Annotated in this window: 49 protein-coding genes and 1 riboswitch (2 of these 50 running past the window's edge); of the genes, 30 read left to right on the top strand and 19 right to left on the bottom strand. The window is 35.6% G+C overall.

Annotated elements, in window-relative coordinates; all coding sequences use genetic code 11:
* On the bottom strand, positions 1-1,554 hold the 5' portion of the coding sequence (locus ACIQ4I_RS14865) for an EAL domain-containing protein (RefSeq protein WP_403097278.1). Its footprint begins 459 nt before the window's first position; only the first 1,554 of its 2,013 coding nucleotides appear in the window; it begins with the start codon at positions 1,552-1,554; its stop codon lies beyond the left edge, outside the window.
* Between the two features lie 307 nt (positions 1,555-1,861).
* Entirely contained in the window at positions 1,862-2,254 is a 393-nt protein-coding gene (locus ACIQ4I_RS20710) for a hypothetical protein (protein WP_483880688.1), read from the bottom strand.
* A gap of 380 nt (positions 2,255-2,634) precedes the next feature.
* Here ACIQ4I_RS20710 and ACIQ4I_RS14855 point away from each other — a divergent pair, with 380 nt between their 5' ends.
* Together ACIQ4I_RS14855 and ACIQ4I_RS14850 are read left to right on the top strand one after the other, a co-directional pair.
* The gene (locus tag ACIQ4I_RS14855) at positions 2,635-4,368 is read left to right on the top strand and encodes an ABC transporter ATP-binding protein (protein WP_403097275.1); all 1,734 of its coding nucleotides are present in this window, start codon (positions 2,635-2,637) and stop codon (positions 4,366-4,368) included.
* Complete coding sequence (locus ACIQ4I_RS14850; RefSeq protein WP_403097273.1) at positions 4,361-6,184, top strand: ABC transporter ATP-binding protein; 1,824 nt, start codon at positions 4,361-4,363, stop codon at positions 6,182-6,184. Before ACIQ4I_RS14855 ends, ACIQ4I_RS14850 begins: the two co-directional genes overlap by 8 nt.
* Positions 6,185-6,301: 117 nt before the next feature.
* Here the strand turns inward: ACIQ4I_RS14850 and ACIQ4I_RS14845 are convergent, their stop codons facing one another.
* Entirely contained in the window at positions 6,302-7,348 is a 1,047-nt protein-coding gene (locus ACIQ4I_RS14845) for an acyltransferase family protein (RefSeq protein WP_403097271.1), read from the bottom strand.
* A gap of 118 nt (positions 7,349-7,466) precedes the next feature.
* Between ACIQ4I_RS14845 and ACIQ4I_RS14840 the strand changes: the two genes are divergently transcribed.
* The 3 genes from ACIQ4I_RS14840 to ACIQ4I_RS14830 all read left to right on the top strand — a co-directional run bounded on the left by ACIQ4I_RS14840 (position 7,467) and on the right by ACIQ4I_RS14830 (position 8,739).
* The gene (locus ACIQ4I_RS14840) at positions 7,467-8,330 is read left to right on the top strand and encodes a GNAT family N-acetyltransferase (protein ID WP_403097268.1); all 864 of its coding nucleotides are present in this window, start codon (positions 7,467-7,469) and stop codon (positions 8,328-8,330) included.
* Positions 8,331-8,365: 35 nt separating this feature from the next.
* The gene (locus tag ACIQ4I_RS14835; protein WP_403097266.1) at positions 8,366-8,494 is read left to right on the top strand and encodes a hypothetical protein; all 129 of its coding nucleotides are present in this window, start codon (positions 8,366-8,368) and stop codon (positions 8,492-8,494) included.
* Between the two features lie 104 nt (positions 8,495-8,598).
* The gene (locus ACIQ4I_RS14830; RefSeq protein ID WP_403097264.1) at positions 8,599-8,739 is read left to right on the top strand and encodes a hypothetical protein; all 141 of its coding nucleotides are present in this window, start codon (positions 8,599-8,601) and stop codon (positions 8,737-8,739) included.
* Positions 8,740-8,963: 224 nt separating this feature from the next.
* Here the strand turns inward: ACIQ4I_RS14830 and helD are convergent, their stop codons facing one another.
* Positions 8,964-11,189 (bottom strand): RNA polymerase recycling motor HelD, encoded by a 2,226-nt coding sequence (gene helD, locus ACIQ4I_RS14825; protein WP_403097261.1) that lies wholly within the window; start codon positions 11,187-11,189, stop codon positions 8,964-8,966.
* 143 nt (positions 11,190-11,332) lie between these two features.
* Between helD and ACIQ4I_RS14820 the strand changes: the two genes are divergently transcribed.
* Both ACIQ4I_RS14820 and ACIQ4I_RS14815 read left to right on the top strand, forming a co-directional pair.
* A complete protein-coding gene (locus ACIQ4I_RS14820) occupies positions 11,333-12,067 on the top strand; it encodes a glycerophosphodiester phosphodiesterase (RefSeq protein ID WP_403097260.1) in 735 nt (244 codons plus the stop codon).
* Between the two features lie 666 nt (positions 12,068-12,733).
* Positions 12,734-14,263: a COG4705 family protein gene (locus tag ACIQ4I_RS14815; RefSeq protein ID WP_403097258.1), complete on the top strand. Its 1,530-nt coding sequence runs from the start codon at positions 12,734-12,736 to the stop codon at positions 14,261-14,263.
* A gap of 270 nt (positions 14,264-14,533) precedes the next feature.
* Here ACIQ4I_RS14815 and ACIQ4I_RS14810 read toward each other — a convergent pair whose 3' ends face one another.
* Positions 14,534-15,757, bottom strand: coding sequence for an amidohydrolase (locus ACIQ4I_RS14810; RefSeq protein ID WP_403097256.1), 1,224 nt, complete (start codon positions 15,755-15,757; stop codon positions 14,534-14,536).
* Positions 15,758-15,788: 31 nt separating this feature from the next.
* Positions 15,789-17,012 carry an amidohydrolase family protein gene (locus ACIQ4I_RS14805; protein ID WP_403097254.1) on the bottom strand — a complete coding sequence of 408 codons (1,224 nt, stop codon included), beginning with the start codon at positions 17,010-17,012 and terminating at the stop codon, positions 15,789-15,791.
* A 260-nt stretch (positions 17,013-17,272) separates the two neighbouring features.
* Between ACIQ4I_RS14805 and ACIQ4I_RS14800 the strand changes: the two genes are divergently transcribed.
* Complete coding sequence (locus ACIQ4I_RS14800; protein WP_403097251.1) at positions 17,273-18,151, top strand: LysR family transcriptional regulator; 879 nt, start codon at positions 17,273-17,275, stop codon at positions 18,149-18,151.
* A gap of 365 nt (positions 18,152-18,516) precedes the next feature.
* Here the strand turns inward: ACIQ4I_RS14800 and ACIQ4I_RS14795 are convergent, their stop codons facing one another.
* A complete protein-coding gene (locus ACIQ4I_RS14795; protein ID WP_403097249.1) occupies positions 18,517-19,539 on the bottom strand; it encodes a DUF2804 domain-containing protein in 1,023 nt (340 codons plus the stop codon).
* A 188-nt stretch (positions 19,540-19,727) separates the two neighbouring features.
* Here ACIQ4I_RS14795 and ACIQ4I_RS14790 point away from each other — a divergent pair, with 188 nt between their 5' ends.
* Together ACIQ4I_RS14790 and ACIQ4I_RS14785 are read left to right on the top strand one after the other, a co-directional pair.
* The gene (locus ACIQ4I_RS14790; protein WP_403097247.1) at positions 19,728-20,210 is read left to right on the top strand and encodes an amidase domain-containing protein; all 483 of its coding nucleotides are present in this window, start codon (positions 19,728-19,730) and stop codon (positions 20,208-20,210) included.
* Positions 20,211-20,316: 106 nt separating this feature from the next.
* Positions 20,317-20,889, top strand: coding sequence for a nitroreductase family protein (locus ACIQ4I_RS14785; protein WP_403097245.1), 573 nt, complete (start codon positions 20,317-20,319; stop codon positions 20,887-20,889).
* A gap of 251 nt (positions 20,890-21,140) precedes the next feature.
* Here ACIQ4I_RS14785 and ACIQ4I_RS14780 read toward each other — a convergent pair whose 3' ends face one another.
* Positions 21,141-22,523, bottom strand: a complete 1,383-nt coding sequence (locus ACIQ4I_RS14780) for a dipeptidase (RefSeq protein ID WP_403097243.1) — start codon at positions 22,521-22,523, stop codon at positions 21,141-21,143.
* Positions 22,524-22,685: 162 nt separating this feature from the next.
* Here ACIQ4I_RS14780 and ACIQ4I_RS14775 point away from each other — a divergent pair, with 162 nt between their 5' ends.
* The 3 genes from ACIQ4I_RS14775 (at position 22,686) to ACIQ4I_RS14765 (ending at position 25,469) form a co-directional block, all read left to right on the top strand.
* Positions 22,686-23,927 (top strand): hemolysin family protein, encoded by a 1,242-nt coding sequence (locus ACIQ4I_RS14775; RefSeq protein ID WP_483880687.1) that lies wholly within the window; start codon positions 22,686-22,688, stop codon positions 23,925-23,927.
* Positions 23,928-24,194: 267 nt separating this feature from the next.
* Positions 24,195-24,743, top strand: coding sequence for an RNA polymerase sigma factor (locus ACIQ4I_RS14770; RefSeq protein ID WP_403097241.1), 549 nt, complete (start codon positions 24,195-24,197; stop codon positions 24,741-24,743).
* A gap of 387 nt (positions 24,744-25,130) precedes the next feature.
* On the top strand, positions 25,131-25,469 hold the full coding sequence (locus ACIQ4I_RS14765) for a helix-turn-helix transcriptional regulator (protein WP_403097239.1): 339 nt from the start codon (positions 25,131-25,133) through the stop codon (positions 25,467-25,469).
* 119 nt (positions 25,470-25,588) lie between these two features.
* Here ACIQ4I_RS14765 and ACIQ4I_RS14760 read toward each other — a convergent pair whose 3' ends face one another.
* The 6 genes from ACIQ4I_RS14760 to ACIQ4I_RS14735 all read right to left on the bottom strand — a co-directional run bounded on the left by ACIQ4I_RS14760 (position 25,589) and on the right by ACIQ4I_RS14735 (position 31,069).
* Positions 25,589-26,014 carry a MarR family winged helix-turn-helix transcriptional regulator gene (locus ACIQ4I_RS14760; RefSeq protein WP_403097237.1) on the bottom strand — a complete coding sequence of 142 codons (426 nt, stop codon included), beginning with the start codon at positions 26,012-26,014 and terminating at the stop codon, positions 25,589-25,591.
* Between the two features lie 24 nt (positions 26,015-26,038).
* Positions 26,039-26,443 carry a transcriptional regulator Spx gene (gene spx, locus ACIQ4I_RS14755; RefSeq protein WP_397536945.1) on the bottom strand — a complete coding sequence of 135 codons (405 nt, stop codon included), beginning with the start codon at positions 26,441-26,443 and terminating at the stop codon, positions 26,039-26,041.
* A 308-nt stretch (positions 26,444-26,751) separates the two neighbouring features.
* A complete protein-coding gene (locus ACIQ4I_RS14750) occupies positions 26,752-27,639 on the bottom strand; it encodes a YitT family protein (protein WP_403097235.1) in 888 nt (295 codons plus the stop codon).
* Positions 27,640-28,039: 400 nt separating this feature from the next.
* Positions 28,040-29,602 (bottom strand): ABC-F family ATP-binding cassette domain-containing protein, encoded by a 1,563-nt coding sequence (locus ACIQ4I_RS14745; protein ID WP_397536947.1) that lies wholly within the window; start codon positions 29,600-29,602, stop codon positions 28,040-28,042.
* Between the two features lie 142 nt (positions 29,603-29,744).
* Positions 29,745-29,936 (bottom strand): SE1832 family protein, encoded by a 192-nt coding sequence (locus ACIQ4I_RS14740; RefSeq protein ID WP_403097232.1) that lies wholly within the window; start codon positions 29,934-29,936, stop codon positions 29,745-29,747.
* Between the two features lie 56 nt (positions 29,937-29,992).
* Entirely contained in the window at positions 29,993-31,069 is a 1,077-nt protein-coding gene (locus ACIQ4I_RS14735) for a PseG/SpsG family protein (protein ID WP_403097229.1), read from the bottom strand.
* Between the two features lie 232 nt (positions 31,070-31,301).
* Here ACIQ4I_RS14735 and ACIQ4I_RS14730 point away from each other — a divergent pair, with 232 nt between their 5' ends.
* The 8 genes from ACIQ4I_RS14730 (at position 31,302) to ACIQ4I_RS14695 (ending at position 40,716) form a co-directional block, all read left to right on the top strand.
* Positions 31,302-31,865, top strand: a complete 564-nt coding sequence (locus ACIQ4I_RS14730) for an NADPH-dependent FMN reductase (RefSeq protein WP_403097227.1) — start codon at positions 31,302-31,304, stop codon at positions 31,863-31,865.
* 131 nt (positions 31,866-31,996) lie between these two features.
* Entirely contained in the window at positions 31,997-32,143 is a 147-nt protein-coding gene (locus ACIQ4I_RS14725; RefSeq protein WP_403097225.1) for an RAxF-45 family protein, read from the top strand.
* Positions 32,144-32,241: 98 nt separating this feature from the next.
* The gene (gene abc-f / locus ACIQ4I_RS14720; protein WP_403097222.1) at positions 32,242-34,032 is read left to right on the top strand and encodes a ribosomal protection-like ABC-F family protein; all 1,791 of its coding nucleotides are present in this window, start codon (positions 32,242-32,244) and stop codon (positions 34,030-34,032) included.
* A 138-nt stretch (positions 34,033-34,170) separates the two neighbouring features.
* Positions 34,171-36,351: a DNA topoisomerase III gene (locus tag ACIQ4I_RS14715; RefSeq protein ID WP_403097219.1), complete on the top strand. Its 2,181-nt coding sequence runs from the start codon at positions 34,171-34,173 to the stop codon at positions 36,349-36,351.
* A 130-nt stretch (positions 36,352-36,481) separates the two neighbouring features.
* Positions 36,482-37,120, top strand: coding sequence for a hypothetical protein (locus tag ACIQ4I_RS14710; protein ID WP_403097216.1), 639 nt, complete (start codon positions 36,482-36,484; stop codon positions 37,118-37,120).
* Positions 37,121-37,135: 15 nt separating this feature from the next.
* Positions 37,136-37,618 (top strand): Cys-tRNA(Pro) deacylase, encoded by a 483-nt coding sequence (gene ybaK / locus ACIQ4I_RS14705; protein ID WP_403097213.1) that lies wholly within the window; start codon positions 37,136-37,138, stop codon positions 37,616-37,618.
* A 105-nt stretch (positions 37,619-37,723) separates the two neighbouring features.
* The gene (locus tag ACIQ4I_RS14700) at positions 37,724-38,353 is read left to right on the top strand and encodes a YczE/YyaS/YitT family protein (protein ID WP_403097210.1); all 630 of its coding nucleotides are present in this window, start codon (positions 37,724-37,726) and stop codon (positions 38,351-38,353) included.
* Positions 38,354-38,598: 245 nt separating this feature from the next.
* Complete coding sequence (locus ACIQ4I_RS14695) at positions 38,599-40,716, top strand: choice-of-anchor J domain-containing protein (RefSeq protein ID WP_403097208.1); 2,118 nt, start codon at positions 38,599-38,601, stop codon at positions 40,714-40,716.
* Between the two features lie 141 nt (positions 40,717-40,857).
* On the opposite strand, the gene kdpC is transcribed toward ACIQ4I_RS14695, so the two are convergent.
* The 4 genes from kdpC to kdpF are packed head-to-tail and all read right to left on the bottom strand — an operon-like array spanning position 40,858 to position 45,338.
* Positions 40,858-41,466, bottom strand: a complete 609-nt coding sequence (gene kdpC / locus ACIQ4I_RS14690; protein ID WP_403097205.1) for a potassium-transporting ATPase subunit KdpC — start codon at positions 41,464-41,466, stop codon at positions 40,858-40,860.
* A 15-nt stretch (positions 41,467-41,481) separates the two neighbouring features.
* Complete coding sequence (gene kdpB, locus ACIQ4I_RS14685; RefSeq protein WP_403097203.1) at positions 41,482-43,527, bottom strand: potassium-transporting ATPase subunit KdpB; 2,046 nt, start codon at positions 43,525-43,527, stop codon at positions 41,482-41,484.
* A 14-nt stretch (positions 43,528-43,541) separates the two neighbouring features.
* Positions 43,542-45,245 carry a potassium-transporting ATPase subunit KdpA gene (kdpA, locus tag ACIQ4I_RS14680; protein WP_403097200.1) on the bottom strand — a complete coding sequence of 568 codons (1,704 nt, stop codon included), beginning with the start codon at positions 45,243-45,245 and terminating at the stop codon, positions 43,542-43,544.
* A gap of 15 nt (positions 45,246-45,260) precedes the next feature.
* On the bottom strand, positions 45,261-45,338 hold the full coding sequence (gene kdpF, locus ACIQ4I_RS14675) for a K(+)-transporting ATPase subunit F (protein WP_119414062.1): 78 nt from the start codon (positions 45,336-45,338) through the stop codon (positions 45,261-45,263).
* Between the two features lie 267 nt (positions 45,339-45,605).
* Here kdpF and ACIQ4I_RS14670 point away from each other — a divergent pair, with 267 nt between their 5' ends.
* The 3 genes from ACIQ4I_RS14670 (at position 45,606) to ACIQ4I_RS14660 (ending at position 50,704) form a co-directional block, all read left to right on the top strand.
* Positions 45,606-48,263: a DUF4118 domain-containing protein gene (locus tag ACIQ4I_RS14670; protein ID WP_403097197.1), complete on the top strand. Its 2,658-nt coding sequence runs from the start codon at positions 45,606-45,608 to the stop codon at positions 48,261-48,263.
* Positions 48,253-48,960 carry a response regulator gene (locus tag ACIQ4I_RS14665; protein ID WP_403097194.1) on the top strand — a complete coding sequence of 236 codons (708 nt, stop codon included), beginning with the start codon at positions 48,253-48,255 and terminating at the stop codon, positions 48,958-48,960. The genes ACIQ4I_RS14670 and ACIQ4I_RS14665 overlap by 11 nt, the downstream gene beginning before the upstream one ends.
* 544 nt (positions 48,961-49,504) lie before the next feature.
* Positions 49,505-50,704: a glycine C-acetyltransferase gene (locus tag ACIQ4I_RS14660; protein ID WP_403097430.1), complete on the top strand. Its 1,200-nt coding sequence runs from the start codon at positions 49,505-49,507 to the stop codon at positions 50,702-50,704.
* 143 nt (positions 50,705-50,847) lie between these two features.
* Here ACIQ4I_RS14660 and ACIQ4I_RS14655 read toward each other — a convergent pair whose 3' ends face one another.
* Positions 50,848-52,041 (bottom strand): pyridoxal phosphate-dependent aminotransferase, encoded by a 1,194-nt coding sequence (locus ACIQ4I_RS14655; RefSeq protein ID WP_403097192.1) that lies wholly within the window; start codon positions 52,039-52,041, stop codon positions 50,848-50,850.
* Positions 52,042-52,202: 161 nt separating this feature from the next.
* On the opposite strand from ACIQ4I_RS14655, the gene ACIQ4I_RS14650 reads away from it, so the two are divergent.
* The 6 genes from ACIQ4I_RS14650 to ACIQ4I_RS14625 all read left to right on the top strand — a co-directional run.
* Positions 52,203-52,991, top strand: a complete 789-nt coding sequence (locus ACIQ4I_RS14650) for a carbon-nitrogen family hydrolase (RefSeq protein ID WP_403097189.1) — start codon at positions 52,203-52,205, stop codon at positions 52,989-52,991.
* Positions 52,992-53,364: 373 nt separating this feature from the next.
* A complete protein-coding gene (locus tag ACIQ4I_RS14645) occupies positions 53,365-54,621 on the top strand; it encodes a Y-family DNA polymerase (RefSeq protein WP_403097427.1) in 1,257 nt (418 codons plus the stop codon).
* A gap of 288 nt (positions 54,622-54,909) precedes the next feature.
* On the top strand, positions 54,910-55,245 hold the full coding sequence (locus ACIQ4I_RS14640) for a YolD-like family protein (protein WP_403097186.1): 336 nt from the start codon (positions 54,910-54,912) through the stop codon (positions 55,243-55,245).
* Between the two features lie 109 nt (positions 55,246-55,354).
* A riboswitch (SAM riboswitch) is annotated at positions 55,355-55,454 on the top strand.
* 127 nt (positions 55,455-55,581) lie between these two features.
* On the top strand, positions 55,582-56,595 hold the full coding sequence (locus ACIQ4I_RS14635) for a methionine ABC transporter ATP-binding protein (protein ID WP_403097183.1): 1,014 nt from the start codon (positions 55,582-55,584) through the stop codon (positions 56,593-56,595).
* Complete coding sequence (locus ACIQ4I_RS14630; RefSeq protein ID WP_403097181.1) at positions 56,585-57,277, top strand: methionine ABC transporter permease; 693 nt, start codon at positions 56,585-56,587, stop codon at positions 57,275-57,277. The genes ACIQ4I_RS14635 and ACIQ4I_RS14630 overlap by 11 nt, the downstream gene beginning before the upstream one ends.
* Before the next feature lie 15 nt (positions 57,278-57,292).
* A protein-coding gene (locus ACIQ4I_RS14625) for a MetQ/NlpA family ABC transporter substrate-binding protein (RefSeq protein WP_403097178.1) crosses the window boundary here: on the top strand, positions 57,293-57,671 show its 5' end (the start). 461 nt of this gene lie beyond the right edge of the window; only the first 379 of its 840 coding nucleotides appear in the window; it begins with the start codon at positions 57,293-57,295; the stop codon falls past the right edge of the window.

The following is a 57,671-nucleotide window of genomic DNA, read 5'->3' as shown; positions in this document are numbered from 1 at the left end:
GAACTCACGTACAGATGAGTTAATGCTTACTTTTAAATCTATTCCTTTTCTATGCCATGCGGCCGCTTGTAAACATGCTTGTTCTAACATAAAGGAACCAATATCATTAATTAATCCCGTTTCTTCAGCGATAGGAATTAATACCTCTGGTGAAACTGTACCAATTTCTTCATCTTCCCAACGAACTAAAGCTTCTACTGTTGTAATCTTTCCTGTTATTAAATCCAACTGCGGTTGATACAAGACTTTTAAATCTTTTTTGTCTAATGCTACAAGAAGACGTTTTTCGATAACAGACTTTTTATGCAATGCTTTATGGTCTGCTTTCGTTAGGCTTGAGATACTGCCGCCACCTTCAGATTGTACTTTTTGAATTGCAGCATACGAAGCTTTCATTAGATGAGTAAATGAAATTTGATCATCTGGATACTTTGTAATACCTCCACTAATGGAAAGAGGTAAAGTAGAATTGTTTATATATATTGGGTGCTGTTCTAAATATGTAAGGAATCCTTGAATAAACCATTCGCCAAGAGGTGTTAACACAACAAATTCATCAATGCTTACACGTGCCATCGAGCTGTCTTGGAAATACATTTTCATACGTTGTGTAAATTCTTGAATTAATACTTGTTCAGCTTGATCGTCATATAGTTCTTTTAAAGAATAGAATTTATCAATACTAAAATAAACAAAAGTAAAATGATGATTTTCAGAAATCATTGTATTGACAATTTGTTCTAAACGATAGCGATTCATTAGACCTGTTTCTTGATCAATATAGGCAATTTTTTCAAGTCGATTTTGTAATCTTTTTTTATCAGTAATATCGTTTTCTAACAAGATAAAATTGGAAGGCTTTTTTGCAGAGGTGAAAATAGGAATCGCTGTTAAGTCTACCCAATAGGATTGACCATCTTTTGTGATTTTTTCAGCTTCACCTTTCCATTGTCTACCGTTCTGTAAAGATTTCCAAATCGCATCTGCTACCACAGAGCTTTCAGGAGTTTGAGGGAACATTTGCCAAAAGGTTTTCCCAATTATTCTTTTTGGTGTCCATTTGCTATATTTTAAAAATAAATTATTTGCATATGAAATTAAACCTTCTTGATCTATAGACAGCATCATAAATGATGATTCTAAGCCATCTCGGATACTTGTAAACTCATTAAACGATAATAAGTCTTGTTGTTCCTCTGATCCTAAGTTAAATTGACAGAAAATATAGCGGTCATTATCAATAGTAAATGCTTTTAAAGTTATTGGCGTATTGACAATTTCACCTTTTTTAGTGGAGATAGTTATTGATTCAAGGTGCAAAGGATCTGCAGAATGAATAATTTTTTGCCATAAGTCTTTATAAAAATAGGTTCTTTCTTCTTCGATAAACGGGATAAATTTCCCTAGTACGTCTTCTGCGCAATAGCCGAATGTCTTTTCAGCTTGACGATTCCAAGCTAGAACAATGCCCTCCGGATTTAAAATCATCATTGGATATGGCATTTGGTTCAATATAGGATTAGCAGTTTGAAAAATTGTTTGAATGTCATACATGAGTTCTACGTCTCCTTGAAATTACTATACTTACTATTATAGTAAATAGTGAGTAATAAGTCATTAGTAATAGATAATGAAGTAAAAATTATTTATTTAGGATAAATGTATATAAAATTATAAAAATCTAATAAAATTTTGGAAAATACAGTAAGATGTATTCGCAGGAAGAGGTAAAGTAGTGGAGAATACAACATCTAGAATAAAAGGAGTTGTAATGATCGTCTCAGGTGCAATGCTTTAAGGTGCAACTGGGCCCATGATGGAATGGCTTTTGTCAAATAGTGACCTGACAGTATCATTCATGTTAACGATTCGATTGTTTTTTTGCCGGATTATTATTGTTATCATTTTTGCTTATAACAAAAAATGATATTACGTTTATTGGGAAACACTTCATATGGTGGAAAAAGCTTGTCATATTTAGCGTTGTCGGCATGTTGGGTGTCCAATATACGTTTGTTGAAGCAATTAACGCCAGTAGTGCGGTCTTAGCAACGCTGCTACAGTTTTTGGCATCAATCTTTGTCGTGCTGTTTGTTTCATTTACAAACAAGATACTACCACCAAAGTACCAAGTGTTAGGGATGTTAGGGACTTTAGTTGTTTTGTTTTTATTGTTAACTAATGTCTCTTTCGATAAAAAAACATTTAAATGCGCTTTAGCTTTTAGGGGTGGCTTATAATTGGGGGAATTCACTTATGAGACATCTTTTTTATAACCTGTATTATTCATACCTTCACCATAAATCATATGGATAAACTGATGATGAAGATTAAGACTATATTGTTATTTCGCCCTTTTTATTACTTTTAGAGAAATGGATTCTCAGCTATCTTAATAAATTTTTAGAAGTTAGTAGGAACTGTGAAAATCCTGCGGGAAAATAAGCAAGAAAGGCCCAACAGTGATGCGAATACACATTAAAGGCTAAACAAATCAGAACAATCATCTTTGTATTGTCTTTTAGAAAAAAATCTATGAATAATCTAGGGTAAACTTCTTTATTTCGGGTTACGAATATATCATAATTAATGGAAATTAAATTTTATCTAAAAAGTTGAAGGGGGGAATATATATTGAAGACAATCTTTCAATACATAAAAACATATAAAGTGCCTGCATGTATCGCACTTATGTTGATGTTCGTCGAACTAGCAGTTGAGCTTACACAACCATTACTTATTCGAAAAATTATTGATGAAGGAATTGTTGCAAAAGATGTTCATACCGTTGGGGTATGGGGAGCTATTATGTTAGCATTAGCTTTTCTGGCATTTATTGCCGGCATATTAAATTCCTTTTTTTCAGGATATGCAGCGCAGAATTTTGCATTTGATTTACGTAATGCCTTGTTCAGAAAAGTACAGTCATTTACTATGACAACTTTTTTACGTTTTCCTTCTTCCGGATTGATCACAAGGATGACGAATGACGTAACACAGGTTCAACAAGTATTTTTTATGAGCTTACGAATTATGCTACGTGCGCCATTAGTTGTAGTTGGTAGTTTAATTATGGCATTTTATGTTGATGCATCATTGGCTATGTACTTATTTTTAGGGGTTCCAATACTTGCGCTCTTTATGTATTTAATGGTGAAAAAAAGTATAAGCCAGTTTGCAGCAGTACAGCGTAGAGTAGATCGAGTAAATCGGGTGATTCAAGAAAATCTACAAGCGATGCGCTTAGTAAAGGCTTATTTAAGGGGCTTATATGAAGCAAGTCGTTTTGAGAAAATAGCACATGCCTTGAAAAAGGATACATCAAGTGCACTACGTTTAATGGAATATATTCAACCGATATTGTTAATTGTCATGAATGTTGCGATGCTAGCAGTTTTATGGTTTGGCGCAGAGCAAATTCAACATGAGCAAACTCAAATAGGAGACATTGCCGCAATTATCAATTATACAATGCGTATGACAGGGTCATTTTCAATGTTCGCATTCATCATTATGTTATTCTCTCGTGCGAAGGCATCAGCCGATCGAATGGAGGAAATTCTTCTTATAGCAGGTGGTGTTGAGGATGTCATTGCACATTCTAGTCTAGAGAAGCCATCTCAGAACGGCGATATTACGTTTGAAAATGTTTCTTTTAAATATCCACAGACAGATCAGTATGTATTGGAAAATATTTCATTTACTTGTGGACAAGGTGAAAAAATAGCCATTATGGGGGCAACAGGTTCAGGGAAATCTACATTGCTACAGCTCATTCCTAAGTTTTATGACGTCAAGGAAGGAAGAATCTTAATCGATGGTGTAGATAGTAAGGAATGGAATGTAGAAAATCTTCGGCATGCGATTGGTTATGTACCACAACGCTCTCTACTTTTTACAGGGACTATTTTCGACAATGTAACTTGGGGTAAAACGGATGCATCATTAGAGGAAGTAGAAAAAGCTTCAAAACAGGCACAAATTCATGATTCAGTGATGCATTTCCCTAATGGCTATCAAACGCGTGTAGGGCAAAAAGGAGTTAATCTATCTGGGGGACAAAAGCAAAGATTGTCCATTGCCAGAGCAATCCTACGTAAACCTGAGTTTTTATTATTAGATGATAGTACAAGTGCTCTTGATATAAAAACGGAGTCTGCTTTGTGGGAAGCATTAGCGAATGAGCGAGCAACAATGCTTGTTGTGACACAAAAAATTCGCACAGCACAAGGAGCAAATCGAATCTTACTGTTAGAAAATGGTGTTGTATCTGCTTTTGGTACACATGATGAACTAATGAAAAGTTCATCATTATATCAAAAAATTGCTCAGTCTCAGCGAGAACAGGCGGTGGAAAGTGATGATTAGATCTTGGCTACGTTCAATTAGTTATGAACCTGTTCTTTCTAAGGAAGATATAAAGACTTCTAAAAAAAGAAAAGGCGCAAGAGCAAGCGATTGGCGAACAACATTAGGTGGCATTTGGAAAATTGTTGATGAGCAAAGAGGTTTATTAATTGTTGTATTAGTAATGGTTATAGTAAGCTCTATTTTGTCATTATTGGGTCCCTATTTAATTGGTAAAATAATTGATGATCATATAATGAAAAAGGATTTTACCGGCTTAAAAACAATGATTGTAGGACTTGTGTTTGTATATATTAGTTTATCTATTTCGCTATTTTTGCAAAACTATTGGATGATTGGAATAGCGCAACAAACAGTTTATCGTATGCGTACAGGTCTATTCACGAAACTACAACGATTACCAATCTCGTTCTTTGATAAAAGACAGCATGGTGAGTTAATGAGTCGTATGACGAATGATATGGATAATATTAGTTCTACTTTAAATAGTACGTTTATCCAAGTATTCTCCAGTGTTTTAACGCTAGTAGGGACTGTAATAGTAATGCTTACGATGAGTCCTTTGCTAACTTTTATGACCATGCTTATTATTCCTATTATGTTTATCTCTACTCGATGGATTACAAGAAGAACAGGGAAATTATTCAAGGCTCAGCAACAAGCATTAGGTTCGCTTAATGGCATGATTGAAGAAACAATATCAGGACAGCGTGTTGTGAAAGCTTTCTCTCAAGAGCAACGTATGATTGATGATTTTGCAGAGAAAAGTAGTCATTTGCGTCGAGTGGGCTATTGGGCAAATGTCTATTCAGGAGCTATTCCAAAAGTTATGAATTTACTAAACAATGCAAGTTTTGCAGTGGTGGCAGGTGTTGGTGGACTTCTTGCTTTAAAGGGCTATGTTTCGATTGGCACAATAGTGATATTTGCAGAATATACTCGTCAATTTACGAGGCCTTTAAACGATTTATCAAATCAATTTAATAATGTCTTATCTGCAATTGCTGGTGCAGAACGAGTATTTTCAATTATGAACGAGGCAGAAGAACAAGATGAATCCAAAAATGTTCCAATGCATAAATTACAAGGTGATGTTAAGTTTGAGGACGTGTCATTTAAATATGAAGCAGAAGAAGAAAATCAGACAATTTCACATATCAATTTTCATGTAAAAAAAGGTCAAACAGCTGCTTTAGTCGGTGCTACGGGGGCTGGTAAGACAACGATTATGCAACTGCTTGCTCGTTTTTATGATGTCCAAAAAGGTCAAATTTTAATCGATAATCAGCCAATTCAATCATTCTCTCGTGAAAATATACGTAGCCAAATGGCCTTTGTCCTTCAAGAACCATTCTTGTTTGAAGCAACAGTAAAAGAGAATATTCGATATGGTCAACTAAGTGCGACAGATCAAGAAGTGATCGAAGCTGCTAAAAAAGCAAATGCACATGATTTTATCATGTCATTGCCACAAGGCTATGACACGTTTTTAACAGCAGACGGTGGAGAAATTAGTCAAGGACAAAAACAGTTATTATCCATTGCTAGAGCACTTGTAGCAGACCCGTCGATTTTATTGTTAGATGAAGCAACAAGTAGTATTGATACGGTGACAGAATTAGAAATACAAGAAGCACTTGAACGTTTAATGGAAGGACGCACAAGCTTTGTTATTGCACATCGTCTAAACACTGTAAGAAAAGCCGATATCATTTTAGTTATGCAGCAAGGACAATTAGTAGAATCGGGTATGAGAAAAGACCTTATTGCGAAAAAAGGAATATTCTATCAAATGCTACAACAATCGAAGTTGTAATAAAGTGAAGCTTCGGTGGGGTCTTGACTTTCCATTAATTTGTGTAAAAGAGCTGTTTATAAGCAAATAGTTTGCTTATAAACAGCTCTTTCTTGAAAAATAAATACTTGGGTAGATTTAAGATTTTGCATCCTTTTTGAGCCGAAGATTACCCATCAATAGAGTTGAATAAGGAATAAATCGCTTCATAATGACCGAAATAATGAGTGGAATAATTAGGCATATCAATGTATAACCTAATAATTCATACTCTATAAAGTTATTCATAAATTTATCAACGGAGATGTGTAGATACATGATCGTAATGGAATGCATTTCGATGAATTCTAATATCTTTAAGCGAATATACTTCGTGACAAATTGGAAGAAACCAAAGATCATAATAAGAGATGCCATAGGAAGAACAATATCTAATATTGGATGATTATAATGAATAAATTTCAAACTAAGGTGATAGTCTAATTCTTTATTCCAAGTCAGTCGCATAGCCATTAATACAATTGCTGTACATGTGATCCATAAAGGAAGACGTACATGTAAGAAGATTTCCTTTGCGTAGTAGCCAATCGCAAAATAGACAACTGCAATCAATACCACATCTAAATTCCAAGGTAGCATAATTGTTTGGGATGCTTTATCAACAGTTCCACCAACAATATTGACAACATAAAAACTTTCGAACTGAGCAAGTACATAGCACAAACTTATGAATAGAGCCTGGTTTACTCGATTTAAATAACGTGTTACTAATAAGAATAAGATATAGGTGAAGAATAATGTAGTGATGAACCAAATAACACCATAAGAACCTCGAGCAAAGCGTCCTCCAAATAGGATTGTAAGTAAATCATGCTTGTACCATTCTAAATCTGTGTTACCTGTCATAAATGCTATTGTATAGCGTGAACATGTTATGATTAATAGGAAAAAAATATAAGGAATCATTAGCTGAATCGTTCGTTTTTTAATGGATTGAATCATTGCCGCATTAGAGTCTGCGGGTCTAAAAAATAAACCACTTAGAACAAAAAATGCAGGCATATGGAACCAGTAAATATATGTTAGTAAGGGGGAATCTAAATGTTTAGGATAATGTCCAATTACTACTAATATCATTAAAAAACCTTTTGTCGCATCGACCCAGGTTAATCGTTTTTTATTCATTACTTTTAAGCCTCCAATGCGATATTCTATACCATTAGTCTTAGTCTGAAAAGTAGAAAAATGTAAAATATTTATATCATTTATATTTCAAAATAATTACAGAATGGAGGACTTATGAATGGATATCTTTTTATTGAAAGCTTCTTATCCACTTGATGAGTTAACAATTCAAGAGTTGAAAGATTTAATACAAAATGCAAATACTGCTAAAAATCAGGACATCGCTCTATTAATGAATGCCGATAGTTGGAATAACTATGAAAGCCAAGGGTTAGTTGTATTAGCATATAACGAACATGAGGAATTATTAGGTGCACTTAGTGCGATAGACTTATTTGGCCTTAATACTTATGAATGGAGTGTAGTTGTACATTCTGACTATCGAAGACAAGGGATTGGTACAGCGCTTGTCCAAGGATTTATCAACGCTTTAGTTGAACGAGGTGCAACAGGTGACATGGGGGTGTCATTTAATGATGTTGCTGGACATCATTTTTTGCAAAAACTAGGGTATGAATACAATTCTTCAGAAGCAACATTACAGGCGGCTGCAGAATCATGTGAACTTTCTAAAGACATCCTTGTTCGCCCATTTATCGAACAAGATCGAGATATATTAGTTACACTAATGCATGATGGGTTTGGCGACATATCTGAAGAAACAGATGAACTCATTAATTTTAATACGACCACACCTGGACGATTGCTTAATATGGTAGAACTTAATCAACAAGTAGTTGCAACTGTTTCTATAGTAGAAAACGAGGTAGGTGTATGGGTTACAGCTTTTACTGTTCAGCAATCACTAAGAGATCAAGGAATTGGCTCAGCTGTCTTACAATGGGCAAAAAATTATGCACATCAAAAACAACAACAAAAGGTTTTGTTGGATGTTGAAATTGATAATAGGAACGCACTTAGTGTCTACCAAAAAGCAGGATTTACATCAGTACAGCAAGTAGATTATTTTATTAAGAAATAATGTATTGATTTTGAAAGAAATGGTGTGTGAAGGTTATGAAAATTGTTTGTTTCGGAGATAGTATAACTGCAAGAGAAGAAGGCTATCCGAAATCAATGTTAACGACAATGCTAGAGCAGAAATTAACAGAGCAAAGAGTAGTTAAAAATCGAAATACAAAGTAGTCTAAAAAAGTAGCCATGTGTTGAAAATTCCCTTTGTACAACATACATATATTGGGGTTATCAACGTATTATAAGAATATAACTTACTTTTAGGGGGGATTTTCATGAGATTACCCGCATTACAAAAAGTAGAAGGTGTTCATAAGAATTTAATTAGCCAAATTCTTGGTAAAATCTTAGGACGGAAATTAGGTAAAAGTGAGAGTCAAAAAAAGCGTTATTACCCAGTTACTTCTCGAAAGTAAAAACTTTGTGGCAGATCAAGGGTCGAAGAAAATCCAATCCTTGATTTATAAAAAGGTAAACGAAGTAAAGTAATCATATATTCTAAGAGCACCCCCGCTAAGCGTGTAAACTGCATGAGCCAACTGTCTCATGCGGCACATTCTCGCGCTTTATGCAAAGCGGGGGTGCTAATTTAATTTCTTCATTTATTTTAATGACTTATAGATATCCCCTTATATTTAATCTATTGTAATAAAAAATCCTCTTTTCTAGCAGCAACCAAATGCAATTCATGCATTGCACGGGTTAATGCGACATATAGAAGTTTGCGATCAATCGTTGTATCTCGAAATGGATCATCAACTGCTGCGATTATGACAGCGTCAAATTCAAGGCCTTTTGCAAGGTGACTCGGAATAATAAGCAAAGCTTCTTGATCAATTCCGGATGTTTCTGATAATGTCTGCACATGTACCTTTGCTTTTTTCAAGACTTTAGTGGCTTTTTTAGCTTCATCTGATGTTTTACAAATAAGTGCAATAGAACGATGTCCTCTATTTCTAATTTGCCCATAGATTTCAGCAATTTGAGTAGCATCAAATTGCGCCATTTCATGAAATATTGGTTCTTCACCATGACGAACAACAGGTTCTACTAAAGGTAAATCTTCATCCATTTTCTCTAAAACACTGTTAGCGACAGCCATAATTTCAATTGTTGTACGGTAACTTTTTTGCAATGTCTTGTAGCTGGCACGTGGAAAAAGCTCCCGAACAGGAGACCATTCTGTTAATGAACGATAACTATGAATTCCTTGTGCAAGGTCACCCACCATTGTGAACATATCCGTTTCAAGACCCTCTTTTAAAGCTGCAAGTTGGAACAAACTATAATCCTGTACCTCATCGATAAATACAACTTTCATCTTCCATTCATCTTTTATACCCTTAATTTTAGCTTGCAAATAGAATATAGCGGCTAAATCTTCTAAAGCCCATATTTCTTTTTTATGAGCTTCTTCAAAACGGTCATGTTCTTCTTTTGACCATTCTGGCGCCAGTTCTTCTTGTAAAGCTCGATTTGTTAAAAATTCACGATAGAGTGGTTTAATCTTGTATTTTTCAAATCGTTTCATATAGCGGGTAACTACAGTTTTTGCCTCTTTTTCAACTGCAGGAATTCGTTCATCTCGCTCATCAATCCATTTAGTCACAACTTCTTTACGCTTTACATCATCACGAATACCAAATAACGCCTTATCTAATACTGCATCATACCGTTTTTTTAAAGTATAAAGTAGCTGCTTTCTCTTTTGTCGCGCATGGTTTTGCATTACAGAACGAATTTTTGCAATTCTTTTTTCTAAAGATAAATAATTATAATCCTCTAAAAAAAGTCTACGTATATGTGAAGCTTTTAAAATACGATATTTTTCAATATAGACATCTTCAAATTGATCAGCAATTTCATGCTCTATTTTGGTGACATATCGAGCCATAATGTCACGGTATTCAAGTGTTCCTTTCATTTTGGAAACCCAGAGTGCAATTTCATCTATTGTATCTTGTTCTACTAACTTTTCAAGCTGCTCATTTGGATCTTGTAATTTCAGTTTCATGTTCGTAGCATTTTGCACATACTCAGCATATGTCGTTTGGCAAATTTGACCAACCCCTAGTTCTGGCAAAACGTCAGCAATATAGTCGATAAATAATTTATTCGGTGCTAGGATCATTAAATCTTGTGCACGGAAATGTTCGCCCATCGTATATAGAAAATAAGAAATTCTATGTAAGGCAATAGTTGTTTTACCACTACCAGCGGCACCTTGAACGAGAATTGGTTGTTTTAAGTGTGCACGAATAACTTCGTTTTGCTCAGCTTGGATTGTTGAGACAATTTCAGTTAGACGAACATCTGCTTTTCCAGCTAATGCATCTTGCAAGAGCTCATCATTTGTAGTGAGGTCAATATCACGGACTTCAAGTAATCGTCCTTTTTCAATTTTATATTGTCGCTTGGAGTAGAGGTGACCATTATTTTCTTCGCCGTTTACTTCATATGTTAAATCACCAAGACGTCCATCATAGTAGACATTAGCGACTGGTGAACGCCAATCGACAATAATAGGTTCTTGCGTTTCGCGATCAAACAAGGATGTTTTCCCAATATATAATCTTTCAGCTGGCTCATTTTCTTTTTGAAAGTGAATACGTGCGAAATAAGGTTTTTGACGAATCGCTTCTAACCCTTCACTTTGATTTTTGGCCATATCAAAGAAGCGAGCATTCGTTAAAATATTTTGGTAACTTAAACTGGAATCTAAATAATCTAAATCAGCCATCGCAGTACGAATATTTTCTTGTGCGGTTTGCACATCACGTTTTGATTCATCTAACAACTTTTGCATATAATATTTTGTATAAGCTAAATGTTGCTCTTCTTCTTTAAAATCCGGATGTTGTGTCATGAAATCGCCTCCCGTATTTTCAAAGGGTAATAATTACTACTATACGCTTGTTATCATTTTAAATGAAGTTTAACGTTGTTTAAAAGTTTCAGGCGCCGTAGGATGGAAGGAACAAGATAAGAAATGTTGGAGGAATAAGTCAGATGAATATATTTGCGCACCGTGGTGCATCGGGTACCTTTCCAGAAAATACATTAGTAGCATTTCGAGAAGCAGCAAGATTACCAATTTACGGTGTTGAACTAGATGTTCAGCGTACTAAAGATGGTGTGTTAGTGATTAATCATGATGAAAAAATTGATCGTACATCAACTGGCAAAGGCTATATTCGAGACATGACTTTTGAAGAAGTTCGTTCGTATGATTTTGGCTCATGGAAAGGTGAGCAATTTGCAGGTGAAAAAATTCCAACCCTTGATGAAGTGCTGGATCTTTTTAAAGCTACACATCATATGATTAACATCGAATTTAAAACAGATGTTTTTGAATATCCAGGTTTAGAGGATGATGTAATAGCGACAGTGAAATCTCATGACATGATGGAACGCGTGCTATTTTCATCGTTTGATCATGAAATGGTAGAAAGAGTTCTTGCAAAAGCACCATTCAATGAAGTTGGTGCGCTATTCATGAAGATTTTAGTAAATTTAGATGATTACAGCAAGTGGATTGGTACTAACGCACTTCATGTCTCACTAGTCGCTGCCAAACGTCGAGCTGTGAAAATGGCCATAGAAGCAGGGAATAAAGTACGTGTCTACACGATTAATACACTTAAGGATTATGAGCTAATGGAAGAGCTTGGAGTAGAAGCAGTTTTTACAGATTATCCTGAAAAATTATACCGTCATGCCTATCGCAAAAGATACGGAAATTGAATGGTATTGTGAATTATAAATTATCAGATTTTTTGTTTTATAATTGGTGCTGTTAAATATCATTGTTGATGTTTGAAAAGTGCTATTTAGGGGGAAATAACAGTATCCATTAATAGTCTGCACCGCGCAGCACACTTCGGCTTAGTAGCACTATGTTAAAGGCACTAAAAAAGTAAAAAAGATGAAAATTTATAATGAAAATTTTGTATAGCTATCTTAGTTGAAGTGGAATTAGCGTAGACTCCTGTGGGAAACCGGACTAGACGAGACCCCGCAGGAAGCGAAAAATTCTTTTTGCTTTGCAAAAGGAATTTTCTGCGACGAGTAACCGCAGGAGCAAAGGGTTTTCGCACGAGGAGGTTCGTCAGTTCGCCCACGGAAAGCGGAGCTTATTAATATAATAATTTTTTAGAAGAAAACGACAGTTCATTGCTGTCGTTTTTCGTTTTTAATTCATTTTTAATTTAATTTTAATTGTCTACTAAATACCTACTAAGATTCCTTTTATGTTGTTCTATTATAATGGGTGTATGCCTTTTATGTTATTGAAATAGTCTAGATTTCATTAGTCGTGGATATATTTTATTTAAACAGAATAGGCAAAGGAATAATTGTACAGTTTATAAACAAAGTCTAATTTAAGAAAATTAGGAGGAATCGGCCGTTATGAAAGATCAAGGAATTAGTCCAACTAATCCAGGTGGAAGTTCAGTCAATCCATCACTAGGCAGACAAATGCTAAACAAAGTTCCACAAGTTACTATTTTCTTCTGGGTTATCAAAATTTTATGTACAACTGTCGGAGAAACATTTGCTGATTTCCTAAATTTCAACCTTGGTTTAGGATTAGCTAACACTACCATACTTATGGGAATTGCGTTTTTCATTTTCTTGTTTCTTCAATTCAGAGCAACTAAATACGTTCCAGCAATTTATTGGACAACTGTTGTTTTAATAAGTGTATTCGGAACATTGGTAACTGATAATTTGACAGATAATATAGGAGTACGACTAGAGGTTAGTACAGCAGTTTTCTCTGTGCTGCTAGGTTTAACTTTTCTTTTCTGGTATCTTAGTGAAAAAACACTTTCGATCCACTCAATTTATACTAGAAGAAGAGAAGTATTCTATTGGCTTACTATTCTTTTCACATTTGCACTTGGAACTGCAGTCGGAGATTTATATTCCGAACAACTAGGTCTGGGTTATGTTAAAACGGGAACAATAGTTATTATTATTATTGCTGTTATCTACTTGGCATATAAATTCTTGAAACTTGATGCTGTATTAGCGTTTTGGATTGCGTATATTCTTACTCGTCCACTTGGAGCATCATTAGGAGATTTCCTATCTCAACCAAAAGTTAATGGCGGGTTAGGTTTAGGAACAACAACTACTAGTATAATTTTCCTTGTAGCTATTTTAGCAATCATCGTTTTTCTAGCTGTTACAAAAATTGATACAACAGGGAAAAGTGATACTGCAGAAACAAACCAAGAAAATGGAAACAAGAAGAATGTTTTGATACAAACCATTGTAGTACTGTGCATTTTCTTAGGTGGTGGTATAGGCAGTTACTATTCAATCAGTAATAGCGTCGCATCGCAAGCAACTACATTAGCTGGACAATTAACAGACTTTATTAATATTGAAAATAATATGTTAAAGGATGTAAACTCAAATAACTTTACTTCAGCGAAAAAAGAGGCTGACGATTTAGAACATCAATGGGACGCATCCGAATCTAAACTAAGAAAAATAGATGGCACAACATGGACTAAAATAGATGGAACGCTTGACATTGTGTTAGCATCAGTTCGTTCATCAAGCCCTGATGTAAGCAAGTGCAAAACTGCACTTACTAATTCGCTTAGTGTTTTAAACAGTGCAAATAAAGCATCGCAAGCAACTACATTATCTGGTCAATTAACAGATTTCGCTAAAATTGAAAGTGATATGCTAAACCAAGTAAACTCAAATAACTTTACTGCGGCGAAAAAAAGTGCTGACGCTTTAGAACATCAATGGGATGTAGCAGAGCCTAAACTAAGAAAAGTAGATGGCACAACATGGACTAAAATAGATGGAACAATTGACGTTGTGTTAGCATCAGTTCGTTCATCAAATCCTGATGCCGTTAAGTGCAAAACTGCACTTAACGATTCGCTTAGTGTCATAAACGGAGCAAATAAATAAAAAAAAAAGGAATCGCTAATTGCGGTTCCTTTTTTTGCGTTGAAGATAAGGTCTTATGATCGAGCTTTTCAAACAAATTGGATGACACAGGATAATCCGCATTTAATTTACGTTAATATCGAAGCTTCTCTGGATCCACTTGGTCTTTGCAAAGAAAGTTAGAAAAGCGTTAGATCATCTAACGTGTGACGCATAAGTTTTTTTATAAGTTGGTAAAGGACTGTCTAGAAAACATAGACAGTTCTTTGTTATATTATTTGATTTTTACTATTATCCAATAGAACCAGAAACGATTTTTCCTTTGAACATCGTTGCAACACGTGTTGGCCTTCTTGCAATGACTTCAGCGGAACAAGATGCTTCAACTAACACTATGCTCGCATCGTCACCAACTTTTGGCCATACTTGTTCTCCATTATCATTAAGAGGTGATTTGTCACCTGTAATATAATTGAGGGTTTGTGCTAATGATTTTTCATCTGTCCATCTTGAAAATTCTGCTAAACGACCGGCACGTTCTAATACATCTCCATTTCCAAATGGCGACCAAACATCAAAAATATTATCACAACCGACAGCAGCTTCAACACCTTTCTTACGTAATAAACCAACAGGTGGGAATTTTCGGTTTATCGGTACACTTGTAATAATAGTGATCCTTGCATCAGCTAATTCTTCTGCAACGCCTTCTAATTGAGGTAGAGTGATATCTCCAAGTCCAAATGCGTGACTAATCGCAACTTTTCCTTGTAAACCAGCTTCTTTCGTTAGCTGAGCCAAGCGTTTCATTGTGAAGACCCCTAGATGATCCGAATCATGTAAATGTAAGTCAATTCCCGCATTTCCTTCAACCGCAAGTTCAATCATTTCTTGTAAAGATGCTTCAATATCACCATCTACAGTAGCTGGATCAACTCCACCTACAAGGCTTGCTCCTTGGCGTAGAGCTTCTCTTACTAAATTCTTTGCCTTTGTACGCAATAAACCATGTTGCGGGAATGCAACGATTTCATAAGATAACTTTCCTTCAAAAGTTTGCAATGCTTTTTGAACTTCTTCTAAATTCTTTAAACCAACTTCAGGATAGATATCCACATGTGTACGTACATGGGTCACACCGGTTTTTAAATAATTATCTAGTAATTTTTCTGCACGTTCTTGAGTAGTAGTTTCTAAGTTTGGTAGGACAGTTTTCTCGATTTCAAGCCGTTCAAAAATACTGTTAACAGGCGTGACAGAGCGCCATTTATCACCTAGGAGAGTTTTATCTAAATGACAATGTTTTTCGATAAAAGATGGGAGAACCAATAATCCCTTCGCGTCCTTTTGAGGTAAATCGTCTAAAATCGTTTCGTTAGAAGATAGTATCATTGAAATTTTTCCATCGGAAATTAATAAATGGAAACAATCTGTTTTTGTGCCAGTTATAACTCCATGATTATATTGGTAGCCTGTCTCTAATAAGGCATTTGTTAGCCAAAAAGTTGAGCTCATATCATATTTCTCCTTTTTATTTTCGGAATTATTAAAATACTCCAGATGCTAGATTACCTTTAAATAAAACAGCTACTCTTTTGGCTCTCCTTGCAACAGCTTCAGCAGAACAGCTTGCATCAACAAAAACGAGATCAGCATCGTCACCTACATTTGGCCAAACACGTTCTCCATCTTTATTTAAAGGGGTAACGCCTTCAGTAATAAATCCTAAGGATTGTCCAAGTGCACGTTCATCACTTAAACTAAAACGTTCCGCTAGTGTTCCTGCTTTTTCGAGACTATCTCCTTTTCCGAATGGAGACCAGTGATCCGTAATACTATCATCTCCTAGAAATACGTTAACTCCTTTTTCCTTTAATAAAGGTATTGGAATCGTTCTTCCAAGAGGAACAGTTGATGTAATTGAAATATCATGATGAGCTAGTAACTCTGCTACTTCACTTGCTTCTTTCATTGAAATATCAGCAAGAGCGAGTGCGTGACTTATGGTGACTCTTCCTTGCCATCCCGCTTCTTCTGTTAGAGATGCCAATCGTTTAAACGTGAAGATACCAAGATGACCAGGGTCATGAATATGAAGGTCAATGCCTGCATTTGCTTCTACTGCAAGTTCCATTACAGTTTGTAATGATTTCTCAATATTTTCGTCAATTGTAGCTGGGTCAACACCACCTACAATAGTAGCACCACTGCGCAATGCTTCTCTAACTAGTTTAATAGAATTACTTCTAAGTAAACCATGCTGAGGGAAAGCAACTATTTCAACAGAAGCTTTATCTTTAAAAGCTTCCACTGCCTTTAAAGTTGCTTCTAGATTTTTCAACCCAATAATAGGATCAACATTACAATGTGTCCGAATGTGAGTTGAACCTGAGTTTAACAGCAATTCTAGTAATTTTTTCGCTCTTTCTTCCGCAACAGGCAATTGGATAGGGAGTAATTCACGCTCTTCTTCTAATCTTGTCATAATTCCTTTAGTAGGGATCATTGGTGCTTTCCAAGGGCCTCCATAATATGTCTTATCAATATGGATGTGCATATCACTAAAGGATGGAAGCATTAAATAATTTTTGGCATCTCGTATAGGTAAATTTGTTTCTATAGGTTGGTTAGTAGAGATTATTTCATTTATTTTTCCATCTTCAATACGAATATGGAACTGGTCAGTTTTTGTTCCTGAAACTATACCATTTTTATAGTGGTAACCAATTTCTAATTTGACATTCGTTAACCAGTAGGCTTTATCCGGCATTTACTGTATTCCTCCTTAACCTGATTAATGATTGATGTTTCGTCTTGCCATTTCAGATTTCTCTCTGTGAACTCTATGGGGAATTGGGATTCACTTAATTTGCAGTTAGCAAAATAACATCCAATTATTAAGAGACTCTGGAATGTCACAATTCCTTTTGCATCTTATACAAATATGCTAACATGGAGATTACTATATGAAAAATATTAAAAAAATAAGTTTTACTTACTTTTTTCGAATACAAAAGGAGTGATTCTTAGATGGACATTAGACAACTGCGATATTTTATAGCAATTGTTGAGGAAAGAAAAATATCAGCTGCTGCTGAAAGACTCCATATCTCTCAACCGCCATTAAGCCAACAACTAAAATCAATGGAAGAGGAACTTGGCTCAAAATTAGTAGAAAGAAGTGGGAAATTTTTAGAATTAACAGAACCAGGGAAAACCTTATATAAATATGCCTTAAAGATGACCCAATTAATGGAAGAGGCAAAAATGGAAGTCAAAGAAGTCGAAAATGGGGTAAATGGAAGATTAACAATTGGTATTAATACATTTTCAGTTGCAGAGTTACCTGAATTACTACAACACTTTCAACAACAATATCCTAATATTACATATAAAATTCAGCAAAATGAATCTTCTCATCTTTGCAGATTAGTAAGAGAGCGGAAAGTAGAGCTGGCGTTCATTCGATTGCCATTGGATTTAGAAAACTTATCAGTTCTTTACCTTTATACAGAACCATTTTATTTTATTACATCAAAAAATCAAAAGCCGTCGGATCATGAAGCCACACTGGATGAAATACAAAACTATCCACTCATTTTACCTAGTACAGAAGGATTAGGTGTACATTATTTGATTTCTGAAGCATTTTCTAAATTAAACTTACAACCTAACATTATTGGTGAGTGTAGTGACATTACACTATTAATGAATTTAGTCTCATCTGATTTTGGTGCGTCCATTGTCCCGGAAACATTACTTAAACTGCATAAAGGTTATCCAATACACGCTCAAAAAATTTCTAATACAAGTTTGAATGCCTCAGTGGGATTAATATGGTTGAAGAATCATTACTTATCTAAGGCTGCTCATAACTTTGTTGATTTATTTAGAAGTAGGTTTTGTTAGTTGATTATAAGTTTTAAGTTAAAACAACAGCCTGGTGACAACCTTCTTATAATGAACAGCACCAGATCTGAAACTTTTACTATCAGGAGAAAGTTGAACTAAAGGATAATGTTAAATTAGTAGAATGCTTCACCTTTTTTTTGAAAAAGACCGCTATTTAAATAAAGGATTTAGTTTAATCTAGTAAGGTAAATTTGTACTTTTATCATAATAATCTTAGGTTTAGTATTCTATTTATCAAAGTCAAAATTAGATGTAACTAAGACCCTAATTTAACTGAGGGGTAAAGAAATGTGTAAGATTGCTACAAAGAATAAAAGAGAGTCTATTCTAAAATGTAATAGGCTCTCTTTTTCTGTATATAATTACCATTTTGCGATATGATCCTCTACTGTACCGAGTAGTTGTTGGATAGGCATATAACGTCCATTTTTCAAGCGAATACGACCATTATAGTAGCCTACCATCTGGTGAACTGAGGATTTCACTAGTTTTACATCAGTAGTAGCTTCTCGTTCAAAGAATGGTGTAAATATTAGTTGTACATCATCCGTAAATTTCGTTGTAATATGCCATGGTTGCATGTAATTCTTATTATTATATTTGAAAATAACATCTTCATGAATCTTTTGCATTTTGCCATCAACAAAAAAAGCATTTTCTGTCATACCGGTTCCATCTGTCCATTGACCACCAAAGTTTAATGCTATACGGTGATTGCCACAACGTTGTGAAGCCATACCCCAATTCCAAGTTGCCTCGCGTGGCCATATTCCACGTCCATAGTCAAGAACGGCAAAGCAATCTTCCTCATTAAAATTATAACGTTTATCTCCAATTTTCACATAACCACTTGCGGGTAAAGAATGATGCTTTGCCGTAAATTGAAACGTTTGACGATTCCATGGGATGACGACATTCAGTGAATCATCGTCTTCTAGATGTTTGATTGTTAAATCGGCATGCAAAAGGTCCCCATCAAAATCAGGAATCGTCACAGTCATCTGTGTCTCACCTTGAGAATAAAGTAATTGAATCTTAATATCATTATTATTGAAAGACACTGTTTCTAAAACATTCTCTGGCATTTTTAGCTTATACCCAAGAGGAATAGTGACGGTTTTCTCAAAATACCTTTGCGTTTCATATTCGAGAAAATAAACGAAACAAACTGCTGCGTAATCTAAATGACTAATCGTCGCTGAGAACATAATATCGTCACCAAAAACGCACCAATAATTCCATTTTTTCTTACGTAATATATGACCTTTCAGATTACTTTGTATAATAGGTTTTCTTGCATAACCGATAGCAGTAGGATTTAAGTTGCCTTTTTTATCACATAGTAATGTCACGTCAACAATTTCTTTTTCAGCATGCTGTGTCAAATCAAACATCCTTTCAAACATAAAAATAGGAGATACATAATTATATTGTTCTCATTGTACCAAAAAAAGTGTAATATTGGTCACTCATAATAGGAATGTTGAAAAAGTTATATATTTGTTATAACACTCCCAGAATAAGTATCAATTGGATTTGTCCTTACATACAGTACAATAGGAGGTTATGGACTATGTATAATAGGCAAAAGGCGGTTGATTATGCGAATCGTTGGTGGAACCATTTCAATCCTGCATTTCCAAAATTCGATGATGATTGCACAAATTTTATTTCACAATGTTTGCTAGCAGGTGAAGCACCCATGACAGGTTACCCTGATAGAATCAAGGGATGGTGGTTAAAGGGAGGAACATGGAGTTATAGCTGGACTACAGCAAATGCACTTTTCTGGCATTTACAAAATTCTAAAAAAGGATTACAAGGAAAAAGAGTTTCAAGCGAAAGCGAGTTAGAGTTAGGGGATTTGATTTTCCTCGATTTTACTGGGGATGGTAGAATCGATCATTCTTTAATTGTAACGAGCATAATAAATGGTGTACCTTATGTCAATGCACATACGACGAACAGTTATCATCGTTTATGGACATATGAGGATTCGAGCGCATATACACCAAATATAAAATATTATTTCATGCATATAGAAGTAACTCCATAAGATGATGTTCTTTTTATTTTCCAACAGACTGTGGTAAGGTGGAGAGGGTAATATACATACAAGTATATTCAACGTAAATTGTGTTCGTATTATAGGAGTGATTATGATGAATGAACAATCTTTATCAGTCAAGGAAGCAATTCGAGGACGTCGTTCTATTAAATTGTTCAATGGTCAACCTGTAGACCGTGAAGATTTAATGGAAATTATCAACGTTGCTGTATGGGCGCCAAATCACGGTAATCGTCAACCATGGCGTTTAGTCCTTGCTTGTGGGGCTGAACTAGATACTTTAAAAGATTTAATCCGTGAATATGCAGTTCCGGAATGGAAAGAATTATCTGAAGAAGTACTTGCGAAAAAAATGCAAAAGTTCGTTACTCCAGGCGCATATGCATTTGTCATTGTTCCACAAGATGTTCGCCAAAAGGAACGTTATGAAGACTTTGCAGCAGCTAGTAGCTTCATTCAAAATATGCAATTATTAGCATGGGACCGTGGAATAGGCGCATGTTGGAAAACACCAAATTGGATTGACAATCCAAAATTCCGTGAAGCATTAGGTGTGAAACCAGAAGAACGCATCATCAGCATGCTTCAATTCGGATACTTTGATGCTATTCCAAAAGAAAAACCACGTAAACCAGCAGAAGAAATCGTTACGATTTTTGGTGAATAATTTTAAATGCAGAAGCGGTTATTATTACGCTACTAAACTTTTTTAAATAAAAGGCTTTGTTGTATGATATTGTTTTTTTAATGCATTTTTATTTGAGAAGAGTGGCGACTTCAGCGAGGAGACCTGTCAGTTTACCCGCGGAAAGCGTCCGCCAGTATCAATATTTATGGAATATTAACAGTATTGTTTAACAAAACCAAATAAAAGCCAACATCCCTATGAAACTTAGGATGTTGGCTTTTAAAATATTCTTATTTAGATAAATTTGCTACTTCATAGTAGTAATCGCTAACTACGCGAAGCCCTTTATCATAGTTTTCTAAGTGGAAATGTTCGTTTGGTGCATGGAAGTTTTCTGTTGATAATGCAAAGCCCATCATAATTACAGGAGCACCTAAAATTTCATCAAATGTTGCGACGATTGGAATAGAGCCTCCAGCGCGAATATAGGCTGTTTTTGCGTCATATTGTGTTTCGTATGAACGACCTGCAGCTTGGATATAAGGGTGATCCAGTGGTGTGATGAAAGGTTTCCCTTTATCGAAATCAGTGACTGTAATATCAACCCCAGCTGGTTTGTGTTTTTCAATATGTGCTCGTAATTGCGCTACGATTTCATATGGGTCTTGATCTGGTACTAACCGGCAAGTGATTTTAGCGCCAGCAGTTGCAGGAAGAACTGTTTTAATACCTTCTCCAGAGAAACCACCGAAGACGCCGTTCACTTCTAAAGTTGGACGTGCCCATGTGCGTTCAAGATAAGTGTAGCCTTCTTCACCGTATAATTCTTTGACACCAGCTTCTACTTTAATACTTTCCTCATCAAAGTCTAGAGCTTCATATGCAGCTTTTTCATCGGCTGTAATTGGTCGAACTTTATCGTAGAAGCCATCTACAGCAATTGTGCCATGTTCATCGTGGAATGATGAGAGGATATCTGCTAAAGCATGAATTGGATTTTGAACGCCACCACCATAAATGCCTGAGTGAAGATCTCCTTTTGCTGCGCGAACATCAATTTGAACACCTGTTAATCCGCGTAATGCGTAACAAACCGCAGGACGACCTGGTGCATAAAGACTTGTGTCTGAGATTAATACTAAGTCTGTAGCAAGTTGTTCTTTGTTTGCTTCAACAAACGCAGGAAGATTTACACTACCAATTTCTTCTTCGCCTTCAATAAGGAATTTCACGTTAACTGGTAGTTCGCCATTCTCCTTCATTAAAGCTTCGATTACTTTTACGTGCAAAAATACTTGGCCTTTGTCATCACTAGAACCACGAGCATATAAAATATTGTCGCGAATTTCAGGCTTGAATGGTTCGCTATCCCATAATTCTAAAGGATCAACCGGTTGCACATCATAGTGACCATATACTAAAACAGTTGGTTTATTTTCAGCATGTAACCAATCTGCAGTGACAATAGGATGTCCTGCTGTTTCATTGACTTTAATATTTTCAAGTCCTGCATTTTTCATGGACTCTCCAAGAAAAGCAGCAGCTTTTTTCATGTCTTCTTTATGTTCAGATAAAGAACTAATACTTGCGATAGATAAAAATTGTTTCATTTCTTCGAGTTGTTCATCACGATGTGTAGTAAAGTAAGTGTCTAATGCTTCTAATTGACTCACTTAAATCCCTCATTTCAGTATTTCAATAATAAAATTATTATAGCATAGCAGACATTTTATATAGAAAGCACAACTCTCACAAAACGCAGAACTCACTAAAATATGGTATATTATGTAGTAGAAATTTTGTGCGAAATTTGAACAATTTTTGGGGGAGGAATCTTGTTGGAGTTTCTGGGATTGATCATATGCTTGCTCATATCATTTTTCTATTCAGGAAGTGAGACAGCTTTAACAGCCATAAATAGGATGAAGGTCCAATTGAGAGCAAATCAAGGTGACAGAATGTCTCAAAAACTGAACCTATTAATTGCTCAACCAGATCGTATGATTACGACTATTTTAATAATAAATAATACGGTAAATATTTTAATGCCAACATTATTAACTATTATTGCATTACGTCATGGTTGGCAGGTTTCAGTAGCTACTACAATTTTAACTATTATTATTATTGTTTTTGGTGAAGTTTTGCCAAAGACAATTGCTGTAACATTTGCAGATCGTCTTGCGTATATAGTAGCGCCAATTATCGCATTATCCGTAAAAATCCTTAGACCTGTTACGTGGATTGTACAGGGGTTCACGAATATGATTATTCGGATTATTTCAAATGGAGCAGTGACGGAAGCAACTTTGACGAAAGAAGAATTTAGAGGCATGGTAGATTTTGCTTCTACGGAAGGTGCATTTGACGAAAGTGAATCTGAACGTTTAAAAGAAGTATTAGATTTTCCAGACAAGGATGTGTCGGATGTTTTAGGGACGCATCGTACGGATGTGGTAGGCTTACCAGCTGATGCTACCTATGAAGAAGTAAGAAATACAATTTTAGAATACTCATTTACACGCTATCCCATTTATGAAGAAAGCATGGATAATATAGTAGGGATGTTCTATTCGAAGAAATTTGTTGAATGGTCATTAGACCCGACAAAAGAGTTGGTTGATTTTATGGACCCAGATCCTCTTTACGTTGTTTCAACGGTAAGTGTTGAAAAAGTATTCACATTGATGCTTGCACAAAAGAAACATTTAGCCATTGTGCTTGATGAGTATGGCGGTACACTCGGTATCGTTTCACATGAAGATATAATAGAAGAAATGATTGGTCTAGAAATCGAAGATGAATCAGATGAGGAAGAGGAATCATTTATATATGATTTAACGGAAAATACATTAGTTTGTCATGGTCGATTAGAGATTGAAGAGGCTAATCATCTATTTAAGGTTGCGATTCCGCAAGATCACGAAACAGTTGGTGGGTTTGTACTAGAATTAAGTCTGCATATACCTGAGCCTGGGGAAACGTTTGATTTTGAAAATCTTCATATCGTTGTAAATGAAGTAGACGATAGCCGAATTACAAAATTGACGATTACAAAACAACTTATAGAAGAATAAAAGAAAATGCCTAAAAGACCCTTTCGGAACTTTTAGGCATTTTTTATTGCAATATAAAATATAAATTTTACTGGTATTCATGGTTGGAATTGTTAGTGTGTACTCTTCAAAAAGGTATCACAGCAAATAAAGGTAGATTATTACATGCTTTTCACACAAACCTTACACGAATGTAATGAAATTGAAAGTTAATCCGATAGAGCGAAAGCTTTGTTTTTGCGAAAATAAGTTTAACAAAGCAAGACATTGAACCGGAGGATATTAAAAATGAATATTACAATTGAAAATGTTTATGAAGAATACAATCGTTATATATATCACTTATGTTTAAAATTAACTCGTAACAAAGCAGAAGCAGAAGACCTTATGCAAGAAGTTTGGGTAAAGGTCGTTCGCTACGAAACTTATGTTGCTGAAGTCGAACACGTGAAAGCTTGGTTAACAACTATTTGTATGAATACTTTCCGCGACCGCTATCGCAAAAATGTTCGTCGCAGTAAGTACACGATGAGTCAACCTGAAACATTAGACGTACCAGTATTAGATTTGGTTCCCAATAATGAACCATCTACTGAAGCGGTAGTTGAACAAGAAGCAATTTCTCAAATTGTCCAGGAGAAAATTAATCAATTAGATAGTATTTATCGTAATACACTTTTATATTTCTACGTAAATCAATACTCTTTAGTAGAAATTGCAGAATTGATGAAAGTATCTATTGGTACTGTAAAATCTCGTCTATTCCGCGCAAAACAACGTTTAAAAGACATCATGATGTCTGATGCAACATCAGCAGAAATCATTTTGCCAGCATAAAAAGCCCAAGACCTTATCAGTGCATCACACAATCTATGCAGAGGTTGTTGGCTATGAATAAGATAAAAAAATCGTTACTCTTTCTATAGAGTAACGATTTTTTTATGCATGAATACTAGACTGAAGTAATAATAAAAGTTGGATGGAGATTACTTAAATTTTCGGAAACGTACTACTCGCATTAATGTGCTGGAAAAACAATATAATGATAAATACAAACAGACTATTTGAAATCAATATAAGAAAAAGCGCTCAAGAAACAACGTGTAAACCTGTATGTATGCATTTGCAACTGTTGGTTGCGATATTGCAAATAATGACTTCTGGTTTAAAAAATGGGGATTGCTTATCATTTATTTAATACTCTAGATAGGAGGCAAACAGTTTATGGAATTAGAGAGTCGTTTAAAAAAATTAAGAGAATTACATCAATATTCTCAAGAAGATGTTGCAAGAATTTTAGATATTTCACGTCAGTCTGTTTCAAAGTGGGAGCTCGGTAAAGGGTATCCTGATTTAGATAATCTCATTAAACTTAGTGATCTATATGGGGTATCTTTAGATGAAATCATACGAGGAGAAGAGAAATATTCAGGTAAGGTTGAAGATAGTCAACAAAGTGAATTATCTCATAAGACATTTGGGGATTTTATGTATCACTATTGGTGGCTCATTTTTCCCATTCTAGGAATGCTATCGCCAATAATATATAGACTTATTTGGTGAAACAAAAAACCGCTCAAACTTTTGAACGGTCTTTTTTTCTTTGAATTATGCAGATTATAAGATAAAACAGCACTTAATAATAGCACTATATTTTTATCTGAGCATGGATTTTTTGAAATTTATCCAAGTAAGCATTTTGAGAAGATAGATTGTAAAGAATGAATTTCGTCTTCAGTGAGCATCCCAAACATACGCTCTAAAGTATTTGTAATATGTTCGTGAGCAGTTTCTAAAAGTTCATGACCTGCATCAGTAATCTCAAGCTGTGAAGCACGGCGATCAGTTGAATTTTGCGTTTTATTAATATAGCCTGCTTTGATCAGCTTGGTAGTGAGTACAGTGACACCACCTGAAGTAACGTGAAGTCTTTCTGCCAAAGCAGAAGGGCGCATTGGTCCTTCTACATGAAGTAATTTCAGTATAAAGATATGCGTTTTTGACAATCCCATCGTATTGTGACTATTCCACTCATTTGCCCATTTTCTTTCTAAAGAAGAAACGATTTCAAAAAGGGAAGCAATACTTTCTCTTCTTGTTTCATTCATAATTTTCATCTCCAAAACGTATCATTAGCTTTCGTAAGATAAGCGTTGCATTTCATATAATTCATATGCACGAACTTTACGAGGGATGAAACGGCGAATATCCATTTCGTTATAGCCAACTTGTAGGCGTTTATCATCTAAAAGAATAGGGCTACGTAACATTTTTGGATGATCCTTCACAATATCATAAAGTTCTTGAATCGATAATTGTTCAATATCACAATTTAAGTTTTTAAAGTCTTTTGAGTTCTTTGAAATGATTTCATCCGTACCATCTTCAGTCATGCTTAAAATACGTTTGAATTCAGGAAGTGTTAATGTTTCAGAAGTAATACGTTTCTCTTCGTAAGAAATATTATTATCTCTTAACCAATGTAAAGCCTTTTTTGATGAAGTACAGCTTGTTTGAGTATAAATTGTAACAGTCATATAGATTCCTGCTTTCTTTAGTTTTATTATATTTATATCTTATCAGTAAGATATTTATAAGTCAATGGAGATTAGTGAAAAAAAGAGTCGAATTCGTGAAGAAAAGAGTAAATTCACGAAAAGTTCAAATTTGCATTGTTTTAATCCTGTCTAATCACAGTTGCTAGAGTTTAGGGAAATAATCTACTCGGATTGGCAAAAAGCGCCCGTCTGTAGTGAAACGATGGGGAATTAACTGATTTGTTAAACATATCGAAAATAAAAAAGCACCACTGTATTAGATTTATACAGTGGTGCGATGAAAATTATTAATGAATATCTTTTTTCTTAAAGTTTCCACCTTGGATTTCAGACATGTTACTAAATGCTAGAAAGGCAGTTGGATCGACGTCTTGTACGATAGATTTTAACTTTGCTTCTTCAAGTCGGCTGATTACACAAAAGATGACTTGTTTTTCGTCTTTAGTATAGCCACCCTTGCCGTTAAGATAAGTGATACCACGGCCTAGGCGATCCATGATGGCTTCACCAATTTCATCTGATTGATCACTAATAATCCAAATTGATTTTGTTTGGTTAAACCCTTCTGAAACAAGATCAATTGTTTTAAAGGCAATGAAATAAGCGATTAAAGAATACATGGCACGATCTAAGCCAAATAAAAAGCCAGCGCTTCCTAAAATGAATAAGTTCATGAACAATATAATTTGCCCGACAGAGAATGGAAGCTTTTTGTTAAATAAAATAGCCAACGTTTCACTACCATCTAAACAGCCGCCTGCTCTAATTGCGATCCCTACGCCTATACCAAGCATAATACCGCCAAGAACAGTAGCTAGAAGTGTATCATTTGTGAATGCTTGTCCATGTGGAAAGAAAGATGTAGCAAGTGATAATACGGCAATGCCGTATGCTACTGAAATAGTGAAACTTTTACCAATTTGTTTATACCCTAAATAGAGAAATGGTATGTTGAATAAAAAGAGGAATAGACCAAGTGACGTGCCTGTTATGTGAGATGCCATCATGGCAATACCCGTAACACCGCCGTCGATTAAATTGTTGGGGATTAGCACTCTTTCAAGGCCAATTGCCATGATTAAAGCACCAAGAGTAATTAAAGCAAAACGGATAACGATTCTTTTATGTTTTGCTTTCTTTTTCGATATACCATCTGAATTGTCATTATTGCTCATCAAACCACCATCCTTATATTTTTTGTACCATGAATAATTATAGAACTTCAAGTGATAGCTATTGGAAAACTCTAAAAATATCATGGTAAATAATAGAAAAGTAATAACGGATGAATCGAGCATGAAGCATCGGGGCAAGTAAAAAGGAGTATCAGAGGAAGTAAAACAAACTCATATGAACTAAAAAAATACGATAAAAACGTCTATAAAATGCAATAAAGAATATCAAAACTGATCTTCGGAAAATTATGTTTAAAGAGATAAAAAAAGCTCTTCATTATTCGCGTCAGCATAAAAGGGACTAGCTAAAGCTAAAGACGCGCACAAGAAGAGCATTTATTATTTAATTTTAGGTAGTTGCCTGCTAATCGTTAAAACTAACAGAAAGCCCCGCTTTAAATTATTGATGTCCTTGTGAGAACCATTCTGCAACGTTCCATACTTTTGTAACTAGGCCATCATAAAATTCTGGTTCGTGGCTGACTAATACGATTGTGCCTTTGTATTCTTTCATGGCACGTTTTAATTCTTCTTTTGCATCGATATCCAAGTGATTTGTCGGTTCATCGAATAGCATCCAGTTACTTTCTTCCATCATTAATTTACAAAAACGAACTTTTGCTTGTTCTCCACCGCTTAGTTGATTTAGTGGACGGGAAATGTGTTCATTTTTTAACCCTGTTTTAGCAAGTAATGCTCGTACAGTTGCTTGTTCTAAAGAAGGATATGCATTCCATACATCATCTATTGGTGTGATAGATCCTGCTTTTACTTCTTGTTCAAAATAAGAAGGGAATAAGAAATCACCGCGTTCTACTTTACCGCCAAGTGCTGGGATTTTGCCTAGCATTGTTTTCAATAATGTAGATTTACCAACCCCGTTCATACCAACTAGAGCAATTTTTTCACCGCGTTCAATTTGGAATGTAAGTGGTGGAAGTAATGGTTTATCCTTGTCATACCCAATTAGTAAATTCTCAGCATCTACTACATAGCGACTTGAGCTACGTGATTCTTTGAATGAGAATTGTGGTTTTGCAGCTGTCTCAGGACGATCAATACGCTCCATACGATCTAATTGTTTTTGACGAGATTTCGCACGACCAGTTGTTGAGAATCGAGCTTTATTTTTTGCGATAAAAGTTTCTTGTTTTTTAATGAAATCTTGTTGCTTTTCATAGGCATCAATATGTTGACGTTTATTGATTTCTGCAAGTTCTAGGAACTTCTCGTAAGTTGCTGTGTAGCGAGTTAGTTTTGAGAATTCCAAATGGAAAATAACATCAACTACCCCATTCATAAATTCAGTGTCATGTGAAATTAACAAGAAGGCATGCGGATAATCTTTTAAGTAATTACTTAACCAAGTGATATGCTCTTCATCTAAATAGTTTGTTGGTTCGTCTAATAGCAATACTTTTGGTTTTTCCAAAAGAAGTTTTGCTAACAATAATTTTGTTCGTTGACCACCAGAAAGGGCAGTGACGTCACGGTCTAAGCCTATTGCATCTAGTCCAAGACCACGTGCAACTTCTTCGATTTTCATATCTAATGTATAAAAATCACCTGCATCCAGAGCATCTTGAATAACTGCCATCTGTTCAAGAAGATCTTCTAATTCTTCAGGTGTTGCATCTGCCATTTTAGTTGTGATTTCATTTAATTCTTCTTCTTTTTTATAAAGAGGTAAGAATGCATCGCGCAATGTATCACGCATTGTTCTACCTGGTGTTAATATTGCGTGTTGGTCTAAATAGCCATAATGTGTACCTGGAAGCCATTCAACACGGCCGGCATCGTGGATTAGTTCGCCTGTAAGAATGTGCATTAATGTAGATTTACCAACGCCATTTGCGCCGACAAGACCAACATGTTCACCTTCTACAATGCGAAAAGATACATCTTTAAAAAGGGTACGGTCGCCAAAGGTATGGCCTAATTTTTCAACTGTTAATATACTCATGTGTTATCGGGTCCTCCGTATCCATGCATGGAGAATCTGCATGGGTAGTATTGTGATTTGTTTAGTGTATAGTATCTAATTTAAATATTTTAAAGGATTTCTCGGTGCGCAGCAAAAAGCGCCGCTATATAAGCAGGCGCTTTTAGGATTCACAAGCTTCAAGTTGCTTGTTAAGTTCTGCAAGCTGTTTTTCCATGTCTGATAGACGTTTTTCTGCTTTTTCGATAAGTTCAGGATATCCTGTAGATTCTAGCTTTTCGATATCCCCTTGTTGGCGAATATAGTCACTTTTAAGTTCTGCGATTTGATATAGTAATTCATTTTTTGTTGGCATGATAATGCTCCTTTATGAAGTTAATTCATCGTGTATTAATGTTCACTCATTTGTAGTTATTGTATCATACCGCTTGTTTTCTTGGCTTGCTCTTCTATTAAAAAAGCAGTTGATTTTGCGTGACTTGTGATGAAACTCTTTAATAATGATTGTACATATTGATTATTCCGGTTTAAATCGATATTTAATTGCTTACGCACGGCATGTTCACGTCTTGCATCATGTAGTATAAATTCCATCACTGCATTTTGTAAAAGAGATTGTTTCAGTTTTTTACCCAGCCCTAGGTTAATAAAACCATTTGCTTCAGTAGGGAATATATGTTGCATTTCAAGTTCATCTTGGCAAGTTACGATACATGGAATACCAATAGTCGCAACCTTATATGGAGTGTATTTTGCGCCACAAATTACAATATCTGCCTCTCCTAATAACTCATAAAGGGCATTGTCTTTTTGGATGACTTTAATGTTTTTTCGACTAAGTGCCATCAATTTTAGTTCGTCTACATCATGAGAGTAGCTAGATTGAACGATTACTGAGATTTTGATAGGTATTTGCAATTGTAATAAATGGCGTAAAATACGATAACTTGTATTATCCGCATCCATACCTTCGATGGCAACAATGATATGCGGTTTGTCAGCTAACTCATCGGTCTTTTTATGAATTGCCTGTAATTGCTTCGGTACAACATAAGATGAAGGACCAACTAAATAATGTGGAAGTAATTTTTCACGCTTTTCCTGATACAGCGTATGAAAAACACAATCAGCAGCAGTTCCACCTTCTCCAAAATCATCAAAGTGGAGTACTGTAGGGATAAATGTTTTTAAATGGTCGATTAAAGGTAATTCCGTGCTTCCTACATCATGAATCAGTAAATCAGGTGAGAGCTTAGTAAGTTCTGAAACTAATTGCTTGTCATTTTTATAGACAATTGGGTTAAAACCCTTTTGAATTAAATAATCAATTGCTTGCTCGTCATGATTAACCAGTATTTGAATTTGTTTTCGATCAAACATCGCTGAGAGTGTAACGATTCTTTCAATCGGGTAAAGATTATGACAAGGAGTCACAGCTCCTACTAAAACCGTCTTTTTAGTTGTTTGCTCAGTATGTTGATATTTCATACATCTCCATCCTTTCCGCTGCTATTTTCAATTTATGGGATGAAGAGGAGTAATATGTATAAAATCGTAGTGAAACTAAAGGAACTTTGTATTCAACAAAAGTAATGCAAAAAGTAGATTTAACGTTTCCGTCAAAAGACTGATTTATTGTTATTTTAAGCGTATCACCTTATGAAAGACTTTTGCATTTGTTACAATAACTTTAGGAATTTTGAATTGGAGGTAACATCTTATGAAGATTTTACTTGTTGACGGCACGATTATTGGTCGTAAAACTGGTGCTATTTTAGAGCAAGTTGAACAATATATAAAAGAATTTGATGGGAAATTAGAGATTACCCAATTACATCTTGCTGATTTTGAACACCAATTTGTAGATGGTCGTCCATTCGATCAATACAATGATGATATGAAAAAATTAGTAAAAACAATAGAGGAAGCAGATGGATACATTTTAGCTACGCCAATTTTCCAAGGATCTATCCCTGGTGTCTTAAAAAATACATTTGATTTCCTCAACCCAAAAGCATTGAGATATAAACCGATATCAATAGTGGCGAATGGAGGAACATATCAACATCATTTAGTAGTGGAAAATCAATTAAAACCAATACTTGATTATTTCCGCGCATTAGTAACGCCAAACTATGTCTATACACATGCTGATCATTTCGATAAAGACAACAAAATTATCGATGAAAACGTACACGAACGTCTTCGTGAAATGGCACGCGTATTCGTTAAATATTGCGAATTGAGCAATGACCTACCAAAAGAAACAATTGATCAACATTAATTTATTAATAAAAGATAAAAGCCGTTCCAAAGCGAGCGGTTTTTTATTTTTTTTGAAGTATAATTCTTAGTTTTCAAAAAAATCAAAATATGTTATAATGAATTAATCATATTTGAACGGAGGTGAAGAGAATGAAGAATTCAGCTATGGAGACTCGTGCAAAACTAGATAAGGATATATTTATGTACTTTGCACAAGTCATTACTTTTGGTTTTGCGGACAACGGGATAGGTATGTCCTTTTTTAAAGCAAATCAAATAAAAAACGTAGCTGATTAACCATTCTTTTCACATGTTTTTGACGGAAAAGACTGCTCGTTAATGGGCAGTCTTTTTGCATTTAGAGGCTTTTCGCTACGTATCCGGAGGGAAAGTAGATGTCTATAAAAGCAGAAAACATAACCAAATCATTTGGTGGTCATATTATTTTTGAAAATTTAACAGTTGAGGTTCAAACAGCCGAGCATGTAGCTATTGTAGGTAACAATGGCTGTGGGAAGACAACACTTTTACAATTATTAGCTGGTGTAGAAACACCCGACGCAGGGAGAATTATTAAAAAGAAAGATAGTTCCATTGGCTATTTGCATCAAATTCCTTTTTACCCTAACCATACAGTAAAAGATGTTCTCATGGAGGCGTTCACAACGTTATTGAACATTCAGCGTAAGATGTCAGAACTTGAGCAGCAAATGGCGACAACAGATCAATTAGAAAAAATATTAAAAGAATATGGTCATTTACAAGAGCAATTTATACAACTTGAAGGGTATGAAATGGATTCGAAAATGGCAAGTGTCGCAAATGGTTTAGGCATTAATCACTTACTAAATCAATCATTTTCTGATTTAAGTGGTGGCGAAAAAACAAAGGTAATGTTAGGTCAAATATTGCTACAAAATTCGTCTGTTTTATTGCTAGATGAACCCACTAATCATTTGGATTTACAAGCCATTGAATGGTTAGAAGAATACGTAAAGGATTTTGCAGGTACTGTTATTGTCGTTTCACATGATCGTCAATTTATGAATAATGTTGTACAAAAAGTAATTGAACTAGAAGATGGAGAAGCTAGCACTTTCCATGGAAACTACGATGCATATGTTAAAGGCAAGGAAGAAAAGGTAGAGCAGGAATTTGCCCAATACGAGGAGCAGCAGAAGAAAATTAAGAAGATGAAAGAGGCGATTAAACGGTTAAGACAGTGGGCAAATGAAGCATCTCCTCCGAATCCAGATTTATATCGAAAAGCGAAAAGTATGGAAAAAGCTTTACAACGGATAGAGTTAGTGAAAAAGCCAAAAACAGAAAAGAAAATGAATCTACAACTAGAGGCTTCAGATCGAAGTGGTAAAGAGGTTATCTCAATTGAAAATGTAACCAAAACATATAAATCGTCATTATTTGATGATGTGAATTTCTCGGTTTATTGGCAAGATCGCCTCGCTATCGTTGGAGAAAATGGTACAGGAAAATCGACTCTGCTTAAAATGATGCTGGGAGAAGTCAAACCTGACATTGGGAGATGCATCATTGGTAGCAATGTGAAAATTGGTTATCTCGCTCAACAATTTGAAACTCTAGATGATCAAATCCGATTGATCGATGCATTCCGGGAAAATATTTCAATGACTGAAGAAGAAGCAAGACATGTGCTCGCCCAATTTCTGTTTTATGGATATGATGTATATAAAAAAGTGCGTGATTTAAGCGGTGGAGAGAAGATGCGATTACGATTGGCTCAATTAATGCAACAAGATATTAATCTTCTCATTTTAGATGAACCCACAAACCATTTAGATATTGAATCGAGAGAAGTTCTAGAGGATAATCTTCAGAATTTCGCAGGTACTATTATTGCCGTAAGTCATGATCGCTATTTCTTACAAAAAATATTCACGAAAATAGCCTGGATAGAGCAACAGACAGTTATGATTCATCATGGGGATTATCAATGGGCGAAGGAGAAGCAACAGGCAAATATTATCCACATTCATCGAAAAGCAAAGGATACTAAAACAACGAAGCAAGCTAAGCAATTAACAACTGAACAGCAAATAGAAAAAATCGAAAAAAGAATGCAACAGCCTCATCTATCTGAACAAGAGTATGGAAAGCTAAGAAAGCAATTAGACCGATTATATGAAGATTGGTTAGCTGAATCTTGAGGCTGATATCTGTAATCTATGATCCCCGGCATAATTAAAATATGTCGGGGATTCTTGTATATATCCTAGCTTACAGCATCATTTTTCAATCTATCCGTTATTTCCGTTATAATAGTAGACATTGAGAGGAGCGGAATTATGTCTAAATCATTAGTTTTAGCTGAAAAACCATCCGTTGCACGCGATATTGCGCGCGTTTTAGGATGTCAAAAGAAGGGGAATGGTTTTTTAGAAGGTTCCCAATATATTGTGACATGGGCACTTGGCCACTTAGTCACACATGCAGATCCAGAACAATACGATAACAAATATAAAGAATGGAAAATGGAAGATCTACCGATTATCCCGACCCCATTTAAACTTGTTCCAATTCGTCAAACAACCAAACAATTTAATGCGGTGAAATCACAATTAGCTCGTCAAGATGTAAACCAAATCATTATCGCGACAGATGCTGGACGTGAAGGAGAGCTTGTTGCACGTTGGATATTGGAAAAAGCCAAATGCCACAAACCGATCAAACGTCTGTGGATATCTTCTGTAACGGATAAGGCAATCAAAGACGGTTTTGCACATTTAAAAGACGGACGAGCATATAACAATTTGTATGAAGCAGCCGTTGCACGTGCAGAAGCAGACTGGGTTGTGGGGATCAACGCCACTCGTGCATTAACGGTTAAATACAATGCACAGTTATCAACAGGTCGTGTCCAAACGCCAACACTTGCAATGATTGCAGAACGTGAAGAACAAATTAAAAATTTTAAACCAAAAACATATTATGGTCTACAAGCAGTAACAAACGATGCAACATTTACATGGTCTGAAAAAGGTACAAACCAAACACAATCATTTAACAAAGAAAAAATCGAGCAGTTACTAAAAAAACTCGACAATGTACATGAAGCTACAGTACAAGATGTACAAACAGTCCCTAAAAAAACATTTGCACCAACACTATTTGACTTAACAGAGCTACAAAAAGAAGCACATAAACGTTGGGGATGGTCTGCTAAAGAGACGTTATCCACATTACAAAATTTATATGAACATCACAAAATCGTGACTTATCCACGAACGGATTCTAAACATTTAACATCTGATATGGTTGGTACGTTAGCAGAACGTATTAAAGCATCAGCAGTTGGGGATAACCGTGCTGCAGCCAATACATTATTACGAAACAACCAAGTAAAACCACAAAAAGGGATAGTGGATAACGCGAAAGTTTCAGATCATCATGCGATCATTCCTACAGAAGATCCAGCCATTTTACCAAATCTATCGGATAAAGAGAGAAAATTATACGACCTAATTGCAAAACGCTTTTTAGCCGTATTCTTTGGCCCTTATCAATATGACCAAACAACCGTAACACTCGTGGCAGATGGCGAAACATTTAAAGTAAAAGGTAACACTGTACGCGATGAAGGTTGGAAAAAAGTCTATCACCAAGATGATGAAGAAACTGCTGTTAAAACATTACCAGTTTTTAAAAAGGGTGAAACTGTTAAACTTCGTGCTATTGCTATGACTCATGGCGAAACAAAGCCACCAGCTCGTTTCAACGAAGGTACACTACTTGCAGCGATGGAAAACCCTACACAATTTATGAGTGGAGAATCCAAAGAGTTAATCCAAACATTACATGAAACAGGTGGCATTGGTACGGTTGCAACGCGTGCTGATATTATTGAAAAATTGTTTAAATCATTTGTCATTGAGAAAAAAGGCAAAGACTTATACACAACATCAAAAGGTCGTCAGTTATTAGAACTTGCACCAGCTGATTTAAAATCTCCAGCATTAACAGCAGAATGGGAAAAAGAATTAACAAAAATTGCTAAAGGTACAGCGAAAAAATCCGATTTTATTAATAATATGGTTAATTTTTCTAAAAACGCTGTAAGAGATATTAAAGCAAATGATAAAAAATTCAAACATGATAATGTCTCTGGAAAACAATGCCCGGAATGTGGAAAACTATTACTAGAAGTCAATGGTAAACGTGGCAAAATGCTAGTCTGTCAAGACCGTACTTGTGGATATAAGAAAAAAGTCTCCACATTAACAAATGCACGCTGTCCAGTTTGTCATAAAAAATTAGAACTACGTGGTGAAGGTGATGGCCGTATTTTTGTATGTTCATGTGGTCACCGAGAAAAGCTATCGGCATTTGAAAAACGTAAACAGGCAACAGGTAATACAAAAGTGTCGAAACGTGACGTTCAAAAGTACATGAAAAAACAAGAAGAGCCAGCAAATAACGCTATGGCTGAAGCATTACAAAAATTATTTGGCAATAATGATAAGAAATAACGTTACAATAGTAGTAAAATTTTCCTGTAAAATATCATAGCCAAATTTGAGAAAAAAGGCATTTTAAAATCTCAAATATTGGTGCTAATATAGTTTTAACTATTTTGATATTAATAAAGGGGGGATTGACATGAATATAGCTTCTCTTGTAAGCAATCGCTATACAGAAATTGAAAATCGTAAGCGGGCACTTCGTCAGAAAACAGCAGATAATGCTTATCGCAAAAATGCTCAATATTTTAAGCCGAATTTTAATCCAGCACTCGAAGAACTAGTGGAGTTATTGACCGGAAAAAAAGAACAAGAGCACCAACCCGAAGTACAATCTGCTATTCGTGATTTGAAACAAAACCAGGAAACAGCAGTTAAGGCTGAGGGAGAGTCAAGTATCATAGTTGAGAAGGATGTAAATATTGAGAAAATGGAAGTTTCCTCTTTGTTGCAGGCAATCACATCTTCTCAAAGTGCCCCTCACGATCAGACAATTGCGATTCTAGAGGATGTACGTCTCGCAGCATTAGCTCCAGAAAATCCGAGTAAACAGGATTATCAAGTTGTCGCTACTGCTACTGAAACAATTCAACAAGCTAAAGGTCAATCTACTCAAGCAGGTGAACCATTAAAAGTGGCCCAAATGAATGGGCAGGAGAAAGATGAGACTGCTAAGAAACGTTTTTTTAAAAAAGCAATATCTCGTTACTCCTTCCATGTGCAAATGGCTAAACAAGGATTCCAGTTTGCACAACCAACTATCTATCTGGCTGTATAGAGGAAGTGTTATTCTATGGCAAAACATAAAATGCAAAAAACAAACGCAGTACGTCTTTTAGATCAAAAAAAAATTCCATATGTACTTGCAGAATATGAAGTAGAAGAAGGAAAAATCGACGGCGTATCGGTTGCAACGAAAATTAGCCAACCAGTAGAAAAAGTGTTCAAAACGCTTGTAGCAACAGCGGGTAAAGGAAATTTCTATGTTTTTGTTATACCTGTAGCTGAAGAGTTGAACTTAAAAAAAGCTGCTAAAGCTGTTGGTGAAAAGAAAATTGAAATGCTTCATGTAAAGGATTTACTACCTAATACAGGCTATATCCGCGGTGGTTGTTCACCAATTGGCATGAAAAAGTATTATCCTACATTTATCGATATTTCTGCTGAACAAGTGGATGAAATGTATGTTAGTGCAGGGAAAATCGGTATGCAAATTTGCATTGTGCCAGAAAATCTAGTAAAAGCTACTAATGCAAAATTAGTATCACTTACTTGAAATTAATAATATTCTTGATACAATTAAAAAGCTAATTAATGAAAAGCCATTTATGTACTAGCATAAAATGGCTTTTCGTTTGTAATTGTAGAAAGAAGGATTTATATGCAAAAAGCAAATATATGGCGTTGGTTATTCTTTTTTACAGGAATTATGGTCATAGGCCTTGGTATTGCGTTAACTGTAAAGGGCCAACGTTTTGGTGTAGGTTCTTGGGACGTTCTACACATTGGTTTATATAATCATTTTGGTTTATCGATTGGAGCATGGTCCGATATTGCAGGGATTACTATTATTACAATTTCTTCAATCGGCTTACGTCAATTCCCGAAAATCGCAACATTTTTGAATATGATTTTCATCGGAGTATTTATTGATTTCTTCAACTGGTTATTACCAGATGTTCATGCGATCTCATTTCAATTTATGGACTTTATCTTAGGGGTTATTTTAATCGCAGTGGGTGGAGGCATTTATATTTCCGCTAATTTAGGTGCAGGTCCTCGTGATAGTTTAATGTTACTGGCCGTGGAAAAATTCCACTGTAGTATTACTTTAGCGCGTACGATTATGGAAATTGTTGTTGCATTTGCAGGTTATCTTCTTGGAGGACCTGTTGGAATTGGGACAATTATTATGGTATTTGCACTTGGTCCTATTGTTCAATTGTCTCTTGGAGTTTGCCGTAAATTATTGATGAAATGTATTGGTGACGAACAAGTTGCATTCTTCTAATATAGAGAATTGATAAGGAGACTCCCTAAAGTAATCTTTAGGGAGTCTCTTTTTTTGTCGATAAAATATGTATTTAATAGCAGTTTTCTAATTTTATTAATGGTTTTATTTACATATAGTATCACGTATTTAGGCACTCTTTTAACTTAAAAAAAATCCTACCGTTGCACCATTTTCTGAATATTCAATAATGTTAGAATAAATTATGTAATCGTTTCAAAATAATGGACGAAAGGGGTTTTTCTTTGAAAAAGGTTAAATGGGTTTCTTTATTACTATCAAGTAGCTTAGTACTATCGTTGATGAGTCCTTTGTCGAGTGAAAAAGTTAGCGCTGAAACAAAGTCTTATGAAAATTGGAATACAGATCGATATGGTGATCGAATTGATATCGATCATCAGCTGAGCAAGCAAACTGAAAGTGCTGATTTCCAAAAGAAAGTTGAGGAAAAGATTAAAGAGCAAGCTAGTGAAGTGAAGGCTTTAGTAACTTCAGATGAAAAGGTAGATCCTAACTTCACATACGATGGTGGTACCAAAGTATTCTTAAATCGAAATAAAAAATTTAAGGAATTTACGTTGCGAAGTGTTGGGGACAATGTAGAAGTCTGGGTGGCACATGATTTATCTTATGGACCAAATAATCCACGACAACCTGATGTTGTCACACAAGCTCAAGTGGACAAGCTACGAGATGAATTTGATAAAAATATTTATCCGAAAGCAACAGATTTCTTTGGTACACCAGATTCGTTAGACGGATCCAAATCGCCATTACCAGAAATGGTTGGATTACCAAAAGACTACTATACAGGTTCTAACAAAGTCATTATGCTGGTTGATAATATTCAAGATGAAGGATGGAATAATCCCAACTATCCATTCTTTGTAGCCGGTTTCTTCTGGCAAACAATAGAAGACTTTATTGATCGAAATATTATTACAATCGATACCAATTCATGGGATACTCGTTTAGAATCTACTTTCTTTGGCACAACAATCCATGAATTACAACATCTAATTCAAGCGGATAATGATCCATCTGAGGAATCATGGGTTAATGAGGGGATGTCTACTTTCGCTGAATATCTAGGAGGTTATGGACATGAAGATGGTTCGATTAATTTCTTCCTTGATCACCCTGAAAACTCACTGGTAAACTGGGATGAACATAATAGTGCAGAAACAGGTCCAGAAACAATTGCTGATTACGGTGAAGTTTATTTATTCATGCTTTATCTATATGATAAATTTGGACATGACTTTATCAAATCATTAGCAACTGACGGTACTTCACAAGGTATTGAAAGTATTGAGAATGTTTTAAAACAATACAAAACGAATAAAGACTTTACGAAAGTTTATCAAAACTTCATGACAGCTCTAGCTCTAGATGATAGCACAGTAAGCAAAGATTACAATATTGATAGCATTGATTTACGTGATTTAGTGGTTGATAGACAAGGCACAAAACGTGGCAAAACAATTGATTTTGAAAAAGCACAAGTGTATGAAAAACAGGGTGTCCCTGCTTGGGGAGGAGATTTCAAATCACTTGATTTTACAAAAGAAATTAGAGGAATGAAGTTTAATGGTGCTGATTTCTTACCACTACAATGGAAAACTGTTGCAGATCCACTCGGTTCTGGAAAACAAGTTTTATGGGGCAATACAGGTAGCCAAGCTGATAATCAAATGATCTTTGAAGCAGATTTATCTTCTACTAACAAAGCAACATTGAACTTTGATCACTATTATCAAATTGAAGAGCAATGGGATTTCGGGGCTGTTCAAGTGTCCACAGATAATGGGGAAACATGGACAAGTCTAGCAAATGATCATACAAGATCAGATATTACTGCAGAAGGTTATCCAAATACACAAGCTAATCTACCTGGCTTTACAGGAACGAATAAAAAATGGACTCCTGAAACGTTTGACTTATCCAAATATGCAGGAAAGAAAGTGTTAATTGCATTCCGCTATATGACTGATTGGGGCTCAGAAGAAGCTGGCTGGTACGTGAAAAACATTAGCATCCCTGAAATTGGACTATCAAAATCAGGTACATCAACTGATGGTTTCCAATCTATTGGTCAGTTGAAAAAAGAATACCTTGATTATGTCGTGACTTTTATCCAAACAAAGAAAAATGGTAAAGAGCGCGTTTATCATGTGAATCCATTTAATGTAACAGATACTCAAGCCCTTGATATTCAGAAAATATTAAAAGAAGGCAATGTGAAGATGATTACTTCTTATGCAGCAAAACCAGGACAACTGAATCCATTAGATTACTCTTATGAGGTTATCTTAAAAGGAGATAAACCGAATAACGGTAATCAAAAAGGTAAAAATAAATAATTTTATGTAATGAATACTGTCTATTAAGGTCAAATTATATTAGCAGAAACGAAAAACAAGATAATTTGTTTTTCGTTTCTGCTTTTTAATATTTTTATGTTAAATTGAAAATTTCTTGAAATAGGCAGTTAGTGTGTTTACTTACTTCATCTTTTTATCTATTAACATATTAGCCTCTAACACATTCATTTTATCTTCTCCTAACACACCAAACACCTTTTTGGATGTGGCCTCTTTTATAATATTTTGCACCTCTTCTTTTGCTAAATGAGATGCTGCTGCAATACGATCAATCTGTATTTCAGCTGAAGGAATTGAAATATGTGGATCTAGCCCAGAGCCTGAACTTGTGATTAAATCAGCCGGAATATCTTTTTTAGAGACAGATGGATTGTTCTTTAAAAATTCTTCTACACTCTCATTCATTCGTTTCGTCAACTCTGGATTAGATGGAGCGTAGTTAAAGTTTCCAGAACTAACACCTGCATAGTTTGGATCATTTTTTTCATATACATTATAATTCACACTTGAAACGCGACTAATAAAATGAGCTGGATTTTCAAAGGTTTGACCGATTAATTTCGATCCGACTACTTTACCATCTATCTTAATCAGACTACCATTTGCTTTATCATGGAAAACTAGTTGTGAAACACCAGTTACAGCAAATGGATAAATAAGGCCGCAGATAATCATCATCACAACAGATGTTAAAAAAGCTACCTTGATTTGTGGGAATATTTTTTTCATCGTCATGACTCCTTTCTAAATTCCTATCATTTTTAATAGTGGTGCAATAATAATATCGATTACTTTAATGCCGATGAAGGGAACAATCGCACCGCCAACTCCGTAAATTATGCTGTTTTTGATCAATAGTTTTGATGAACTCATCGCTTTATATTGCACACCTTTCATCGCCACAGGAATGAGTAGGGGAATGATAATGGCGTTGAAAATAAGCGCTGAAAGAATAGCACTGGTTGAAGACTCTAAGTGCATAATATTTAAACGATTCATCTCTGGAATGCCGATTAATAAAATTGCTGGGATAATCGCAAAATACTTCGCAATATCATTTGCGATACTGAATGTTGTTAGTGCTCCTCGAGTCATTAGAAGTTGTTTTCCAATTTCCACAACTTCAATAATTTTAGTTGGATCGGAATCTAGGTCAACCATATTTGCTGCTTCTTTGGCAGAGTTTGTACCTGTATTCATTGCCATTCCAACATCTGCTTGAGCAAGTGCTGGTGCATCATTTGTACCATCACCTGTCATAGCGACAACTTTCCCTAGTTTTTGTTCATCTCTTATGACTTGAATTTTATCTTCTGGTTTGCTTTCTGCAATGAAGCCATCAACTCCAGCTTCTTTTGCGATTGCTGCGGCAGTGAGTGGATTATCTCCAGTACACATAATGGTTTTAATGCCCATTTCGCGTAGCTGTTTGAAGCGCTCTTTCAAACCAGACTTCACAACATCTTTTAAGTAAATCACACCGAGAATCAATTCATTTTTCATTACAACTAAAGGCGTTCCACCTTCGTTTGATACAACATGAATAAGCTTTTCTAAATCTCTCGGTACAGCCTTGCTTTCTTTCTTAATCGTGTCATAAGCACCTTTTCGATACCGTACACCATCTGCAGTATTGAGACCGCTCATTCGTGTTTGTGCAGTGAATGGTATATGCTCACTTGATTGAATGATCTGTTCGACATCTTGCACAGTAAGTTTTTGCTCCTTAGCTAAAGCGATAATCGATTTTCCTTCTGGTGTGTCATCAGTTAATGAACTTAAATAAGCCGCTGTCGTTAGTTCTTCTTGGTTAACACCGGATACAGGAAGAAAAGCTGTCGCCATGCGATTTCCGTGAGTAATTGTTCCTGTCTTATCTAAAATTAATGTATCTACATCCCCACATGCTTCTACTGCTTTCCCATTCATCGCAATCACATTGAATTGTGTTACGCGGTCCATTCCTGCGATACCAATTGCAGATAGTAATCCCCCGATTGTTGTTGGAATAAGACATACTGTTAATGCGATTAAAGTTGCAATGGAAATGTCGATGTTTAAATATTGCAGCATTGGATAAAGCGTCATAACCACTAATAAGAAGATGATGGTTAAACTTACGAGCAATGTACTTAATGCAATTTCATTTGGAGTCTTTTTCCGATTTGCTCCTTCTATAAGAGAAATCATTTTATCTAAAAAGGACTCTCCTGGAAGTGAAGTGATTTTAATGGTTAATTCATCACTTGTGACAATCGTACCTCCTGTAACAGAAGAGAAGTCTCCACCTCTTTCCTTCACGACTGGCGCAGATTCACCTGTAATAGCAGATTCGTCTACAGTTGCAATTCCATCGACTACTTCACCGTCATTTGGGATCGTTTCACCTGCACGAACGATCACAATATCACCATGTGTAAGTTCACTAGCTTGTTTCATTACTTCATTTCCATCTATAATCACTCTTGCAGATGTAGAAGATTTGGTTTTTTTCAGAGTGGCAACTTGGGCTTTCCCTCGACCTTGTGCGATTGATTCTGCGAAATTTGCAAACAAAATCGTTAAAAATAACACAACTGCAACAACGCCATTATATAAACGTAGATTTTCTTCTCCTGCATGGAATAGAGAAGGAAAGATTGATAACAGTACAACTAGGAAAAAGCCGATTTCTACGACAAACATAACAGGGTTTTTTAACATATATATAGGATTAAATTTTTTAAAAGCACTTACGAATGAAGTGGCTACAATTTCCTTTGTTAAGAGGCCATTCTTTTTTGCTCCCATGTTCTCACTCCTTTTCATGAGTTAAGCTGTAAAAATTCCGTAATTGGTCCAAGTGCAAGCGAAGGTAAGAATGTTAATGCACCAACAACGAGGACAATTGCGACCAGGAATACAGTAAATGTCGCATTATTTGTTTTCAATGTACCGACTGATTCATTGTGTACGAGTTTTTTCGCTAGTAATGAAGCAATAGCGATTTGCAGCACAATGGATGTATAGCGGCCAAAAAACATAGCCAAACCGGTTGTTACATTCCAAAATGTTGAGTTATCTGCTAACCCCTCAAATCCTGAACCGTTATTCGCAGAAGATGATGCAAATTCATAAAGAACTTGTGATAAGCCATGAGCACCTGGATTTGTAATCCCCGCTACTCCACCAGCTGTAATAACTGCTAATGCTGAGAAGCCAAGAATAATAGTAGGGTGAATTAAAATACAAAGAGCAATGAGTTTCATTTCTTTTGCTTCGATTTTCTTCCCTAAAAACTGTGGCGTTCGACCAATCATTAAACATGCAATGAAGATTGTAAGAAGAACGTACATCATCATATTCATCAAGCCAACACCTTTACCGCCGAATACGACATTTAGCATCATGTTGAATAACGGTACTAAACCTCCAAGGGGTGTTAACGTGTCATGCATATTATTTACAGTTCCTGTCGTAAATGCTGTCGTTACAGCAGTAAATAATGAAGATTGCGCGATACCGAAGCGTGTTTCTTTGCCCTCCATATTGCCTGTATGATCATCAATACCAATTGCATGGATTGATGGATTACCTGATTTTTCACTTAGATATACAACTGCAGCCCCCATTAAAAAGATGATACTCATTGCTATGAATATCGAAGCTCCTTGTTTTCCTATCCAAACTTTTTTATCACGTTTTTTCCGATATGCAATCATTAAACCAAGTGTTACAACACAAGCCCCTGGCAGTAACATCATTGAAAGCATTTCTACTATATTGGATAGTGCAGTTGGATTTTCAAATGGTGTGGATGAGTTCGCTCCATTAAAACCACCTCCATTTGTTCCTAGGTGTTTAATTGATTCCATTGCAGCAATGGGTCCAAACGCAATGTCTTGTTGTTTATGCTCAATCGTAGTTAAAGTAATATTCTCTTTAAACGTTTGAGGGACACCTTGCGATACGAGAATAAGAGAAACAACAAAAGATAAAGGCAATAAAATACGGGTAATAACGCGTACAAAGTCAACGTAGAAATTACCAAGTACGTCTGTTTTAGCAATTAGTCTTCGGCAAAAAGCCATACATACGGCATAACCCGATGCTGCGGACGTGAACATCATGAAGATTATTACAAGCATTTGAGATAGATAGCTTAAACTCGATTCACCGCTATAATGCTGAAGATTCGTATTCGTCATAAAGGAAATGATCGTATTAAACGATAATGTCGTCTCCATATTTCCAATATCATTGGGATTTAAAAAAAGTGCGGATTGGATACGTAAAATGAAATATCCAATAGCAATCATTACAGCATTTGAAAATAGTAAAGAGAAAATATATTGTTTACCTGTCATATCCTCTTGCTTAATTGCGCTCAGTTTATAAATGATGTTCTCCACTCGATTAAAGAAACCATCGCCCCACATCTTTTCCTTCATCGTAACTTTATATAAGTAGCGTCCAGCGATAAGGACGAGTGGTAAATAGATAAGCAAAACAATCGTAATTTGCCACATGGTAAAGGACCTCCTTTAGTACTTTTCTGGATTTAGTAAAGCGTGTACGAGATATCCAATTAAAATAATCATGATCATTAATAAGATCCACATCTGATTTCACCTCTACTTTTCAACTTCTTTGTAGCACCATATTGTTAAAGCAAAAAGACTCGTAAAGCTTATTATTAATATGAAAATCATGTATAATTCCAACATTTTGCACATCCTTTCTTGCTTGTGATTGGTTTTACTATAGGTGAAAAGAAATTAATGTAGTGTTTGGATTTTAGATTAGACATTAAGATGGCATTAAGATGTTTGGAAGAACGTCCTTTTTGTGTGGAAAGTAATTATAATGAAGGCAAGGGGGATGTTGAAGTGACTCAATATTCAAATCATAAGCGTGGTCAGTTAAAGATATTTTTGGGTTATGCAGCAGGTGTTGGAAAGACTTATACCATGTTAAAAGAAGCAAAAGAGCAACTCAAACTAGGGACAGATGTTGTCATTGGCTATATAGAGCCACATCCTCGTAAAGAAACAATGGAGCTGCTAGAAGGATTTGAAGTAGTACCTACAAAGTCTATTTCATATAAGGGAAAACATTTTACGGAATTAAATCTAGATGGCATTATTCGGCGTGCACCTGAACTTGTTTTAATTGATGAATTGGCTCATACGAATACACCTAATCTTAGGCATACCAAGCGATATGGGGATGTAGAGGAACTACTAAATCAGGGGATTAATGTGTATACCACTCTAAACATTCAGCATATTGAAAGTCTACATGACCTTGTTGAAGAAATTACGCATATTAAAGTTCGTGAGCGTATACCAGATGCAATTATCGACCAAGCATCACAGATTAAACTCGTCGATATTGAACCTGATGAGTTAATTGAAAGATTAAAAGAAGGCAAGATTTATAAAAAAACGTATGTAGAGAAAGCTTTAAATCATTTCTTTCAAATTAATAACCTTATAGCATTAAGGGAAATTGCGTTAAGAAGAATTGCTGATACAATTCATAATAAAACGAACAATTCCTATGTAAATGCTATGCAAAATAATGTGCTAGAACATATATTGGTGGGGATTAGTAGCTCTCCTACGAATGCAAAAGTAATCCGAACTGCTGCTAGACTTGCACAAGCATTACATGGTAAATTTACCGCTCTTTATGTAGGGCGAGATACCAACCAAACGATGTCTCAAGTAAATGAAGAACGATTAAAGAAAAATTTGAAGCTAGCTGAGCAATTAGGGGGCAATGTTGTTACAGTTCAAGAAGACAGCATTGCTACGGCAATTGCTAATTATGCTCAATTAAGTGGTGTAACAAAGCTTGTTATTGGAAGAACGATAACGAAAGCAACCATTTGGGGAAGAGCGAAAATTACTGATAAGTTAAATGAACTTTTACCGAACTTATCAATCTACATTGTCCCAGATCAAGAAAATACACCAAAGAAGAAGATGGATTATAAAATAGATTTCAAACTACAGCCTTTTGACTTACTTAAGATGATTCTTATCTTTAGCATCGCGTCGATTGTTGGGATGTTCTTTAAATCCCTCGGGATTAGTGAAGCAAATATTATTACGATTTATATCTTAGGTGTATTAATAGTAGCTATTTGGACAACTAGCTGGGTAATGAACATTATTAGTTCACTCGTTGCAGTATTGAGCTTTAACTTCCTATTCACGAAACCAATCTTTTCGTTTGAAGCGTACAATCAGGATTATCCAATGACTTTTATTATCATGTTTGTTTCGGGTGTCATTACAAGTAGCTTAACAAAAAAAGTGAAAATGCAAGAACGACAAGCGATTCAAAAATCCTATCGTATGGAAACATTACTGGAAACCAATCGTAAGCTACAATCTGCATCATCTTTTGAACAATTGATTGAAGAAGGTTCCTCAGAAATTGTTAAACTTACTGAACTCCCAGTATGCTATTACAGTATTAAGGATAAACGAGTTATAAAGCATACATTTTATAAATCACCCTTGCTGTCTTCAGCGCAGAATAATGAACAGGAGAATGAATTCAACAATAAAAATGAGCTTGCCATCGTGCAATGGGTTATAAATAATGAACGTGTTGCAGGCATGACAACGGATGTTTTTAAAGAAGCTTACGGTTATTACGTTCCATTTCTTTCAAATAATAAGGTTACAGGTGTAATCGGAATTTCACTTCATAAAAAAGGACAGTTGCCGACTTTTGAACGTCAAATATTGTATGCTATTTTGAATGATTTTTCGTTCGCGCTTGATAAATGGCAGCTACTGCGTATTAATGAGAATGTACGCCGTGAAAAGGAATTAGAACAAATTCAATCGAATTTGTTGCGCTCTATTTCACATGATTTGCGAACACCACTTACAAGTATTTCAGGACATGCGGATATTTTGAAAACGAATGATTACCATATGTCTATAAATCAGCGCCAAACACTGTATGAAGACATTTATTACAATTCCAATCGGCTTGTACAACTGGTAGAAAATTTACTTGCTGTATCAAAGTTAAGTAATGGACACTTTCCTCTTCAAATTCAAGAGGAATTGATTGAAGATGTTATTAACGATGCAATTTACCAACTTTCAAAAAATAGTACCCGACCAATTCAGGTCCATATTGAACCTGAATTTCTTTTGGCACATATGGACACACGGTTAATTGGGCAAGTACTTATAAACTTACTTGACAATGCGGTGAGCTACACTCCTTACGAAAGTAGTGTCGCTATTTTCGCTTTTGAAAAGGGAGATGATGTCCTTATTGAAGTTCGAGATACAGGAAAGGGTATCTCAGATGAACAAAAGAAAGAACTGTTTCAAACATTTAAAAAGAGTCAAATGGAACAAAGTGACGCAAAACGCGGGCTGGGTATTGGTTTATCTCTTTGTCAAACCATTTTAAAATTACATGAAAGTGAATTAACTGTTCGAGATAATATTCCTCATGGAGCGATTTTCAGCTTTTATTTGAAAAAAGGAGGTGTAGTGAATGAATCGTAAAAAAATTCTTATTGTTGAAGATGATATTGCCATCGGAAATCTTATTAAAATGACTATAGAGCTTCACGACTACGATTATAAACTTGTTACAAAGGGCATTGATGCATTAAAGGAAGTTGTTTCAACACATCCAGATGTCATTATTTTAGACCTTGGTTTACCGGATATGGATGGTATCGACATTATCCTAAAAGTCCGTACCTGGTCGAAAGTTCCAATTATTGTTGTCAGCGCTCGTGGTGAAGAAGCTGAGAAGATTAAGGCGCTTGATATGGGAGCAGATGATTATGTTGAAAAACCATTTAGTGTTGATGAATTGCTTGCTCGCATACGTGTTGCACTAAGACGTTCAGTTACTAATGAAGGCTTAGAAAAAGAGCAACCCACATTTACCAATGGACCACTCTTAATAGATTATTTATCCAATACTGTGTTTGTTAATCATGAGGAAATCCATCTTACACCAAATGAATACAAGCTTTTAGAAACATTAAGTAAAAATCTTGGCAAAGTGCTCACTCACAACTATTTATTAAAACAAGTTTGGGGAGATGCGCTCGACACTGACGTACCAAATTTGCGTGTCTTCATGGCTACACTCCGAAAAAAAATCGAGAAAAATGTAAATCAGCCAAGATTTATTCAAACGCATATTCGGATTGGCTATCGCATGATTCATTGGGAGAAAAATGAGTGATGGTAAGGGGCTGTTCAATAAGTAGATCAGCCCCTCTATGTTGAAATATATATAATCTATTTTTGATTTTACCGTACATATAGAAAGAAATGTGGGTGGCGGTGCGAGACTCCTGGGGGAAAAGCTAGAGGGCACTGAAAAGTCAAAATGTATGAATTTTAATATTAAAATTTTGTGATGCAATTTTTGTTGAAGTGGAATCAGCGAAGACTCCTGCGGAAAGCGAAGCTGATTCCACTTCATGTTATAGCAGATTTGTACTATGAAAATTAGGGATAAAATCGTTTTTCAGTGGCCACAAAAGCAAGCAGTTTGAGATCACATCTTTTAATATTACCTTAAGCTTTATAAAGTAGACTTTTTAGACAGCCCATAACAGGGGATTAGCAGGATTACTCTTTTTAGAAATACAACTGTATTTTTAGAGAGAACATTAAGTGCCTCTTTATAAAGGAATATATATGATATTTTTACAATAGTTCTTTTCAGAAGTACAAAACGGAAGAGGTATATGCTACAATATCGGTATAATCGCATGAAAGGGATGATGACCTTGTCTAATGTACTCAACAAATTCGTTAACGACAATTTACAACAGCTTCGTGACCAAGGCTTATACAATGAAATCGATCCTGTCGAAGGTGCTAATGGTCCAGTTATTCAAGTTCGTGGTAAGAAACTGATCAACCTATCTTCTAATAACTATCTTGGTTTAGCAACTAATCCTGAATTAAAAGAAATTGCTAAAAAAACAATTGAAACTTACGGCGTAGGTGCAGGTGCAGTTCGTACAATCAACGGTACACTTGATTTACACGTTAAATTAGAAGAAAAATTGGCAGAATTTAAAGGAACTGAAGCTGCGATTTCTTATCAATCTGGCTTCAACTGTAATATGGCAGCTATTTCCGCTGTTATGGATAAAAATGATGCAATTCTTTCTGACCAACTCAATCACGCATCTATTATTGATGGTTGTCGCTTATCAAAAGCGAAAATTATTGCATTTAATCACTCTGATATGGAGGATCTTCGCAAAAAAGCGAAAGAAGCAACTGAATCAGGTCTTTACAATAAAGTTATGGTTATTACGGATGGCGTTTTCTCAATGGATGGTGATATTGCAAAACTCCCTGAAATAGTAGAAATCGCAAAAGAGTTTGACCTTATTACATATGTGGATGACGCACATGGCTCAGGTGTAACAGGTAAAGGGAAAGGTACTGTTAAACATTTTGGTTTACAAAATGAAATTGACTTCCAAATTGGAACTCTATCAAAAGCAATCGGCGTTGTTGGTGGTTATGTAGCGGGTAAGAAAAACCTGATTGATTGGTTAAAAGTCCGTTCACGTCCATTCTTGTTCTCAACAGCTCTACCACCAGGTGATGTAGCTGCGATTACTCGTGCAGTTCAAATGTTAATTGATTCTACAGAACTTTGTGACATACTTTGGGGAAATGGTGACTACCTAAAAGCAGGCTTGAAAAAGCTTGGTTTCAACATCGGCCATTCTGAAACACCGATTACTCCATGTATTATCGGTGATGAAAAACTTACACAACAATTTTCATCTCGTCTAATTGAAGAAGGCGTTTATGCAAAAGCAATCGTCTTCCCAACTGTTCCAAAAGGCACTGGTCGTGTACGTAATATGCCAACTGCTGCTCATACGAAGGAAATGTTAGATGAAGCTTTAGCTATTTATGAAAAAGTAGGGAAAGAGCTTGGGGTTATTTCCTAAACATTGAAATCTGTTTAAGATAAATTGAGTTTACTTCAGAATAAAAAGTTGTGGATAAGGATTTATGTTATCCACAACTTTTATTTTTGCTTATAGCCATTATGTGTATTATGAATTTTTAATAATCGTTAATTTCTTATTCCTTATGAATGTTTTGCTAGTTCAGTAGTTTTTTTAAATAGATTTAGTTTTTCAATGCGCTTTACGGCTTCAGTTAGTCGCTGTTCATCCACTAATAATCCTACTCGTATATAACCTTCACCATATTCTCCAAAGCCATTACCTGCAGCGACAGCCACATCCGCTTTTTCTAATAGTAAATCTGCAAATTGTTGACTTGTATAACCTTCAGGAACAGGAAGCCATGCAAAGAAGGAACCCATTGGTGCTGTTACAGACCAACCAGCTTCGTTGCACGCTTTTATAAGTACGTTTCGTCGATTTTCGTATAGGGCTACTTGCTCTGTAACACAAGTTTGATCTCCGATTAAAGCTTCAACCGCTGCTAATTGCAAGGCTGGAAATAGGCTGACAAAGAGATGATCTTGTATAAGGTTTAAAGCTTCAATTATCTGTGCATTACCAACTGCAAAACCTACTCGCCATCCTGCCATATTATAAGTTTTAGATAATGTGTAAACCTCAATGCCGACTTCTTTTGCCCCTTCAGTTTGGAGGAAGCTAACTGGCTTTTTACCTTCAAAACCAATTGCACCGTAAGCAAAATCTTGTAGAATTGCTATATCGTTTTCTTTTGCCAGTTTGACTGTTTCTTGGTAGAACTCTTTTGTAGCAATACCGCCTGTTGGGTTATTGGGATAGTTTAAATACATTAATTTTGCACATTTTTTTATATCTTCAGAAAGCTTTTTGTAGTCTGGAAGGAAATCATTTTCTGCTAAAAGTGGCATTGTTTCAAATTGGACATCTGCTAATGTCACACCCGATAAATAATCAGGGTAGCCAGGGTCTGGGAGTAGCATTGTATCTCCATGGTTTAATAGAGCAAGAGGTAATTCAACGAGACCAGCTTTTGCACCGAAAAGAATGGATACTTCTGTTTCAGGGTCAATGTCCACATCGTACTCTCGTTTATAAAAGTGAGCGACAGCTTCCTTTAGTTCAGGTAATCCGCGGAAAGGTGAATATTTATGCAGTTGCGGATTGGCGGTTGCTTCTTGCATTGCTTTTACGATATGTGCTGGTGTAGGCTGATCTGGATTTCCTTGTCCTAGATTAATTACATCTCTTCCTTCTGCAACGGCGTCACTTACTTGTTTAACGAGGTGTGCAAAGAATTGTTTCGGTAAATTTTTTAGTTTTGTTGATAACTCCATAAATATTTCCCTCCAATTGATAATTAAAAGTGCTAAGTCCATGTACTATACATTTGAATTAGATATCGCTAGAATAGAAGAAAATGAATTTTCTGAATTTAAAAATGATTTAGTGAAAATAGTATAACCTTTTTAAGAAAATGTCTATAGGTGGTGCAAAAATGAAGATAGGATGTATTCAATTAAACGTAGCTTTTGGAGATGTTGAAAAAAATTTTACAAGGGCAGAAGCGTTTATTCGAGAAGCGGCTAGTAAAGGAGCAGAGCTCGTTATTTTACCTGAAATGTGGAATACGGGCTATGCATTAGAAAAATTAGAGGAATTAGCAGATGTGAATGGTGAGAGAACGAAGAAATTCCTTCAAGCATTAGCTTCAGAGCTACATATTCATATTGTAGGTGGTTCAGTAGCAACGAAAAAAGTAGACGGATTCTTCAATACAATGTATACAGTGAATCTCCATGGCGAAATAGTTGGCGAGTATGACAAAGCACATTTATTCCGCTTAATGGATGAACACTTACATCTATCTGCGGGTGAGGGGCAAAATAATTTTGAATTGGGAGATTTGCAAGCTGCTGGAGTGATTTGTTATGATATTCGTTTCCCAGAATGGCTTCGTCTTCATGCGTTAAACGGCGCGAAAGTTATATTTGTATCGGCCCAATGGCCAACCCCGAGAATCGATCACTGGAAAGTATTATTGCAGGCACGTGCCATTGAGAATCAATGCTTCATAGTTGCAATTAACCGTATTAGCAATAAAGTAGAAAACTTTAATGGTCAATCAATGGTGATTGAACCATGGGGCGAAGTACTGTGGACAGGTAACGAAGATGAAGAACTTTCCATAGTCGATGTTGATTTCTCGAAAGTGGATGAGGTACGTAAGAAGATTCCAGTGTATGATGATCGACGTCCAGAATTGTATAAGGATATTTTGAAATAAATTCATTGACCCATTTTACTATATCTTAGTAGAGTGGGTTTTTATTTTTAATGAAGTCACATCAAGAAAGAAGATAAAGATTCCTAAATTGGAGACGTCAATTTCACAGGACGTAGATACAATTTAAAATTTCGTGGATTGATTTCCTAAAAACGTAGATAGCCCCTATAAAAATCTCCATCATAGCAATAAAGCCATTCTAAAAACCTTCTCAAAGCAACATATATATAACATAGGTCATATAAAAAATTACTTCACAGGATACTTATAACAAAAACATTGTCGTTTATTGGTAAAGTACGACTTCCTACTTGTCATCTCACTTATCTCATTTTAAAATAAGAACAAATGTTCCTTATGGAGGTGTGCTGTGCTGTATGAAAATCTGCCGAGAAGGTCGGTTATGTGTGTAGATATGCGATGTTTTTATGCTAGCTGTATGGCATCGTGGGCTCATTTAGATGTTGAAAAAGAGGCGATTGCAGTTGTAGGAAACTTTCAGCAAAAAGGGAGTATTGTTCTAGCTGCTTCTCCAATTATGAAGCAACGATTTCAAGTGAAAACAGGAACACGACTATATGAAATACCGAAGCATCCAGATATTCATTTATTTGAACCGAAGATGGAATATTTTGTTCGTATGTCGGTTGAAATTACCAAGCTATTGAATAGTTATGTACCGAAGGAAGCTATTCATGTATATAGCATTGACGAAAGTTTTGTCGACCTTACTGGTACCGAAAAACTGTGGGGAGATCCAGTAGAAACAGCACACCAAATTCAAGATGAACTTTATCGACAATTTGAAATTACAAGTACAGTTGGCATGGGACCGAATATGCTGTTAGCAAAACTTGCACTCGATTTAGATGCGAAAAAAACAGGCTTTGCCAAATGGGATTATGAAGACGTGGAAAAAAAACTGTGGCCAGTTACACCTTTATCGAAGATGTGGGGAATTGGACATCGAACAGAACGAACGCTTAATAATATGGGGATTTTCTCTGTTGGTGATTTAGCTCATGCTGATTTAGCAACACTCGAAAAGCATTTCGGTATTATGGGCAATCAGCTATACTATCATGCTCGGGGCGTCGATTTATCAAAAGTAGGTGAAGCACCACTGATAGAAGGTCAAATTAGTTATGGAAAAAGTCAAATATTGATGCGAGATTACAACACCAAAAAGGAAGTGTTAGCGGTTCTTCTTGAAATGTGTGAGGATGTGGCAAGAAGAGCACGGGAAGCTTATAAAGTAGGACGTACCATTACACTGGGAATTTCTTATAGCAAAAATGCCTTTGGAGGAGGTTTCCAACGTTCGCGCACAATTGATGAAGCAACCAACGATACAATGGTCATTTATCGTGTTTGCCAACAAATATTAAATGAACAATACAATGAACGTCCTGTACGGCAAATTAGTATCAGTATTACAAAACTAGAATCAGAAAATTCCATGCAGCTCAGCTTTTTTGATGCAACTCGTTGGAGGCGTCGTAAACTTGGTGCCACGATGGACCAGCTTCGCACTAACTATGGTTCTTCAGCAGTATTACGGGCTGTATCTTATACAGACGCAGGCACGGCGATTAAGCGCTCCAAATTACTCGGCGGACATAAAAAATAGAAACTGTATATTTATGCATCTGGAAAACAAACGGATTATGCATCTAAGTGAATGTAATATGCAAAAAGGGAAGTTAGTGTGGATAACTCAGCTGTGGATAACTGAAAACAGGGGAAAGATCTTTAGCATAGGCTCTGTTATAGGATATTGTTGATTATTTAATGAATCTTACTAGAACGGAAAGCGTCCACGATGAAAGCAAAACTGATGAAATATCAACAGTATTGTTAAACAAAGCCTTAGCATAAAATTATGCAGACCAAATGAATTTGTAAAGGAGATATCAGCTTGATACGTGATCGAGGGAATATAAAGTGGACTGCGATGATGCTACCAGAACATGTGCAAAGGCTAAGAATTTGGCAACAGGAGACACAGCAGATTGCAAAACCTGCATTTGATGAATGGACATTGCAAGCATTAGAAGAAGAACTAATGCAAGCTTATTACGGCAAGAAAGAAGTATTACTAGAAGTTTGGCATCAGCGAGCAAGTACTCAAAATAGAGGTGTCATTACGGAACTCAAAGGCGAAGAAAAAAAGCTTTGTTTATACGACACCACACAACGTACAAATAATTGGATTGATGTAGAAGTCATTCTCCATATAAAGGTTCTTGCATAAAATGAAAAATAAAGATATTTTAAAATAGTTGATTTTTTCTAAAAATTCATTGACAAATGACGTAAAAGGAAATAATATGATTATCATAAACTTACAACTTAATAAATGGAATTTATCAAGAGCGACTGAGGGATAGGCCCTGTGAAGTCCAGCAACCCCCGTTAGGGAAGGTGCTAATTCCTACAGAATTTAATTCTGAAAGATAAATGAACGTCGATTATAAGATACATCTTTCAGTTGAGAGATGTATCTTTTTTAGTAAAAATACATAGTTTGTCGATAGGAATAATTGAATTTTTTTGCAATAGTAATTTAACGAGGAATAGAGGGATGTATATGCTGGAAATACAAAATGTATCGAAAGTTTACAAAGTAAAAAGGAAAACGGTAACCGGTGTAGATCATGTTTCTTTGACAATTGGAGATGGAGAGATATTTGGTATTGTTGGTTACTCTGGGGCAGGAAAAAGTTCCTTATTACGCTGTATTAATTTATTGGAACAACCAACGGATGGTCGGATATTAATTGATGGACAAGATTTAACAAAGTTAAAAGGCGAACAGCTTCGCCAAGCACGTTTGAAAATCGGTATGATCTTCCAGCATTTTTATTTAATTAGCCAAAAAACAGTTGGAGAAAATATTGAATTTGCATTGAAAGCTGCGAAAACACCGAAGGAAGAACGAAATAAACGAGTTGAAGAATTACTTAATATGGTGGGGTTGGCAGATAAAAAAGATGTATTTCCAGCGCAGCTAAGTGGAGGGCAAAAGCAACGTGTAGGTATCGCAAGAGCGCTAGCAAATAACCCTTCAGTATTACTTTGTGATGAGGCCACATCAGCACTTGATCCAACGACAACAACATCCATTTTACGATTATTGAAGAAAATTAATCGTGAGCTGGGCATTACGATTATTCTTATAACGCATGAAATGGATGTTGTGAAAGAAATTTGTGATCGTATGGCCATTATGCAGGACGGTAAAGTGATTGAAGAAGGCTCTGTTTATGACATCTTCGCAAATCCAGAAAAGCCATTAACACAAGAATTCATTAGCAGTGTTGTATCATTTGACATTCCACAGGTGATTATACAAAACGTCAAAGGGCAGGTTGTAAAGATCTTGTTCAAGGGTGATGTAGCAGGTGAGGGCGTTATTTCAGATATGCTTCAGCAATTCGAGGTACAAGGGAACTTCCTTCATGGCACAATCGAATATATTCAAGAAAGACCGCTTGGCATTTTCCTCATGGAGCTGAACGGACGAGTAGAAGATATAAACCGTTCGATTTCCTATATGGAAAGTCGAGGAGTAACAGTGGAGGTGTTAGACTATGTTATTTGATCCAAGTCATTTTGCTGAAATGTTACCAGATATTTGGAAAGCGTTTGGTCAAACACTTCAAATGGTGGGAATTTCTTTAGCGATTGCATTAATCATTGGTTTGCCACTCGGATTATTATTATTCATTACAAGTAAAGGATTATTTTCTACCAGCAAGCCAGGGTTACTGGGTAATCGGTTCGTTAATATAGTTGTTGGTTTTATCGTCAACCTCATTCGTTCGATTCCATACATCATCCTTTTAGTAGCACTATTCCCACTTACAAAGATAATTGTTGGCGATACGATTGGTCCAATCGCAGCAAGTGTTTCTCTATCTGTTGCAGCGATACCATTTTTCGCGAGACTTGTTGAAACATCTCTTCGTGAAATTGATAAAGGCGTCATCGAAGCGTCCATTGCTGTTGGAGCAACACGCTGGATGATTATTAAAGACGTATTACTTCCTGAAGCAAAATCAGGAGTCATTCAAGGAATTACAATGACGATTATTAGTTTAGTAGCATACTCAGCGATGGCTGGAATTATCGGCGGAGGTGGTATCGGTGACTTAGCAATCCGTTTTGGTTATTACCGATATGACAACACGATCATGATTGCAACAGTCGTTATTTTAATTGTGATCGTCCAAATCATTCAATTAGCGGGCGATGCAATAGCAAAAGCAGTAGATAAAAGATAAATAGGAGGTTTTACAATGAAGAAAATTTTACTCGGATTATTAACTTTAGTATTAGCAACAACTTTAGCTGCATGTGGTGGTGGAGATAAAGCAAAAAAGGACACAGATAAGGCTACAGAAACAAAAAATATTAAAATTGGTGCAACAGCGGGTCCATACAGTGATATGTTGAAAAAAGCAATCGTTCCTGGACTTGAGAAAAAAGGTTATAAAGTTGAAGTAGTAGAATTTAGTGACTATATTCAACCAAACAAAGCGTTAGATTCAGGTGCTATTGATGCAAACTTATTTCAACACTCAGTGTATCTAGAAAACTTCAACAAAGAAAACGGTACAAAATTAAAACCATTAATCATCGTACCAACTGCACCAATGGGCTTCTTCTCTAAAAAAT

Origin of the sequence: Rummeliibacillus sp. NPDC094406 (genome assembly GCF_044763875.1) — a bacterium.
Classification (GTDB): Bacteria; Bacillota; Bacilli; order Bacillales_A; family Planococcaceae; genus Rummeliibacillus.
The sequence above is the reverse complement of the archived record's forward strand: the minus strand, read 5'-3'. Positions and strand labels throughout refer to the sequence as shown.

Bases quoted from the DNA above. Each gene is read 5' to 3' on its own strand.
- ACIQ4I_RS14850 (WP_403097273.1), top strand. From the start codon at position 4,361: ATGATTAGATCTTGGCTACGTTCAATTAGTTATGAACCTGTTCTTTCT.
- ACIQ4I_RS14845 (WP_403097271.1), bottom strand. From the start codon at position 7,348: ATGAATAAAAAACGATTAACCTGGGTCGATGCGACAAAAGGTTTTTTA.
- ACIQ4I_RS14840 (WP_403097268.1), top strand. From the start codon at position 7,467: ATGGATATCTTTTTATTGAAAGCTTCTTATCCACTTGATGAGTTAACA.
- ACIQ4I_RS14835 (WP_403097266.1), top strand. From the start codon at position 8,366: ATGAAAATTGTTTGTTTCGGAGATAGTATAACTGCAAGAGAAGAAGGC.
- ACIQ4I_RS14830 (WP_403097264.1), top strand. From the start codon at position 8,599: ATGAGATTACCCGCATTACAAAAAGTAGAAGGTGTTCATAAGAATTTA.
- helD (WP_403097261.1), bottom strand. From the start codon at position 11,189: ATGACACAACATCCGGATTTTAAAGAAGAAGAGCAACATTTAGCTTAT.
- ACIQ4I_RS14820 (WP_403097260.1), top strand. From the start codon at position 11,333: ATGAATATATTTGCGCACCGTGGTGCATCGGGTACCTTTCCAGAAAAT.
- ACIQ4I_RS14815 (WP_403097258.1), top strand. From the start codon at position 12,734: ATGAAAGATCAAGGAATTAGTCCAACTAATCCAGGTGGAAGTTCAGTC.
- ACIQ4I_RS14810 (WP_403097256.1), bottom strand. From the start codon at position 15,757: ATGAGCTCAACTTTTTGGCTAACAAATGCCTTATTAGAGACAGGCTAC.
- ACIQ4I_RS14805 (WP_403097254.1), bottom strand. From the start codon at position 17,012: ATGCCGGATAAAGCCTACTGGTTAACGAATGTCAAATTAGAAATTGGT.
- ACIQ4I_RS14800 (WP_403097251.1), top strand. From the start codon at position 17,273: ATGGACATTAGACAACTGCGATATTTTATAGCAATTGTTGAGGAAAGA.
- ACIQ4I_RS14790 (WP_403097247.1), top strand. From the start codon at position 19,728: ATGTATAATAGGCAAAAGGCGGTTGATTATGCGAATCGTTGGTGGAAC.
- ACIQ4I_RS14785 (WP_403097245.1), top strand. From the start codon at position 20,317: ATGAATGAACAATCTTTATCAGTCAAGGAAGCAATTCGAGGACGTCGT.
- ACIQ4I_RS14770 (WP_403097241.1), top strand. From the start codon at position 24,195: ATGAATATTACAATTGAAAATGTTTATGAAGAATACAATCGTTATATA.
- ACIQ4I_RS14765 (WP_403097239.1), top strand. From the start codon at position 25,131: ATGGAATTAGAGAGTCGTTTAAAAAAATTAAGAGAATTACATCAATAT.
- ACIQ4I_RS14760 (WP_403097237.1), bottom strand. From the start codon at position 26,014: ATGAATGAAACAAGAAGAGAAAGTATTGCTTCCCTTTTTGAAATCGTT.
- spx (WP_397536945.1), bottom strand. From the start codon at position 26,443: ATGACTGTTACAATTTATACTCAAACAAGCTGTACTTCATCAAAAAAG.
- ACIQ4I_RS14750 (WP_403097235.1), bottom strand. From the start codon at position 27,639: ATGAGCAATAATGACAATTCAGATGGTATATCGAAAAAGAAAGCAAAA.
- ACIQ4I_RS14745 (WP_397536947.1), bottom strand. From the start codon at position 29,602: ATGAGTATATTAACAGTTGAAAAATTAGGCCATACCTTTGGCGACCGT.
- ACIQ4I_RS14740 (WP_403097232.1), bottom strand. From the start codon at position 29,936: ATGCCAACAAAAAATGAATTACTATATCAAATCGCAGAACTTAAAAGT.
- ACIQ4I_RS14735 (WP_403097229.1), bottom strand. From the start codon at position 31,069: ATGAAATATCAACATACTGAGCAAACAACTAAAAAGACGGTTTTAGTA.
- ACIQ4I_RS14730 (WP_403097227.1), top strand. From the start codon at position 31,302: ATGAAGATTTTACTTGTTGACGGCACGATTATTGGTCGTAAAACTGGT.
- ACIQ4I_RS14725 (WP_403097225.1), top strand. From the start codon at position 31,997: ATGAAGAATTCAGCTATGGAGACTCGTGCAAAACTAGATAAGGATATA.
- abc-f (WP_403097222.1), top strand. From the start codon at position 32,242: ATGTCTATAAAAGCAGAAAACATAACCAAATCATTTGGTGGTCATATT.
- ACIQ4I_RS14715 (WP_403097219.1), top strand. From the start codon at position 34,171: ATGTCTAAATCATTAGTTTTAGCTGAAAAACCATCCGTTGCACGCGAT.
- ACIQ4I_RS14710 (WP_403097216.1), top strand. From the start codon at position 36,482: ATGAATATAGCTTCTCTTGTAAGCAATCGCTATACAGAAATTGAAAAT.
- ybaK (WP_403097213.1), top strand. From the start codon at position 37,136: ATGGCAAAACATAAAATGCAAAAAACAAACGCAGTACGTCTTTTAGAT.
- ACIQ4I_RS14700 (WP_403097210.1), top strand. From the start codon at position 37,724: ATGCAAAAAGCAAATATATGGCGTTGGTTATTCTTTTTTACAGGAATT.
- kdpC (WP_403097205.1), bottom strand. From the start codon at position 41,466: ATGAAAAAAATATTCCCACAAATCAAGGTAGCTTTTTTAACATCTGTT.
- kdpB (WP_403097203.1), bottom strand. From the start codon at position 43,527: ATGGGAGCAAAAAAGAATGGCCTCTTAACAAAGGAAATTGTAGCCACT.
- kdpA (WP_403097200.1), bottom strand. From the start codon at position 45,245: ATGTGGCAAATTACGATTGTTTTGCTTATCTATTTACCACTCGTCCTT.
- kdpF (WP_119414062.1), bottom strand. From the start codon at position 45,338: ATGTGGATCTTATTAATGATCATGATTATTTTAATTGGATATCTCGTA.
- ACIQ4I_RS14665 (WP_403097194.1), top strand. From the start codon at position 48,253: ATGAATCGTAAAAAAATTCTTATTGTTGAAGATGATATTGCCATCGGA.
- ACIQ4I_RS14660 (WP_403097430.1), top strand. From the start codon at position 49,505: ATGATGACCTTGTCTAATGTACTCAACAAATTCGTTAACGACAATTTA.
- ACIQ4I_RS14655 (WP_403097192.1), bottom strand. From the start codon at position 52,041: ATGGAGTTATCAACAAAACTAAAAAATTTACCGAAACAATTCTTTGCA.
- ACIQ4I_RS14650 (WP_403097189.1), top strand. From the start codon at position 52,203: ATGAAGATAGGATGTATTCAATTAAACGTAGCTTTTGGAGATGTTGAA.
- ACIQ4I_RS14635 (WP_403097183.1), top strand. From the start codon at position 55,582: ATGCTGGAAATACAAAATGTATCGAAAGTTTACAAAGTAAAAAGGAAA.
- ACIQ4I_RS14630 (WP_403097181.1), top strand. From the start codon at position 56,585: ATGTTATTTGATCCAAGTCATTTTGCTGAAATGTTACCAGATATTTGG.